Origin of the sequence: Saccharopolyspora karakumensis, from assembly GCF_004349225.1 — a bacterium.
GTDB classification, from domain to species: Bacteria; Actinomycetota; Actinomycetes; order Mycobacteriales; family Pseudonocardiaceae; genus Saccharopolyspora; species Saccharopolyspora endophytica.
Genome location: NZ_SMLA01000040.1, coordinates 1 through 57362 on the forward strand (window position 1 = coordinate 1; position 57362 = coordinate 57362).

A 57362-nucleotide genomic window follows, 5' to 3' on the forward strand; every position below is an offset into this window, starting at 1 on the left:
GCACAAACCTGCCCCGAGTCGGTGGGTTCAACCGCGCGGTCGTGCTGGACACGATCCGCCGCCACGGCGAGATCAGCCGCGGGGAACTCGCCCAGCGCACGGGGCTGACGGCGCAGACCATGTCCGACATCGTGCGAGCCCTGATGGACGGCGGGCTCGTCACCGGGAACGGCGACGCCCCCTCCCCCGGCGACTCCGCCGTCGGAGGAGGTGCTCTGGGCGTCGTTGTCGATGCCGGAGGTGTCGAGGTCGCCGTCGCCGCCCAGCAGCGGCGAGGTGTCGGAGTTCGAGCCGTCGCCCTCGCGCTGCGCGGCGAGGAACGGGTTCTCACCGCTGCCCGGGGTGAGGTTGCCGTAGATGCCGGCGCCGATGACGCTGCCCAGGTTCTCCGAGAGACCGGCGGACATGCCCGCGGTGAACGAGTACGGGTTGGCCTGGAAGCCCTTGCCCGTCATCGCGCTGTAGAGGCCCTCGGTGAAGAACTCGTGCAGACCCTCCTCGACCGCGTCGGCGAGGCCGCGACCGAACTTCTCGGCCCACATGCCCTTGAGGCTCATGCCCGCGTAGTTGCCGGGGGTGGCGGCACCGAGGTCGCGGGCGATGTGGGTGTTCATGTGGTCGGAGACCTGGGTGGCGAACTTGGCCAGCGACGGCGCCTTCGGGAAGTCGTCGGCGAAGTTCTTGGCAGCGGCTTCCGCGGCGGCCTTGAGGACGTCGTTGTCGATCTGGTCGCCGACGCCCTTGACCAGGCCCTTGGCCAGCATGTTGCCCATCGCGCCGCCGAGCGCGGCGAAGGGCAGGGCCAGCGCGCCGCCGAGGGCACCGACGGCCGCGGCCTGCTTGGTGGAGTCCTCGTCCCAGTCGTCGCGGGTGCCCTTGGCCATCTGGATGCCCTGGGCGGCGGCGTCGATGGCGACCTGGAAGGCGATGCCGAAGACCTGCGCCTGGACGACGCGCATCAGCAGCCGTCCCCAGATGTTCTTCAGCAGGAAGCTGACGATGGCGTAGCGGCCGGCGAGCCAGGCCATGCTGGCGCCAAAGGTGGGGCCGGCCATCGCGATGGCCCAGGCGATCTCGGCGAGCAGCTCGATCAGCGACAGCAGGCTGACGAGCTTGACGTACTCGGTCTGCACCGAGAGCTGCTTGAGGAATCCGGCGATCTGCTCGTACCCGGTGGCCGCGGTCTCGATGTAGCCGTTGCTCTCGACGTACGGCGCCATGCGGTCGGCGAAGCGCATCGCCGCCTTGCCGTAGAACTCCGAGCGGATGAGCTTGATGGCCTGGGCGAGTTCTGGCGTGAGTTCGCTTCGCAGCCGTGCGGAGGTGTTGCGCCACGATTCCGACAGCTTCCGAAGTTGATCTTCATTGATCTGCGGCCACTTCTCACCGGTCAAGACCATGAAGAGGTTTCCGACCTCTTCCGGAACCATGATCGCCATAGTCAGCCCCCACGCCGTCGTCCGTGCGCGAACGGGCTCGGCGTGACCGGTCGATCACGCCGAGCTCGCCCTCACGCCTTCCTGCCGCCCCGGCTCACCTCGCTGTTCGCGGTCTCGTTCATGTCGTCGAAGGTCTTGCCGACGTCGACGACCTTCTCGCCGTCGGTGCCGATGGTGATGCCGAGCATGCGGAGGAATTCGAGCCCGTCCTTCTCACCGGGCTCGTACTTCGTCCGCAGGGTCTGGGCGATGTCGTCGTCGCCCTCGATGGCGAAGGCGTTGCAGTCGTGGGCGAGGTCGGCGTAGATGGAGTTGGCGGTCTCGGCGATGCGGGTCAGGTCGACGCCGCCCTTCTTGAGCGCCTCGATGTCGGCTGCGACGAGGTCGCTGTCCTCACTTGCCACGATCGGCCCCCTCCCCCTCGTCGGCGGCGTCGGACATGCCGTCGGCCTCGCGCACCGCCTCGTCGAACATCTTGTCCAGGTCGAACTCGCCGTTGACCATCTCGGTCAGCGCCGAACCGAAACCCGCGGGTGCCATCGCGCTGTAGGTGGCGATGGACTTCTGGCTCGCCTCGTCCTGGGCCTGCCGAACCAGCTCGACGATCTTGTTGGCCAGTTCGGCGGGCGCCATCGTGCGGTAGCGGGTACCGGAGAACTTCAGGCCGGTGAGCCGTTGCCGGTGGTCCACCGTCGCGGATATCGAACGGTCCTTGCTGGAGACCGTCGTGGTCTCCTTCTCTGCCCGCTCCTGCGCCTCGCGGATGCGCTCCTGCTGCTTCCGGAGGTCGGCCAGCGCGTTTTCCATCTGGTTGAACAGGGGAGATGACATCGCTGGTCACTCCCTCCTTCCCGGTACCTGCCTGCCGCGGAGTTCTCACACACCCCGCGGCAGCCGCTGATTCAGGTGCAGGACTCACGCACCGCTGAGCAAGTCCGCCTCCCCACTCGTTCTCAGCCCTGCCCGGACGTCGTCGCCTGGGCGGTCTGCTCCTGCTCCGCGGGCGCGGGCTGCGTCTGCGGCTGGCGCGGCGGACGGACGGGACCGGCGGCGACCTGCTCGTCGACGTCGAAGTCCGCTTCGTCGGGCAGCCCGATGACGCCCATGCCCGCGTCGGCGTTGGTGCCCCAGACGTCTTCGTCCTCGGACAGCCAGGTCTGCCGTTCGCGTTCGTTCTTGTCGCCCTGCTGGCCGCCCATTCCGCCCATCATCGGCGGCATGAACGGCATTCCGCCCATTCCCTGCTGGGTGGAGGGGCCGTTGAGCTGGCTCATGCCCGGCGGCAGCGCCGAGGACTGCGATCCGCCGAGGCCGGAGCCCGCACCGGAACCCATGCCGAAGCCGGTCGTGCCGCCACCTGCTCCTCCGCGCTGCTGCTCGGAACCGCTGCCCGAGCCGCCGAGACCGTCGGCCGAACCGTCCGGCGAGCCGAAGCCGTCGGAGACGCTGTCGAAGCCGTAGCCCTCGGCCGGGTCGGACACGCCGTCGAAGCCGCCGGAGCCGAGACCGCCTGCGCCATCGCCGAACCCACCTGCTCCGCCGTTGGCGACGTCGCCGAGGCCCGCACCCGCGCCGGACCCGAGGCCGCCGGGGTCGAAACCTCCCAGGCCGCCGTTGGCGGGGTCGCCCGGACCGGCACCGGCGTCGGACCCGAGGCCGCCAGGGTCGAAACCGCCCTGGCCGCCGGGCAGATCGCCGAATCCTCCGGCACCACCGTTGGCCGGGTCGCCCAAGCCCTGACCCGTGCCGAGACCACCATCAGCGGCACCAGGCAGATCACCGAAACCACCGGCACCACCATTGGCCGGATCACCCAGCCCCTGACCCGCGCCCAGACCCGGATCAGCGCCACCGGGCAGACCCGTGTCACCGAAACCACCGGCACCACCGTTGGCCAGATCACCCAGACCCGCACCAGCACCATCGTTGGCACCGGCACCGAAACCACCAGCACCGCCATTGGCCGGATCACCCAGCCCCTGACCCGCGCCCAGACCCGGATCAGCGCCACCGGGCAGACCCGTGTCACCGAAACCACCGGCACCACCGTTGGCCAGATCACCGATGCCTTCACCGGTGCCCGGGATCGGGTTGCCGTTGGAGTCCAGGGGAACACCGGCCATGCCACCGGGACGGTCCTGGTCCTGCTGACCGGGAACGTCGCCGAAGCCTCCGGCACCACCGTTGGCGGGGTTGAAGGAGCTCTCGGTCAGGCCGCTGTCGACCAGACCGGGCTGCTGGGTGCCGTCGCCGAGGCCACCGGTACCGCCGTTGGCGGGGTCGTTCTGACCGAAGTCGCCGAAGCCGCCCGCGCCGCCGTTCGCCGGGTCGCCGTTGGGGTTGGTGCCGGGCTTGGTGCCCGCGCCGGCGCCACCGGCCAGGCCGAGACCGCCGGGGCCGACCATCGGCGGGGGTGCACCGCCGTTCGCGCCGTTGTCGCCGGTTCCCAGACCGGAGTCGCCGCCGCCGAGGCCACCGGCACCACCGTTGGCGAGGTCACCACCACCGGGGCCACCGAGGCCGTCTCCGGTGCCGATTCCGCCGATGCCGCCGTTGGCCGGGTCGCCGCCACCGGGACCGCCGAGACCGTCACCACCGCCGAGACCACCGGCACCACCGTTGGCGAGATCGCCACCACCGGGACCACCGAGACCGTCACCACCGCCGAGACCACCGGCACCACCGTTGGCCGGATCACCGCCGCCGAGTCCGTCACCGCCACCAGGTGGCGGGACGTTGGTGTTCCCGTCGGGCGGGGGCACGTTGGTGTTCCCGTCGGGCGGCGGGACGTTGGTGTTGCCGTCGGGCGGGGGCGGGAAGTTCGTGTTGCCATCCGGCGGCGGCACGTTCGTGTCTCCGTCGGGCGGCGGCGTGGTCGACGGGCTGCGCGGGGCGCTGGTCTCCGGCTCGGTGAGCTCCTTGATCGCCGACTGCGCGTACTTCAGCTCCTCCTCGAGGGGCTTGAGCGCCGCGGCCGCCGCGGTGTCGAGCGTCTTGAGCTCGGTGAGCGCGGCGTTGGTGATCTCCGTGTTCATCTTGTCCCACGGACCGGCGGTGACCAGGTTGCCTTCCTTGAAGCTGGCCAGCGAGGTGTTGATGTACTCCTGGGCTTCGGAGGTGCTCTTGCCGTCGAGCTGGTAGTTCGGCGCGCCCTTGACCAGGCCGACGCCGTTGGTCAGGAACTCGTAGAGCTGGTTCTCGTAGTCGACCCGCTTGTTGTTGGGCAGGTAGAGCGCCCGGGCGCGGAAGTCGTAGAAGGCTTGGGCGAGTCCGTTGACCGCCGCTTCGATCTTGTCGCCGAGGTTCTTCAGCGCCACCGAGACCGCGACTCCGCGGTCGAGGGTGAGCTGTTCGTGCAAGCCCTCCAGCTTGTCGGCGTTCTGGTCCATGCGCCCCTGGATGACCGAGGCGGCCTTGCCGCTGAACCCGGAGTCCTCTGAGTCCAGCGACTTGGCCCAGGTCCGGAAGTCCTTGCCGGTGGCTTCCAGCCACTTCTCGTACTTGCCGACGAGGTCCTGCGCCTGGCGCAGGGTCGGCAGGTCGAGGGTGCCGCTCTTGCCCGAGGACATCTCGGCGACGATGGTCCCGGCGTCGTTGATCGCCTTGGTCCACGCGTCGGCCGCCGCGGTGTTGCGGTTGACCCGGTAGTAGACCCGGTCGAACGCGGTGTAGGTGAGGTCTTCGGTGGGCGCGACCCGGTTGGTCAGGTCTTCCTTGAGCTTGTCCCCGGTGAAGTCGGCGTCCTTGCCGCCGGCACCACCGTCCCCGCCACCGGCGACCTCGAACCACTTGACGCCTTCGGCCATGGATTTCAGGTCCGGCCCTTTTCCGGTTAACGCGTTGAGGGCCTGGAAGAACGTCCAGTCACTGCTGGGGCCTGACAGGTCCGCGTTCTCGGGCATGGGCTTTCTCCTGCTCCAGGGCTGATGCCGTCAGATGAGGTCGATCAACGGGGGTCGTGGGCTAGCTGCTGAGAACCTGAATCAAGCGGCCGGTGTCTGCGTGCCGGAGATGTCCGGGTAGTCCTGGACGAACTCGGTCGCCGAATAGCTGGCGAGGTCGTCGGTGTCCTCGAAGACGCGCTTGGCGTCGTTGAGCGCCTCGGTGAACTTGCGCCAGTCCTTGCTGGTCTTCTCGTTCATCGTCTCGGTGGACTTGCCCAGCGCGCCCAGGGATTCGTTGAGCGACGCGATGGCCGGCCACTCCGGGTTGCCCGCGTGGACCCGCTCCCCCAGGTCGGCGGCGAGGCGGATTCCCGAGCTGGCGCCCAGGAACTGCTCGCGCAGCTCGTCCTCGTGGGTGTCGACGTTCTTGATCAGCTTCTCGTACTGACCGCTGTCGAACTTCGTCTTCGTCTCGTCAGCCACGAGACTCTCCTTTTCTCAGGGAGGGAAAGGGGAATCGGGTGCGGGCCGCTGCGCGTGGCGACCCGCACCCGAAACTTCAACCGATCATTGGCCTTTGGCGACGACAGTCGCTGCCTCAGGTGATGGACTCAGCTCGCACCGCCGCGGGTTCTCAGCGGTTCTCTGGGGAGGACAGCCGACACGCCGTGTTGGCATACGTCAGTCTCGGACCCCGGAGCCGGAGGGCCGCTGAGGTTCCGCCACCCGCACCGCCAAGCAGAGCGCCCATCAACCCGTCTTAGGCCATGATCTGGGCGCTGCGGTTGTCACCGTCCTGGAAGGCCTGGGCGGCGTTGTTCGAGGAGGTGTAGCCGCTGCTGAGGCGGGTGTTCATCTCGGTGTAGGCCTGGTTCCACTTCTGCTGCTTCTCGGCCCACAGCGGCGCGGCCTTGCCCTGGGTGGCCTCGCCCATGTTCTTCAGGAAGCCGTTGAGCTCGTCGAGGATGGTGCCCATCTGACGAACGGCCTGCTGCAGCCCCATGTTGACCTCTTCGTAGGCCCCGTGCTGCACGCTGAACTGCGTCATCTCAAACTCCGTTCTGGGTAAGTGGGTCGATCACGGGGTGTTCGGAGCACCGTCAGGCAAGCGGCGGAGCCGCTTTCCCTTTGCCCCGCCCTTGCAGCTCGCACCGCCGCGGGTTCTGACACGTCGTCTGGCGAGGACGCCGCGACGCCGTGTATTGGCATACATCAGGAGCGGCGCCCGGAGTACGGACGGCGTGTCAGGTTCCGCCACCCGCACCGCCACGCACAACGAGCTGCACCGAACACAAAAATCAGAGGCCGGCGCCGGAGGCGCTGTCCGCTGCCTGCTGGGCCGCCTGCAGCGAGGCGTTGCGGACGTCCATCACGCGCTGGTTGAGCTGGTTGAGCTCGTTCTCGATGCGCGAGAAGTCGCCGGCCCACACGCCGAACTTGTCGACCAGCATGCGACCGGAGTCGGACACGTTGGCCTGGCCCAGCGAGGACGCCTGCGCCTGGACCTGGTTGTTGAGCTGGCGCATCTGCGACAGCGACTGGTTGGTCGCTTCGATGATCTGTTGCAGCTGCGAGTCGTTGAGGCCGTACTGGGCGCCTGGTGCGGTCATCGGGTTCTCCTTGCAAATGTGCGGGATTCGACTTGCTTTACTGCGCGCCGTCCACGAGGGACGGCATGTCATGGTGCGGTGTGCGCACCACCACCTGCGGCTCGCTCCGGTGCGAGAACCGGTCCGGTCGGCAGCAGCGAGAGCAGGTGCGCTGGAACCGGAACCGCGTCGGTCAGCCGATAGCCGAGGGCTTCGGCCGCGCTCTGGCCGGGCACCGGGTACTTGGCGCCCGAGTCGGTGACCAGGTAGAGGCCGGCGCCTGGCACGCCGGGCGCGGGCAGGGTGCGGGCGAGCACGCCCGCGCCGGGTTGGACGTCGATGCGGTCGGCGGTGAACTCGTCGCGCTCGATGCCCGGTCCGTCGACGATCACGCCGACTTCGGGCCTTCCGCTGACCAATGTGGGCTTGGCGCCGCGCGGTCCGGGTTCGACCTGGGCGCAGGGCGCTCCGAGGTCGGAGGAGTCGGAGGTTCCAGCGGTCGGCAGCAGCGACGGCGGCTTGTCCGGCAGCTGCGACATCAGCGGCGAGGAGGGCGTCTGCCCGACCGAGGCCATCTCCGCGGGCGAGAGGACGCGCGGGCTCGGCTGCCCGCCACCGGCCGGGTCGCCCATCGCCAGCGCGGCCGTGGTGCCGTTGACCGGCATCAGTCCGCCGGTGGTCAGCATGTAGAGCGTTTGCGGGCGGCCGACGACGCTGACGGAGAAGATCTGCCCGATTCGGGTGGGCTGGCCGCCGAGAGACGGGCCGGGCTGTCCCGCTCCGGGGATCCGCAGCGGTCCGAGGTCCGGTCCGGCGGGCATGGCGTTGATGAACGCGTCTCGCACGGGCAGCGCGGTGGAGGCGTCGTAGCCCAGCACCGCGGCCACCCACGGCGCGCTGAGCTTCATCCGCTTGTCCTGCCACACGAGGTACTGGTCGCCGCTGCTGGAGCGCACCAGGACCGCCTCGTCCTGCCGCGCGGGTTCCACGTCGGACGTGTCGCCGACGTGCAGGGTGACGGTGGCGTGCGGTGCCCCGGCGGCGTCGCGGGTGGTGGTCGCGCAGACCAGCCACGCCTGGGCCGCGCTGCCCGCGCCGCCGGCCGGGATCCCGTCGGGGGCGCCGATGATGCCGATCGGAGTGCCGCGCGGGACATCGCTCAACGTCGAGCGGGACACCTCCGCGACCTCCTTCGCCCCGAGCAGCCGCGCCGACGCGTAGTTGAGCACCGGACGCAGCGTGCCGTCGGAGGCCAGCACGTACTGGCTCCCGGTCTCCTTCTCCACGATGAGCTTGCCGGGCTGGGACCAGTCGGTCGCTCCGCCGAAGCCGAGGACACCGGCCACGGCGAATCCGGCGACGATGAGCATCGACAGCATCAGGCCGATCACGTAGCCCAGCGGGGTACGCCGCAGCGGCGGGTCGGGCGCGTCGGGTTCGGCCTGCACCAGCGCGGAGACGACCCGCGCCGACATGAAGGAGTGCGCCTGGACCTGATCACTTCGCGAGTGCACGACGACCTCCCCGCAGCAGGGAGCGAGAGGTCCGCGCACATCCCGAATCCGCAGTGGCGATCAGAGGCTCACGAACCACATGAGACATCGCAACGGCGTAGCCGTTGCCCCACCCTCGCAGCCGGCACCGCCGCGGGTTCTCAGACGTCTTCTGGGGAGGACGGCCGAAGCGCCGTGCATTGGCCATGCACACGTCTCGGGTCCCGGAGCCAGAAGGCGTCTGAGGTTCCGCCACCCGCACCGCTGAGCGAGAAGACCACTGGAAACCCTTCTTCACGACCATGAGGCCCTCACCAGCGCGTAGAGGTTCAGGGCTGCGAAGGTCACGGGGATGATCGCGATGGCGAGGGTGGTGTGCGCCCAGTCGCCGGCTCGGCCCCAGTGCGGCAGCATCTTCCGGCCGGGCAGGCTGCGGGCTCCGGCGAGCAGGAGACCGGCGAGCAGGACCAGTCCGCCGATGATGAAGATCCGCCAGGCTCCGGGGATCAGCAGGCACATCGCGGAGATCACCGCTGCGAGGCCGAGGAAGCCGGGCACCATGACGGCGACGCGCTGGCGGGAGCTGACGAACTCGCGGGAGTGCAGCAGGAGCAGCAGCGAGGCGATCGCGGCCAGGGTCGGCGACGCCCATCCCGGGGTGAAGGCGAGGACGCCGAGGCAGCCGGCGATGACGACGCCGAGCCCGAAGCACAGCGCGGTGAGGTTGAAGTCGGCCGCGGCGGTGCGGTTCATCAGCTCGCGGCCGGGTTCCGGGTCGATGCCTTCCTGGAACTCCTCGGCGGAGGTCGGCAGCGGCGGCACCTTGAGCCCGGCCATCCAGGCCGCGATGCGCGGTACGCGGGTTCCGACCAGCAGCGTCACGGCGAGCACGACGGCGGCGGCACCGCCCGCGGAGAGCATGTCGAAGGTGTTGAGCAGACCGACGAGCGCGGTCAGGCCGGTCGCCAGCATCGCGGCGAGGTATCCGGCGCCGAATCCGCCGCCGACCAGGAAGCGGCCGAGCACGATGGCGCTGGTGCACACCGCCGCGGCGGTCAGGCAGGGCGCGACGAGCTGCGGGTTCATCGCGAGGACGGGTCGGCCGATCATCGGCAGCGCCCAACCGGCGGCGGCGCCGAACGCGGCGCTGCCGGTGAACAGCAGTTCCGCGGCGGCCCGGTCGCCGAGCGCCCGCGAGGCCAGGGTGGCCGCGCCGAGCAGCAGCAGCGCGACGCTGCCGGCGGTGATCGCCACCCACTGCCCCGCGCCGACGGTGGGCAGCAGGACGAGCCCGAGCGCCAGCGAGGCGCCGAGCAGCGCGAGGAACGCGCGGCGGGTGCTCTCCGGACGCCACAGATCGCGGCGCTGGTCGCGGATTCCGGTGGCCACGCCGTCGGCGAGGTCGTCGAAGTCGGCCGGCGGCAACTGGTCGTTGCGCGGCCTGAGGTAGAGGATGTCGCCGTCGTAGAGGCCCAAGGCGGCGGTGCCGAGATCCTCCTGCAGGGCGGGCTCACCGAGCCGCTGCAGGACCCAACCGTCATGTTCCAGACCCGCGTTGCCGAGCCCTCCCCCGAGGTGGTCGAGGAAGGTGGGCAGCAGGTCCGCGAGCGGAACGTGGGCGGGTACCGCGAGCTCGACCCGCGAGCTGGGGCCCTGAATCGTCAGTCGACACACCTCGCCCGCGGCGACCGCGGGCTGAGCCGTCGTTCCCGTCATACCCACCACACGGTCCCCGGTCTAGGAACAGTTCAACCAATTTGACGAACGTCGGTCTCCGGCAGCAGCCCGCCCACCTGCACCGGGCGGGTTGAGCACCGCCGATCGGCCGAACCGGAACCGCTCCGCCCGGTTCCGGACGATGGTCGGCATTTCGGTCGACCGGTTTTCCGCTGCGACTTTGACCCGTTTGGAGTCCTGCAACCGTGTAGGGGATGAGGGGTAGCAGGGAAAGGATCTGATCGCATTGAGTGTGACGCCGTTTCGGCGACCGGCCAGGCAGAAGCCCCCCGCGATGCCCGACGGGGAACTGTCCTTGCAGGAGCCGCCCGTCATACCCGAGCAGGTCAGTGGCGGTTTCGGCGGTCTGCTGATGTACCTGCCGATGGCGCTGGGTTCCGGGGCCATGATGCTGATGTTCATGGGCCGCGGTGGTTCCGGCGGGTTCGGCGGCATCGGGCTGATCGTGGTGGCGCTGATGGCGGTGTCCATGCTGGCCATGGGTTTCGGCCAGATGGGTCGCAACATCGGGGAGCGCAAGCGCCGCCTCAAGGGCGAGCGCCGCGACTACCTGCGCTACCTGGGCCAGATGCGCAAGCAGGTCCGCCAGGTCGCGGTGGATCAGCGAACGGCGTTGGCGTGGCGGCATCCTGACCCGTCGGGCCTGTGGTCGGTGGCGATGAGCGGCCGGCTGTGGGAACGGCGCCTGTCGCACGCCGACTTCGCCGAGGTCCGCATCGGCCGGTCCGCGCAGCGGCTGGCGATGAAGATGACCCCGGTGCAGTCCAAGCCGGTGGAGGACCTGGAGCCGCTGTCCGCCCGGGCGCTGCGCCGGTTCATCAAGGCCTACACCACTGTGGACGATCTGCCGACAGCCCTGTTCCTGCGCGGTTTCTCGCAGGTGCAGATGCGCGGTGACGCCGAGGCGGCGCGCGGTCTGCTGCGCGCGGTGCTGGCGCAGCTGGTGACCTTCCACTCCCCCGACGACCTCAAGATCGCCGTGTGCGCGAGCCCGGACCGGGCGTCCGAGTGGGACTGGGTGAAGTGGCTGCCGCACGCCCAGCACGCCAGCCAGCAGGACGGCGCCGGTCACGTGCGGATGCTGACCAGCACGCTCGCCGAGCTGGAGGCCGTCGTCGGCCCGGACCTCAACGATCGGGGCCGGTTCGAGGCCGGTGCGAGCCCGACCCGCGACGAGCCGTTCGTGGTGGTCGTCCTCGACGGCATCACCGTCCCGGCGGAGTCCCGGCTGGCCGGTGCCGGCTACCGCAACGCCACCGTGCTCAACCTCGACATGTCCGGTTCCGCGCAGCGCACGACGCTGCGCCTGGAGCTGGCCAGCGAGCAGATCGACATGATCCGGCTCAACCGCTCCGGTGCCGAGGTGCGCACCGAGCTGGGCACGCCGGACTCGCTGAGCCTGTCGCAGGTGACCTCGCTGGCGCGCACGCTGGCTCCGTTCCGGCTCAGCGCCACCACCGACATCGTCGAGCCGATGGTCACCGACTTCGACCTCGCCGCGCTGCTGGAGGTCGGCGAGATGGACAAGCTCGACGCCGCCCGCACCTGGGCGCGGACGTCGCCGCAGGACCGGCTGCGGGTGCCGATCGGCATCGCCGAGAACGGCACGAAGATCGAGCTGGACATCAAGGAGTCCGCGCAGGGCGGCATGGGTCCGCACGGCCTGCTGATCGGCGCGACGGGTTCGGGCAAGTCGGAGCTGCTGCGCACGCTGGTGGTCGCGATGGCGATCACGCACTCCTCGGAGTTCCTCAACTTCGTGCTGGTGGACTTCAAGGGCGGCGCGACGTTCCTGGGCCTGGACGAGCTGCCGCACACCTCGGCGGTGATCACCAACCTGGCCGACGAGGCACCGCTGGTCACCCGCATGCAGGACGCGCTGCAGGGCGAGATGGTGCGCCGCCAGGAGCTGCTGCGCTCGGCGGGCAACTACAGCTCGCTGCTGGAGTACGAGAAGGCCCGCGCGGCAGGCGCCCAGCTGGCTCCGATGCCGAGCCTGTTCCTGGTGGTCGACGAGTTCAGCGAGCTCCTGGCCTCGCACCCGGACTTCGCGGAGCTGTTCGTGATGATCGGCCGGCTGGGCCGGTCGCTGGGCGTGCACCTGCTGCTGGCCTCGCAGCGCATCGACGACGGCCGGATGCACAAGCTGGAGAGCCACCTGTCCTACCGGATCGGCCTGCGCACCTTCTCGGCGATGGAGAGCCGTTCGGTGATCGGTGTTCCCGACGCCTACCAGCTGCCGAGCGCGCCGGGCAACGGCTACCTGCGCTCGGACGTGGCGACCCTGTCGCGGTTCAAGGCCGCCTACGTCTCGGCGCCGTTCAAGCGGCGCACCGCGGAGCAGCGCAAGGCCGAGATCAGCCGCCAGGTGGTGACCTTCGGCGCCGCCCGGCTGCCCGACGCGCCCACCGCGCAGGTCCCGGAGCCGGAACCCGAGACCGAGGAGGAGACGACCGAGACCCTGCTGCAGGTCGCTGTCAGCCGCCTCAAGGGCCAGGGCCCGCCGGCGCACCAGGTGTGGCTGCCGCCGCTGGACGAGCCGCCGACGCTCGACGAGCTGCTGCCGCCGCTGGTCCCGGACGCCGACAACGGACTCAGCCCGATCAGCTGGCCGGGTCGCGGCAAGCTGCAGGTCCCGGTGGGCGTCATCGACAAGCCCTTCGACCAGGCCCGCGAGCTGTACGTGGTGGACCTGTCCGGGGTCGGCGGGCACGTCGGCATCGCCGGTGGCCCGCAGGCCGGCAAGTCGACGATGCTGCGCACGCTCATCGCCGGTCTCGCGCTGACCCACACGCCCGCCGAGGTGCAGTTCTACTGCCTGGACTTCGGTGGCGGAACCCTGCAGACCCTCGGCGAGCTGCCGCACATCGGCGGCATCGCCGGGCGCATGGACTCCGAGCGGGTCAGCCGCACCGTGGCCGAGGTGCAGGGGGTGCTGGCCAAGCGCGAGAAGATCTTCGCCGCGCACGGCGTGGAGAACATGGCCGAGTACCGGGAGCTGCGCCGCAGGGGCAAGATCCCGGAGGACTCCTTCGGCGACGTGTTCCTGGTGGTGGACAACTGGGGCACGCTGCGCAGCGACTTCGAGCAGCACGACCAGACGATCCGGTCGCTGGCCTCGCGCGGCCTGACCTACGGCATCCACCTGATGCTGACCACCGGCCGCTGGGCCGACATCCACAGCCAGCTGCGCGACCAGCTGGGAACCCGGCTGGAGCTGCGGCTGGGCGACTCGATCGACTCGGTGATCGACATGCGCGCGGCGGCGGGCGTTCCGCGCCAGCCGGGTCGCGGTCTGACGATGGACAAGCTGCACTTCCTGTCCGCGATCCCGCGCCTGGACGGCCTGCGCCGGGTCGACGACCTGGCCAAGGGCGCCAGGATGCTGGCCGAGGCGGTGGCCGACAACTGGGACGGCGAGGACGCCGCCGGGGTCCGTATGCTGCCGTCGGTGCTGCCCGCCGAGCAGCTGCCCGAGCCGCAGGGCACGCTGCGGGTCGCGCTGGGCTGGGGCGAGGCGGACCTGCAGCCGGTGTGGCACGACTTCTCCACCCAGCCGCACCTGACCGTCCTCGGCGACACCGGCAGCGGCAAGACCGCGCTGCTGCGGCTGATCGCCGACGCGATCCCGAAGAACTACGCGCCGGGCGAGGCCGAGCTGATCCTGGTCGACTCGCGCCGCGTGCTGCTGGACGCGGTTCCCGACGCCTACCGGCGGGGTTTCGCGTTCTCGGCGACCGCCGCGAAGGACATCGTGGGCACCGCCGCAGGCGAGCTGCGCGAGCGGCTGCCCGGTGCGGACGTCACGCCGCAGCAGCTGCAGCGGCGCGACTGGTGGTCGGGTCCGGAGGTGTTCATCCTCGTCGACGACTACGACCTGCTGGCCAGCACCATGGGCGGTCCGCTGGACTCGCTGCTGGACCTGCTGCCGCAGGCCGCCGACATCGGTCTGCACGTGATCCTCACCCGCAGCGCGGCCGGTTCCTCGCGGCTGTCGATGGACTCGGTGGTGCGGCGGATGCAGGAGTCCAACACGCCGGACCTGGCGTTCTCCTGCCCGCCCACGGAGATGCCGCTGCTCAACGGCATGCGCGCGCAGGTGCTGCCCGCGGGCCGGGCGCACCTGGTGACCCGCCGCAGCGCGACGCTGATGCAGGCGGGCTGGCTGGAGCCGCGTCCGGCGGGAGACCGGGCGTGAGGGCGGCGGTCGCGGTGGTGGTGGCCGGGGTGGTGCTCGCGATGGCACCGGTCCCGGCCGCAGCACAGCAGCAGTGCGCGCAACCGGCGACTCACGTGGTGCCGCAGGAGGGCTGGGCCCTGCAGCGGCTCGATCCGAGCCGCGTGTGGGGTCTGACCACCGGCGAGTCGGTGACCGTCGCGGTCATCGGCACGGGTGTGAGCTCCGCGGCGCCGGCGCTGTCCGGTGCGGTGCTGTCCGGGCAAAGCCTCAGCGGTGGTGCGGGCGACGACGACTGCGCGGGCCGGGACACCTTCATGGCCGGGGTGATCGCGGCGCGTCCGGCGGCGGGCACCGGTTCCACCGGCATCGCGCCGGGCGCGCGGATCCTGCCGATCCGCATCACCGACGATCCGAAGGAGGTCGAGGCGGGCAAGCTGGCCTCGGCGATCCGCTCGGCCGCCGACGGCGGCGCGAAGGTGATCGCCGTGTCGGTCGGCACGGCCGCCGCCGACGGCGGGCTGCGCGCGGCGGTGTCGTACGCGCTGAGCAAGGACGCCCTGGTCATCGCACCATCCGATGTGGACGTGGGCGAGGACGCGATCCCCTACCCCGCCGCGTTCCCGGAGGCGCTGGCGGTCACCGGAATCACCGGCGAGGGCGAGCCGATCCAGCACGCGGCGGGCCCGCCCGCGCTGGTCGCACCGGGCAACGAGGTCGTCGGCATCGCCCCGCGCGGCTCCGGCCAGCTGGTGGCCTCCGGCGGCGGCATCGGGGTCGCGTTCGTCGCGGGAACGGCCGCGCTGGTGCGCGCCTACCACCCGCGGCTGTCGGCGGCCCAGGTGCGAGAGCGCTTGCAGGACACCGCCGATCACCCGCCCGCCGAGCTGCCGGACCCGCAGCGCGGGTACGGCGTGGTCAACCCGGCCGCCGCGGTCACCTCGGTGCTTCCCGCCGAGTCCGGCGAGAAGCCGATGGCCGCAGCGGCTCCACCGGTTCACCTGCCGCCGACGCCGTTCGTCGATCCGCTGCCGCGCCTGGTGACGCTGCTGGTCACCGGCTCGGTCGGTCTGCTGGCGGTGCTCAGTGCGATCGGCGCGGTGCTGCTGCCGCGAGCCCGCGAGCGGGGCTGGCGGTCGGCGTGGCACGGCGCCCCGAAGAGCGGGGGCTAGGCTACGTGCGCGAGCAGAACTCGATCAAGCCCGCCGCGGCGGCGCACCTCGGTCGCGAACCGCGAATGACCCAACCGAAAATTTCGAACGCGCGCGACTCCGGTGACCGGTCGGCACCGGTCCGGGACCAGGCAGGGCCGCGTTGATGACGTCGGGTGGAGCAGCGGAGCTCTTCGGCCGCGACTCGGAGCTGGCGCAGCTGCGCGGGCTCGCCGGTGAGGTGGTGGCCGGGCGCGGCAACGTGCTCTGGCTCGAAGGTGAACCGGGCATCGGCAAGACGGCGCTGCTGCGCGCCCTGCTCGCCGAGGCCGAGCGCCTCGGCTGCGCGGTGCACCACGCCGCGGCCGACCAGCTCTCCCAGCGCTTCCCGCTGCGCGTGCTGCTGGACTGCCTCGCGGTGCACCCCAAGTCCGACGACCCGGAGATCCTCGGGATCCACGAGCGCCTGCGCCTGGCCAGCGACGACCCGGTCCCGGCCATCGCCGAGCAGCTCATCTCGCTGGTGGAGAAGCTGTGCGCGGCGGACTCCCTGGTGCTGGCCGTGGACGACGTGCAGTGGGCGGACGAGTCCAGCCTGCTGGTGTGGCACCGGTTGAGCCGCCTCGCCGAGCACCTGCCGTTGCTGCTGGTGGCGGCGATCCGCCCGTCCGGCAGCCGCACCGAGCTCGGCGCGGTGCGCGGCGAGGGCCGCGCGGCGGTGCGGATCTCGGTCCCACCGCTGGACGAGGCGGCCAAGGCGGACCTGGCCGCGCACCTGACCGGTGCCGCCGAGGTCGGGCCCGCGCTGCTGGAGACGCTGGGCCGCGCGGCCGGAAACCCCCGCTACGTGCGGGAAATGGTGCTGGCGCTCGCGCGCGAGAACCACCTCGACGCCGACGGGGCGCGCGCGGAGCTCACCCCGGACATGACCGACGGCGCGCTGCCGCGCTCGCTGGCCGAGGCCATCGCCGCCCGGCTGGGTTTCGTCGGCAGCGACACCATCGGGCTGCTGCGGATGGCCGCGTTGCTGGGCCCCACGTTCTCGGTGACCGATCTGCGCACCGTCTCCGAGCGCCCGGTGGTGGCCTTGGTGGGCTGCGTGGAGGAGGCCCTGACCGCCGGTCTGCTGGTGGAGTCGGGGTCGCGGTTGACCTTCCAGCACGGGCTGATCCGCCAGGCGCTGCACGAGACCACGCCGACCGCCCTGCGGCTGGCGCTGCATCACCAGGCCGCCCGCGCGCTGGCGTCCTCCGGCGCGCCGGTGGAGCGCACCGGTGAGCAGCTGCTGGCCTCGATCTCCGTCGACGACGCCGAGATCGACGACTGGGGCCTGGACTGGCTGGTCGGCAACAGCCGGATGCTGGCCCACCGCGCGCCGGACTGCGCCGAAGCGCTGCTCGGCAGCGCGATCCCGCTGCTGTCCACGCACGACCCGCGGCGTGAACCACTGCGCACCGCACGGGTTCTGGCGATGGTGCAGCTGGGCCGCCCGGAGCAGGCGCGCGAGCTCAGCGAACGCGCGCTGGCCGACACACACGACCCGTCGTGCGCGGCGGAGCTCAGCTGGTACCTGGCGTGGTCGCTGGCCGCGCTGGGACTCGACGACCTGGCCACCGAGGTGGTCGAGACGGCCCTGCGGACACCGGGTTTCGACCGGCCGTGGGTGGCGCGGATGCACGCGGTGCTCGGGCAGGTCATGCTCTCGCGCGGGCACTTCGAGGCCGCGGACGCGGCGGTGGAGCGCGCGCTCGCCGAAGCCCGGCCCGCCCGCGACGGTTTCGCGCTCGGCCTCGCCCTGCACGTGCGCGGAGCCGCGTTGGCGCGGCGGTGCGACCTGGCCGAGGCGGTGATCTGCTACGAGCAGGCGGGCGCCGCCCTGGGCGACGCACCGGAGAACACCGATCTGCGGCTGACGGTGCTCGGCAATCGGATGATGCTGCTGTTCGGCCTGGGTCAGGCGGCGGAGGCCGAGGGCGCGTTGCACGAGATGCTGGCCATCGCCGAGCGTTCCGCGACTCCGGCGCGGCTGGCCGCGGTGCGCCTGTCGGCGGCCAACCACTACTACACGATCGGCCGGTGGGAGGACGCGACCGCCGAGCTGGACGCGGCCACCGAGCTCGCCGACCGGCTCGACGAGGCGGGACGCCGCTGGTTGCACGGCCTTTCGGGGCTGCTGGCGGGTCACCGCGACGACAGGCCGACGCTGCTGCGCAGCCTGCAGGCCGCCGACTGCGAGGAGAACCCGGCCACCCGCTCGGCCGCGGAGTTCCTGCTGCTGGCCGGCGCGATGCGCGCCGAGGCCGAGTCGGATCCGCGGCGCGCCGTGCGGTTGCTGGCGGAGGCGCTGACCGAGGGCAAGCGGTTCGGCACCCGCTACCTGTGGTTGCCGGACCTGGTGCGGCTGGCGATCGGGACCGGCGAGACCGAGATCGCGGGCCGCGCCACGGATGCGTGCGCCGAGGACGCCGCGGTCGGCGCGGTGCCCAACATCGTCGCCGCCTCGCAGCACTGCCGCGGCCTGCTGGAGCGCGATCCGACGGCGCTGCGGGCCGCGATCGAGCTCTACAGCAAGACCAGCCAACCGCCCAGGTACGCGCGGGCGCTCGAGGACATGGCGGTGGTGCTGGCCGAGCGCGGCGAGTCCGCGCAGGCGCGCACCGCCTACGGGCGGGCCGTGCAGGTCTACCAGAAGCTCGGCGCGACCTGGGACCTGCGGCGCGCAGATGCGCGGATGCGGCCGCACGGCGTGCGGCACGCGCGGGGACGGCGGCATCGCGCCACCAACGGCTGGGAGTCGCTGACGCCGACGGAGCGGCAGATCGCCCACCTGGTGGCTGACGGGCTGCCCAACCCCGACATCGCGGCGGCGCTGTTCTCCTCCCGACGCACGGTGGAGGTCCACGTCTCGCACATCCTGGCCAAGCTCGGCGCGCGATCGCGCGTGGAGATCGCGGTGGAGGCGACGCGGCACGGTGGCGAGGAGATGCGCAGCGACTCCAGATCCGCGTGACACCTGAATCGGTGCCGCAGCGTCACGGTTTCGGCGCGATGATCACGTGTTAGGCCGATCGCGCACGGCGCTCAACGCGACCCCGCGCGCCGAAGAGCTCACGCCGTGCCACCGATCACAGCTCCGTCATCGTTCGTTCACAGGAGCTTTATCTTTCCGACCGACTGGTTGGTTCGGCACATGGGGACGGAACACGGCAAATCGACCACCGCTGTGCTCATCTGAGCACCACGCGAGCACCACGTAGAAAAACTACGTGAGCTCCCGGATTACCTCCGTTCGAGCTAAAGGGCAAGCTCATCGCTGCCATCCGGAGATCCCGTTTCCGGTCGCTCCTCTCCCGATCTTTCCGGGATTTTGTGAACGATTCACCGACGGGGCAGACAACCGAATGAAGAAGCCACATGACGCTAGTCGGAGATCCGCGATCCGCGATCGCATTCGAACGGGCCCACGCCTCCTCCACGAACGGAGGTGGTGAGCACACGATTCGGAACACCGATACGACGCTGAAGTCGCTCTACGACGACTACTACGTGAGATTGCTGTCGTACGTGAACAGAATCCTCTCCGATCCGCACCACGCCGAGGACGTCGTTCAGGAGACGATGCTCCGAGCCTGGCAGCACGCGGAGACCCTGACGCCCGAGCGCGGCTCGGTCTGGGGCTGGCTGACCAGGGTGGCGCACAACATCGCCATCGACCGCATCCGCGCCCGCCGCGCGCGTCCCACCGAGGTCGACGAATCCGCAGGCAGCGGCTCCGCCGACTACGACGTCGACCACGCCGACGCCGTGGTCAACCGGGTCGTGGTGGCCACCATGGTCAACAAGCTGGTCCCCGCGCACCGCTCGGTGCTCTACGAGGTCTACTTCGCCGACCACACCGCGACCAGGGCCGCGAGCTCGCTGGGCATTCCGCCGGGAACGGTGAAATCCCGGCTGCACCACGCGCTGCGGAACCTCAAAACGACCATGGAACCCCGTTCCCGGGATCCTTTTCGCGCCAAATCCCGAGAGCGCTCCCACCGCGGGCGGGAACGCCCCCGCATCCCATTGCGATGTGACAATGCGACGGCGAACGTCCCACCGATTTGGATTTCGCGGTTCCCGAAACGATTCAAGGACAGCCGCACGAATTCCTGTGGATGAGACTCGACTCCAATCTATGTGTTCGCGGCGAGGAATCGGGATCGGCTATTCGGCGCAACAACAGACGGGCGGCAGTGGTGCCGATCTCCGCACTCGGTTGAGCGATCACGGTCAACCGGGGCGAGAACCAATCCGCCCACGGGAAATCGTCGAATCCCACCAGCGCCACATCGTCGGGCACGCGCAGGCCGGCCTCGCTGATCGCCCGCATGGCACCGATGGTCATGCTGTTGTTGGCCGCGATGACCGCCGTCGGCGCGTCCGGCCGCGCCAGCAGCCCGGCGGTGACCCGCGTCGCGCGTTCGCTCTCCGAGGCGCCCTCGACCAGCAGCTGCTCGTCGAAGCCGATCCCGTTGCGCGCCAAGCCGTCCCGGTAGCCGCGCAGCCGCTCCTCGGTCGTGGTCAGCCCGCCGAGCCCGGAGACCATCGCGATCCGGGTGTGCCCCAGCTCGGCGAGGTGGTCGACCAGCATCGCGGTGGGCTCGGCGTTGTCCGGCCCGACCTGGTCGTAGCGGTCGTCGCTGAGCCGGTCGGTCAGCACCACCGGAACCCGTTGCGCGTCCAGGTATTCCAGCGCCCGCGCCGGTTCGGCCGAAGGCGCCAGGATCACCCCGTCCACCCGTCTCTCGTGCATGCTGCGCGCCACGGTGAGCTCGTGGTCGGGGTCGTCGCGCGGGTCGGCCAGCAGCAGCGTGTAGCCCTGCCGCACCGCCTCTGACTCGATGCCCTGCAGCACCTGGCCGAAGTAGGGGTTGGAGATCGCCGACATCACCACGGCGATGGACCGCGATCCGCCGGTGGCCAGCGAGCGCGCGAGGGTGTTCGGGCTGTACCCCGTCTCGGCGATGGCGGCCTGAACGACCTGCCGGGTCTCCTCGCGCACCGTGCGGGTGCCGTTGATGACGTGCGAGACCGTCGCGGTGGACACTCCCGCGACGCGCGCTACGTCGGCCATGGTCGCCATCGACAAGCGCTCCTTCGGGCTCGATCGGGTGATGGGAAGCATACCCGGCAAACGCTTGCGCAAGCGCTTAACTTGGATCTACAGTGCCGAGCACTCAAAGCGGAGGCCGCGCCGAGGCGCGCACATCGACCCGCACCGCCGCGGGTCCGGGGAGGACGAGAGCACCCATGACCACATCAAGGGCCCCGGAGACGTCCGCGCCCCCTCGCGCCCGGCGCGGGGCCGTGCTCGGCGCGTCGACCATCGCCGCGCTCGGCGGTCTGCTCTTCGGCTACGACACCGGCGTGATCTCGGCGGCGCTGCTCTACATCGCCCCGGAGTTCTCGCTGTCCGACGGCATGCAGCAGTTCGTGGTCGCCTCCCTGCTGCTCGGCGCGATCGCCGGCTCGCTCGGCGCCGGACCGGTGGTCGACCGCATCGGCCGCAAGGTCACCCTGATCGTCCTGTCGGCCGTGTTCTCCGCGGGGGCGCTGCTGTCGGCGCTGGCCCCGGACACCTCGATCCTGGTCCTGGCGCGGATCCTGCTGGGCCTGGCCATCGGCGGTTCGTCGCTGGTCGTGCCGACCTACATCGCCGAGATCGCCCCGCCGACGCTGCGCGGCCGACTGGTGTCGATGAACCAGCTGATGATCACCATCGGCATCTTCGCCTCCTACCTCGTCGGCTACGCCTTCGCCGAGAGCGGCGCTTGGCGCTGGATGGTCGGGCTGGCCGTGGTGCCGTCGCTGGTCATGCTCGTCGGCCTGTTCACGCTGGCCGAGAGCCCGCGCTGGCTGCTCTCGCGCGGCCGGACCGAGGACGCCCGCAAGGCGCTGCTGCGCACGCACTCCGCGGCCGACGCCGACGCCTCGCTGGCGGAGATGTCCGAGGCGATGCGCGAGGAGAGCAAGTTCAGCTACCGGGACCTGCTGAGCCCGAAGCTGCGTCCCGCCGTGCTGCTCGGCTTCGCGGTGGCCGCCACCAACCAGCTGGTCGGCGTCAACGCAGTCATCTACTACGCACCGACGATCCTCAAGCAGGCCGGGCTCGGCGATTCCGCCGCGATCCTGTCCTCGGTCGGCATCGGGGCCGCCAACATGATCTTCACGATGATCGCGTTGCTGTTCATCGACAAGGTGGGCCGCCGCCCGCTGCTGCTGGGCGGCACGAGCGTGGTCATCCTGGTGCTGTTCGGGCTGGGCGCCCTGTACCTGCTGCCCAGCGTGCACGGGCTGGGACTGCTGCTCACCGGCGGGTTGATGCTCTACGAGGCGGCGTTCGCGGCGAGCCTGGGCCTGGCGATCTGGCTGATCAACAGCGAGGTGTTCCCGACCGCGGTGCGCGGCAAGGCCGCCGGTGTCGGCACGGTGACGCACTGGGGCCTCGACTTCCTGATCTCCATCTCGGTGCTGACGCTGATCAACGCGCTGACCCCGACCGGCCTGTTCTGGATCTACGGGTTGCTCGGCGTCCTCGGTCTGGTCTACCTGTGGCGGAACCTGCCGGAGACCAAGAACCGCACGCTGGAGGACATCGAGAGCTCGCTGCGCAAGGGGGAGCGGGCGTGATCCCCGGGCACCACGACGGTCTGCCCGGTCTGCTCGACCGCGCCCGCGCACTGGCCTCGACCGGCTCGCGCCACGTCCTGGGCATCGCAGGCGGTCCCGGTTCCGGGAAGGGCACGCTGGCCGAGAAGCTGCTCGGCGAACTGGGTTCGGCGGCCGTGGTGGTGCCCATGGACGGTTTCCACCTGGCCGAGGCGGAGTTGCGCCGCCTCGGCCGGCGGGACCGCAAGGGCGCCCCGGACACCTTCGACGCGGCGGGTTACGTCGCGCTGCTGCGCCGGATCCGCGAGGGCACCGAGACGGTGTACGCGCCGCGGTTCCACCGCGAGGTCGAGGAGTCCTACGCGGGCGCCATCCCGGTCGACCCCGACGTCCCGCTGGTCATCACCGAGGGCAACTACCTGCTGCTCGACCAGGCCCCCTGGTCCGAAGTGCGGTCTCTGCTCGACGAGTCCTGGTTCCTGCACCAGTCCGACGACGAGATCGTCTCCCGCCTGGTCGAGCGCCACGTCCACCACGGCAAGACCCGCGCCGAGGCCGAGGACTGGGTCCACCGCAGCGACATGCGCAACGCCCGCCTCATCACCCCCACCAGCACCCGAGCCGACCTCCTGGTCACCGACGGCATGCATGAGCTCGGCACTTCGCACAACCGCCGAAACGGTAGAACCGGGTGACGTGTCACGCGGAAATATTTCGTCCGTTTGCGGTGCGCTCGTCCCCAGGGATTGATAGAAGTATCTCCGCCTGGAAAGGCTCGACCCTGGGGAAGGGTTGACGATGACACGATCAATGAAACACGCCTTGGCGTTTGTGGCGTGCATTCTGGCTTTCGGAACGTTGGCACCAACGGCTCATGCCGACGCGCCGACGCGCCGACTGATCCGTTATCGGGGATTGCGAATTCCAGCTGGACAAGCCGCATGATTCGCACCACAACCCGCCATACGGCCTCGCGGAACCTCGCGGCTGGGGTTCAGAGTCGACGGCTTGGCTAAGGACCGTTTCGGGGACCGAGCTGAAACTCGCGACCTACTTCTAGAAGATCCGGGTGCACTGCACCTCCGGTGCGCCGGGGGTACGTCGACGAGATCACCGTCGTCGACGAGCAATTCTTCGCGCAGTTGCTCGGCCGCACGTCCGTTCCGGGTGAGCAGACCGGCTCACCGTGCTTCCCACCGGGCGCGGATTCGCGTTCACCCTCGGCGACAACCCGCCTTGACCGGGCATCGCTTCATCGATTGGCACCGGTGGCGGACCCGCGCATACGGTCGGAGGTGGAACCGCACACCTCTAGTTTGAGAGCGAAACCCCATGGCGAAGATCCTGTTCGTGCTCACCGGCGCGGACCACTGGACGCTCAACGACGGCACGAAGCACCCCACGGGGTTCTGGGCCGAGGAGTTCGCGGCACCGTACGAGGCGTTCACCGGCGCGGGCCACGAGGTCGTGGTCGCCTCCCCGGGCGCGGTGGTGCCCCCGGTCGACCGAGGCAGCCTGAGCGCCGACGCCAACGGCGGGCAGGAAGCAGCCGACCGCGTCGCCGCGGTCCTGGACGACGCCACCGAGCTGAAGAACCCGATCGACCTGGCGAAGGTGAACCCGGCCGACTACGACTCGGTGTTCTACCCGGGCGGGCACGGGCCGATGGAGGACCTCGCGGTCAACGCCGACTCCGCTCGCGTCCTCACCGAGACCCTCGACTCCGGCAAGCCCCTGGCGATCGTGTGCCACGCCCCGGCCGCGCTGCTGGCCACCACCCAGGGCGGCGAGTCGCCGTTCCGGGGTTACTCGGTCACGGCCTTCACCAACTCCGAGGAGATCCAGGCCGGGCTGGCGGACAAGGCCCCGTGGCTGCTGCAGGACCGCCTCGCCGAACTCGGCGTCACCTTCGACGAGGGCACGCCCTGGTCCCCCAACGTCGTGGTCGACCGCAACCTCTACACGGGACAGAACCCGGCCTCGTCCGCGCCGCTCGCCCAGCGGGTCCTCAAAGCGCTCTGACCCCAGCCGCTTTCGCACGCCCTGAAACGAGACCGGTCCCGACACGCGAGTCGTGTCGGGACCGGTCTCGTTCGGGGGCGATCGGGTCGGGGGTAGCGCTGAGACGAGGAGGCTTCCCTCTCCCCCTCGCCTCAGCGTGGTGTTTGCTGCTCGCGAACACCGACCCCCAGGGTGACGTGGCGCGGCGTCAACCGGTCGCCGACGGCGGGCGTCGGGCCGACTCCCGTGCGCGAGATCCGCGCGCCGTTCGCCCGGCACTGCGGCGACGCCTCCACGGTATGGCCGTTGATCATCTGACCTCCAGTTCGTTCTCGCACAGTCAGCGCCGGAAATCAGGATCGGATTGCTGCACCAGGAGCCCCCTGCCCCGTAGGATCGCTCCCTCGATCTCACGAAAGAGGGGGCGCCTTGTCCGGCGACGACGATCGGGATTGCCTGGGCCGGCTTCGCGACATGCAGCGCGAGGCCGCCGAGCCCGGTGGGTTGCGCCGGTTGCTCGCCCGCTTCGCCGACGAGGTCTGCGGATCCGCGGCGCTGTTCGACGCGGCGGGCAAGCCCATCGCGAGCGCACCCGACCGCACCCCGCCCGCCGCGGTCGTCGACACCGCGCGCCGCGTGCGGCTGGGCGAGCACCGGTCCGTCGTCGAGCGCGACGGGCACGACCAGGTCGCGGCATTCGCCATCAGCGGCGAACCCGACGCACCGACGCTGGCGCTGGCCGGATCGGCGATCGACCGCTTCACCTCCGAACCGAGGCGCACCGATTCCCTCCGCGTGCTGGCGCTGACCTGGAAGGCCCAGCACGCGCACGAGCGGTCGATGCTGGTCGAGGCGGCCAACGACCAGGTCCGCGAGGCCGTGCTGCACCTGCTGATGGACGGCGGGCTGGCCACCGCGCACCGCACGGCTGAGGCGCTCGGCGACGCGCTGCCGGACCCGATGCGGGTGTGGGTCGTCGAAGTCGGCGCCATCGACAAGGGCGAGCGCGACGCGATCGCCGACGAGCTGATCCGCATCACCGATGGCCGGGCCTGGATGATCAAGTGCCCGGTGTACAGCGGACATCTCATCCCCGCGGTCGCGCCCACGAGCCACGAGGAGGAGCAGGCCTGCCTGCGCGAGCTGGTGGCGAAGGCCAACGCCGACATCGGCCGGATCAGCGCGGGCATCAGCGCCGTCCTCCCGCTGCGGGACTTCCCGACCGGCTACCAGCAGGCGTTCCACGCGCTGGCGCACGCGCGCGGCAACACGGAGCGCTTCGCGACCTTCCGCCGCAGCCACGACCTCGCCGCCGAGCTCGCCGGCCGCGGGCAGGACTGGGCGCGGCGGGTGCTGGCACCGCTGGAGGAGTTCGAACCCGCCCGTCCCCAGGACCCGTCGCGCGACGACCTGCGCAGCACCCTGATGTCGTGGCTGGCCTTCCACCAGCAGGCCACCCGGCACCTCAAGATCCACCGCAACACCCTCAGCGGCCGGCTGCACAAGATCGGTTCGCTGCTGGGCCGCGACCTGCACCGGCTCCCCGACCAGGCACAGCTGGACCTCGCGCTGCGGCTGCACGGCGGTCCCGAGGCACCGCGGTCGCCGCGCGACATCGACGAGCTGCTGCGCGGCGAGGAGGTTCGCCGCTGGGCCGAGGTGCTGATCGCGCCGCTGCGGGACTCGCCGCGGCTGGTCGAGACCGTCCAGGCCTGGCTGCTCGCCGACGCCAGGACGAGCCTCGCCGCCGAGTCGCTGGGCATCTCGGGCGCGGCGGTCCGCAAGCGACTGGTCAGCGCCGAGCAGCTGCTGGAGCGGTCGCTGCTGAACTCCCCCTCGCTGAGCTACGACCTGCACTTCGCGTTCCGCGCGCTCGACCTGACGACCGGTGCGCGGGTCCGGGATTGAGAAAATCGTGATCCGAGAATTGAACCGCAGTAGGCTGGAATACGTGCCCCCGCTTCTTTCCGCTCTCCGGGCGGAAATCGAGAAAGGGGAAACGCAACCGAATCCGTGAATGCGGCGCCGCGATGGTCGCTCTACCCACGGCGGACACCTCAGCTGGTAAAACGGGAATCCACTGCCGCGCTGGCGGTTTCACGACGACCACCTTCCGGAAATGCTCTTGATCGGTCTAGGGTCCCGATCTGAGAGCGCTCTCATGCAGTGCGTTCGTCGCATTGTCCTTTTCCGGAGGTGCTTGAAACATGACTCCCGTCTCACAACGGCGTGGGCGACGCCGGTTCCCGTTCTTCGCGGGAATGGCCGCTGTCGCCGCCGTCACCGCCGTCGCGCCCAGTGCGGCGGCGATGCCCGGCGCGAACCACGCTCAACCCGCGAAGCCCGCAGCTCCGGCACCCGGACCTCAGGCGTGCGCGGGCACCGACACGCCGGACTTCGGTCCGAACGTGCGGATCTTCGACCCGTCGATGTCGCCGGAGAGCATCCAGCAGCAGCTCGACGACGACTTCAACAACCTCAAGGACACGCTGGCCGACCAGATGTCCGAGGACCGGGTAGCGCACCTGTTCAAGCCGGGTGAGTACGCCGTCAACGACAACGTCGGCTACTACACCTCGGTGGCGGGCCTGGGCAAGAACCCCGGCGACGTCACCATCAACGGCAACATCACGGTCGACGCGTTCAACGAGTCCGACGAGGGCAACGCGACCCAGAACTTCTGGCGCTCGGCGGAGAACATGACCGTCAAGCCCAACGGCGCCAACCGCTGGGGCGTGTCGCAGGCCGCGCCGATGCGCCGCATGGACATCCAGGGCGACCTGGATCTGTACCCGGCGAGCTACGGCTGGGCCAGCGGTGGCTACCTCGCCGACACCAAGGTCTCGGGCACCACGGAGTCCTCGTCGCAGCAGCAGTGGTACACCCGCGACTCGCAGCTGGGCGCCTGGGACGGCGGCGTCTGGAACATGACGTTCTCCGGCGTGCAGGGCGCACCGCCCACCGCGTTCCCGACGCCGCCGCACACCACGCTGGAGTCGACGCCGGTGTCGGCCGACGTGCCGTACCTGTACGTCGACGACGCGGGCAAGTTCCAGGTGTTCCGCCCGGACGTGCGCACCAATGCCACCGGTCCGAGCTGGGCCAACGGTGACACCCCCGGCAAGTCGGTGCCGATGAGCCAGTTCTACGTGGCCAAGCCGACCGACACCGCCGCGGACATCAACGCCGCCGTGGCCTCGGGCTGCAACCTGTTCTTCACCCCGGGCGTGTACCACCTGGACGACACGATCAAGATCACCAACCCGGACACCATCGTGCTGGGCATCGGTTACCCGACGCTCATGCCCGACACCGGCAAGACGGCGATGGAGGTCGCCGACGTCGACGGCGTGCGCATCAAGGGCGTGCTGTTCGACGCGGGCACCCAGAACTCGCCGAGCCTGCTGACCGTCGGCGAGGAGGGCGCTTCGGCGGACCACTCGCAGAACCCGACGATCATGCAGGACGTGTTCTTCCGGCTGGGCGGCACCGTTGCGGGCAAGGCGACCAACAGCCTGATCGTCAACAGCAAGAACGCGGTCATGGACCACATCTGGGCCTGGCGCGCCGACCACGGCAACGAGGGCTCGTTCGGCTGGGACGTCAACCCCGGCGACACGGGTGTGCTGGTCAACGGTGACGACGTGACGGCCACCGGCCTGTTCGTCGAGCACTACAACAAGTACCAGGTCATCTGGAACGGCAACAACGGCAAGACGATCTTCTTCCAGAACGAGATGCCCTACGACGTCCCGGACCAGGCCTCGTACATGAACGACAACGGCCTGGAGGGCTGGGCCGCCTACAAGGTGGGTGACCAGGTCACCAACCACGAGGCCTGGGGCTTGGGGAGCTACTGCTTCTTCAACACCAACCCCGAGGTGAAGAACCACCACGCCTTCGAGGTCCCGGCGGTGCCGGGCGTGAAGTTCCACAGCATGGCGACGGTCTCGCTCAACGAGAAGGGATCGATCACCCACGTCATCAACGACACGGGTGATGTGACCCCGCCGGAGACCACGCCGTCGAACCTGGCGAACTTCCCGTGATCTGATCACCGGCGATCGGAGTCCGGGCGGGGCCACCACGGCCTCGCCCGGACTTCTCGCGTCGGGGCCCGGGGCGGGGACGACGCTCAGGAGGACTCGCGGACGACGAGTTCCGCGGTCAGGGTGATCGCCGGTTCGACGGCCTCGCCGGCGATCAGGCGCAGCAGCTGAGCCGCGAGCTGGCGGCCGATGCCGTCGATGGGCTGGCTGACGGTGGTCAGCGGCGGTTCGGTGTAACGAGCCCTGGTGATGTCGTCGAAACCGACCAGCGCCACGTCACCCGGGACGCGAAAACGGCTCTGGCGCAACACGTGCAGCGCTCCCTCGGCCATCAGGTCGGAGGCGGCGAACACGGCGTCGATCCCGGGTTCCTCGTCCAGCAGCCGCTTCATCGCCGCCTCGCCGGACGCGCGGGTGAAGTCCCCCGCCGCCACGACCGGCTCCTGCGAGTCGCCGAGGGCGTCCAGGTACCCGTCGAGGCGGTCCCTCCCGGCGATCATGTCCGGCGGTCCGGTGATGGTCGCGATGCGCCTGCGCCCGGAGGCGATCAGGTGCTCGACGGCCGTCCTCGCACCACCCCGGTTGTCCACGCCGACGCTGGGCACCTCGACCGGCCCGAGGACGCGTTCGTTGCTGACCACCGGGATCCCGGACTTCGCCAGCACCGCCGACAGCGCGTCCGCGCCGTGCAGCGAGGCGAGCATGACACCGTCGACCCGCCCGGCCACCGCCGAGCGCTCGATCCGGTCGCGGCTCGCCTCCGACCCGGCCAGCATCAGCACCAGCTGCTCGTCCTCGTCGTCCAGCTCCTGGCTGACGCCCTGGATGAGCCGGGGGAAGAACTGGTCGTCGGAGAACACGCGCGTGGAGGATTCGGGCAGCACCAGCGCGATCAGACCGGTCCGGTGGGTGACGAGGCTGCGCGCGGCCTGGTTGGGCACGTAGCCGACCTCGGCGATCGCGCATTCCACAGCGCGTCTGCTGGACGGCGCGACGGGCTGGTCGTTGATCACCCGCGACACGGTCGCGCGGGAGACTCCGGCGCGGGCGGCGACGGTCTCCAGGGTCGGACGGCGATCGCCTCTGGCCATGGCCCTTCCCCCTCGGTGCGGCGAACTGATGCTGAACGGTACCCAGAGCGGCCGGGGGCGGTCAGCGAAATCCGGCACTCCACCCGCCCCGCGCCGAAAAGTCGCAGAACGCCCGGGAAGTGCGAACTCCGGCGTCGTCGCTGGCGAGAAGCGGACAGTTCGGAAACGGAAAGTTGACTTCCGCTCGGGATCGAGAAAGCCTGAAACTCGAGAGCGCTCTCATATCTTCATTCCTCCTAGTTCGGAGAGTGAAAAACATGACCGCATCCGCAACGAAGCGGCGCTGGCGCCGTGGTGCTCTGGGCCTGCTGACCGCGAGCGCGCTGGCCTCGGCCACCGTCGCCGCCTCGCTCCCGGCCCAGGCAGCACGACCCGCCGAGCCGCGCACCGCGAACGTCGCACCCGCGGGAACCCCGCCGCCCGAGGAGTTCTGGGGCGATGTCGCGAGCATTCCCCCGGCGCAGAACGAACTCATGGTCAAGGTCATCAACCAGACCACCGGGCAGTACCCCGACGACCAGGTGTACTGGACGTTCAACGGCGAGACGCACTCGATCGCCGAGCAGCCCTACCTGGACATGCCCGCGAACTCGGCGGGCCGCATGGAGTTCCACCTCGGAGCACCGGACAGCCCGCTGACCGATTCATCGAGTTCACCGTGGGCGACAACGTGTTCAACGGCAACACCACCCGCGTCGACGCCTTCGGCCTGAAGCTGGCCATGCGGCTGCACGCCGAGGACGGCTTCGACGCGGCGTTCGGCGAGGACTACGAGACGTTCCAGGAGAGCCGCGAGGCGACCTTCCAGAAGTTCCGCGACGAGGTCCCGGTGGAGTTCAAGCACCTGGCCGACGACCCGAACCGGATCATCGCGCCCGGCAGCTCGCCGGAGTTCCAGGACGGCGGCGCGCAGGCGAACTACTTCACCGACTACGCGAACTCGGTGGGCGTGAACGAGACGACGAAGAACATCTTCGGCTGCGCCGGAACCCTCGGCGGCGACGCCAACGAGTGCGCCGCGCTCAACCGCCACGTCGCCGACCTGCCGGAGGACCAGCAGCACGACCCGTCGAAGTTCTACCCGACCGGACCGGCGAACTACTACGCCAAGTTCTGGCACGACCACAACATCGACGGGAAGTCCTACGGGTTCCCCTACGACGACGTGGCCGAGCAGGCCTCCTACGTCTCCCACGAAGGCCCGCGGTGGCTCGTGGTGGCCGTGGGCTGGTGAGGATTCAGCCGAAGCCTCACCGGTGAAGAATCGGGGCGTGTCCGCAACCTCCCGCGCGGCCACGCCCCGACCCTTCTTCTTGTGTTCGGCGGTGGTCTTCTTGCTCGGCGGTGCCAGTGGCGGAACCTGAGCGGCTCCGTGAACTCCGTGCGCCGCTCCTGATGTATGCCGATACACGGCGTCCCGGCGTACTCGCCACGAAGCCGCTCAGAACCCGCGGCGGTGCCGGTTGAGTCCCGCACCTGAAGCAGGACGGCTTCGCCGCGCCCGTGAGCAGTTCCTAGTCGGTCACGCGGGGTCGCACGAGTGCTGTGGAGAGTTCCTCGCAGAGTTCGGCGAGGGCCTGGGGCGCGCTGCGGCAGATGTTCGGGAAGGACATGTAGCCGTGCGGCATGCCGACGTAGGTGGTGGTGCGGACCGGGACACCGGCGGCTCGCAGCGCCTCTCCGTAGCGGAGGCCGTCGTCGCGGATCGGGTCGTGCTCGGCGACCTGGATCAGCGCCGGCGGCAGCCCCTCGTGCGTCGCCGCCTTCAGCGGTGAGACCAGCGGGTTCGCCGGGTCCTGCCCGTCGAGGTAGGTGTCGCGCATCTTCCGCGCCTCGCGGGTGGTGATCACCGGTGCCTCGGCGTTGTCCTCCAGCGACCGGCTGCCCAGCGTCATGTCGGTGGCCGGGTAGATCAGTCCCTGGAAGGCGACCTCCGGACCGGAGCGGTCCCGCGCGAGCAGGCACATCACGGCGGCGAGGTTGCCGCCCGCGCTGTCGCCCATGATCGCGATCCGCTGCGGGTCGGCGCCGAGTTCGGCCGCGCGCCCGGCGACGTCGACGAGCGCGGCGTAGCAGTCCTCGACGGCCATCGGGAAACGGTGGGTGGGCGCGAGCCGGTAGTCCACCGACACCACGACCGCCCCGACCTCCTTGGCGACCCGGCCGCACAGCCAGTCCGCCATGTCGAGGTTCCCGCTGACCCAGCCGCCGCCGTGGATGTTGACGATCAGCGGCAGCGGCCCGGTGGCCCGCATCGGCCGGTACACCCGGACCCCGATGCGGCCGTCGGCCCCGGCGGCGGTGAGGTCGCTGGTGACGATGCCGGGAGCGCGAGAGCCCAGCAGGAAGTCGATGACCTTGTTGCGCGGCAAGGTCTTCCGCTGCCGCGCGATCAGCTGCTCGTCGGTCATGCCGGTGACGCTGGGAGCCAGGCTCAGCGCCTTGCCCAGCAACCGGACGCGCAGATCCATCTCCGCCATGCGAGTCCTCCCGCGATCAGTGGGTCTTGGTGGTGACGCGCTGCTGCGCTTCGAGCTCTTCGGCTTCGTGGCCGCCGATGGCCTCGCCGCGGGCGACCAGCCCGGCCACCTCCGACAGCGGGATCTGCTTGAGCAGCAGCGAGAGCAGGAACGCGATGGCCATGAACGGCACCAGGTACCAGAACACCGGCGCCAGCGCGTCGGCGTAGGCGGCGACGATCGCGTCCCGCACGGGTTCGGGCAGCTGCTGCAGCACGTTCGGCGACAGCGACACCGCGGACTGCTCGGCCTGCTGCGCGGACGCACCGGCGCCCGCGAAGATCTCGGTGAGGTTCTCGGCCAGCCGGGTGGAGAAGATCGTGCCGAACACCGCGACGCCCAGCGCGCCGCCGACCTCGCGGAAGTAGTTGTTGGTGCTGGTCGCGGTGCCGATCAGCGCCGGGTCGACGGAGTTCTGCACCACCAGCACCACGACCTGCATGATCAGCCCGAGACCGGCGCCGAAGACGAACAGGAACACGCACAGCAGCCACACCGGCGTGTCGGCCGACAGCGTGGTCATGGCGAGCATCCCGCCCGCGGTGATGAGCGTGCCCAGGATCGGGAACACCTTGTAGCGACCGGTCTTGGTGATCAGCGCACCGGAGGTGATGGAGGTCAGCATCAGACCGGCCATCATCGGCAGCATCGCCATGCCCGACACCGCCGCCGAGGTCCCGGTGGACATCTGCAGGAAGGTGGGCAGGAAGCCCAGCGCGGCGAACATGCCCAGCCCGAGCACCAGCCCGATGCTGGTGGCGTTGACGAAGATGGGGTTGCGGAACAGCGACAGCGGGATGACCGGGTCGCTCGCCCGGGACTCGACCAGCACGAACAGCGCCGCGGCGATGACCAGGCCCGCCGCCCACAGCCAGGTTTCGGGCGCGCTCCAGCCGTGCGCGGAGTCGCCGCCGAAGTCGGTGAAGAAGATCAGGCTGGTGGTGGCCAGCGCCAGCAGCACCACGCCGGGGATGTCCAGCGGCTTGGTGGCCTTCTTGCTGGGCAGGGTCAGTGCGAAGTAGGTGATGGCGAACGCGGCGATGCCGATCGGGATGTTGATGTAGAACGCCCAGTGCCAGGACAGGTGGTCGACGAAGAACCCGCCGAGCAGCGGGCCGCCGACCGCGGCGAGACCGAAGATGCCGCCGAGCGGTCCGAGGTACTTGCCGCGCTCGCTGGCGGGCACGATGTCGGCGATGATCGCCTGCGAGAGGATCATCAGGCCACCGCCGCCGAGGCCCTGCGCGGCGCGGAAGATCACGAAGGTCCAGAAGTCCCCGGCCACGGCGCAGCCGACCGAGGCGAGCGTGAACAGCGCGATGGCGACCAGGAACAGCGTGCGCCTGCCGAGCACGTCGCCGAACTTGCCGTAGATCGGCATGACGATGGTGGTGGCCAGCAGGTAGGCGGTGGTGATCCACGCCTGGTGCGCGACGCCGCCGAGGTCGCCGACGATGGTGGGCATCGCGGTGGACACGATGGTCTGGTCGAGGCTGGCCAGCAGCATTCCCGCGATCAGCGCGCTGAAGATGATCCAGATCCGCCGCTTGGTGAGCAGTAACGTGGGTTCGGTTTCGGTCATCGGGTCCCTCCGGTGGGCGTGGCGGCGAAAACCTCGCGAGCGGCCACCAAGCGGCGTTGCATGAGCGTGTTCAGCGACTCGGAGTTGGCCGGGTCGAGGAACTGCCCCATGCAGGCGCCGGCGAGCGCGCAGACCACCTGGACGGCGGCGGAGGCCCGGAGGTCTCCTTCCGGGAGCCCTTCCCTGGCTCGCACCAGTGCGACGTCGGCGCGTTCGCGCGTCTGGACGTGCTCGAACACCCGCGACAGCAGCCGGGGTTCGCGATCCATGGCCGCGACCAGGTCTGCGACGTGCTCGGGCGTGAGTCCGACCTCGGTCCAGCGGTCGACCAGGAGCGCGGCGTAGTCGTCGAGCAGGCTCGCCGAGACCCCCGGTTCGTCCGGGTCGCCGCCCGAGGTGAACCGTTCCTCGATCTCGTGCTGGTCCCACAGCGTTGTGAACCCCAGTACGGCGTCCTCCTTGGACGCGAAGTAGTTGAAGAAGGTGCGCCTGGAGATGCCCGCCTCGTCGCAGACCTCGTCCACGGTGAAACCGGACAGCCCGTCCTCGGCGGTGCGGCGACGCGCCGCGGCGGTCAGCCGGTGAGCCGTGCGGACCCGACGCTTCAGAGCAGGAGTTGCACCATCAGCCACGGAGTGCATTATTGCACTCTGCGTTCCATGGTGCAGAAGGGGTGGCCTGGGGTACAACTGGCGCCATGGTGGACGCCATCGGCACCGGTCTGGGCAGCCTCGGATACCGGTTCAACATGATCGCTCGGCAAGCGCGAGCGAACTTCGAGCAACGGCTCGGCGAGGCCGGGGCGAGCTTCACGACGTGGACGATCCTGGAAGCGCTCACCGTGCACGGGCCGGTGATCCAGCGGGACCTGGCCAGATCGCTGCACGTCAGCGGCCAGACGCTGGCCCGCCAGGTGGATCGCCTGGTCGAGACCGGATGGCTGGAGCGCGGCGAGGCCGAGGGCGACCGCCGCGCGGTGCGCCTGCATCTCACCGGCGCCGGTCGCGCCGCCCACCGCCGCCTCCAGCAGGCGTCGCGGAAGGCCAACGAGCAGCTGGTCGCGGGCCTGTCACCCGAGGAGATCGACGGCCTCAGCGAGCTGCTGACCCGGCTCTCCCGGAACCTCGGGGGAGACCGTTGACCTCCACCGCGCTGGAGGTGTGAGGCTGTGACCATGACCGACCCCTGGGACGTCGAGTCGCTCGACCTCGATGCGTACCTCGCCCGCACCGGGCAGCCCGCCGCACCGCCGTCCGCCGAGGCCCTCACCGCGCTGCACGAGGCGCACGTGCGCACGATCCCCTTCGAGAACGTCGATCCGGCGCTCGGGCGCACACCGCGACTCGACCTGGAATCGATCACGGCGAAGCTGGTGCGCAGGCAGCGCGGCGGCTACTGCTTCGAGCACTCCCTGCTGTTCGCCGCCGCGCTGGAACGCCTCGGCTACGAGGTGTCCCGCCGGGCCGCACGGGTCCAGCCGCATCGCAACGGCCCGCGAACCCACATGAACCTCGTCGTCACCGTCGACGGCGACGAGCACCTGGCCGACGTCGGTTTCGGCGCGGGCGTGCTGCGCCCGATGCGGCTGGCCGACGGCGCGGTGGTCGACCAGGCCGGCTGGAACCACCGGCTGTCCCGCGACGGTCGACTGTGGACGCTGGAGAAGGAGACCTCGGAGGGCTGGGAACCGCTGCACGCCTTCGACGACCAGCCGCAACGGCTCATCGACTACGAGGTCTACAACCACTACACCGCCACGCACCCGGACTCGCCGTTCACCGGCAGGCTCGTGGTGATGCGGCTCGACGAGGGAATCAGCCGCAAGCTCATCGGCGACACCTTCGTCGTCGAACGACCCGACGGCTCGCAGGAGATGACACCGGTCGACGACCGGGCGCAAACCCTCCGCTCGCTCGACGTCGCGCTCACCGACGACGAACTGGCCGGCCTCTAGACCAGCTCCTCCAGGTCCGCTGCGAGCTGGCAGAGCGGGGGCAGCGCCAGGACTCGGCGCTGCACTCCGCGGACGGCGCTGCGGAACGACGGTTCCTCCAGCACCCGCGACACCGCCTCGTGCAGCAGCGGCACGGTCACGTCCTCGATGTTGAACGCCAGCCCCGCGCCGATCTCGGTGATGCGGGCGGCGTTTCCGGGCTGCTCGGCGAACATCGGCAGCCCCACCATCGGCACCCCGGCGTAGAGCGATTCGCGGGTGCTGTTGAAACCGCAGTGGGTGATGAACGCGTCGCAGGCGGGCAGCAGCGTCTGCTGCTGGACGAACGAGGTCAGGTGCACGTTCTCCGCGCGCACCCCGGTCCACTCCCCCGGATCGCGGTTGGCGCCGAGCGCGACCACGCCCGTGACCGGGAGCTTGCCGAGCGTTTCGATGATCGTGTCGAGCAGCAGGGGACGTTCGCCGAGCATCATCGGCGCGTTGGACCCGAGGCCGGCCAGCACCAGCGGGCGGTCCGGGAGATCGGCGACGGCCGGGTCGAGCCGCTGGGCGTCGCCGTCGGGAATCCGGTAGTGGCGCGCGGATTCCAGCCGCGCGCCGTCCGGGTAGAAGGTCTCGGGCACGACTCCCGCCCGGAAGAAGCTCATCGGCTGCCACGGGTCGTCGACCGGGGCGAGCCCGAAGTGCGCACGACCGGCGTTGATCTCGTCGAGGACGTCGCCGAACGGCGCCATCGGGCTGATGTCGATCACGGCGTTGGGGATGCCCCACTTCTCGGCCGCGTAGTAACCGCCGAACTCGGTCGCCTCGCGGACGATCAGGTCCGGGCGCTCCACGTGCTCCAGGAGCTTCTCGCCGAAGTGGCGTCCGAGCACGCCGACGAAGTTGCCGCCGAAGACCTCCGGGGTGACACCGATGGTCTCGGTGCCGCGCCGCTCGGCGACGTCGGTGAGCCCCTTCGCGCCGAAGCGCTCCGGGTCCGCGGCGAGGTCGCGCATGGTGATCAGGTCGGGCAGGACGACGGGCCGGAGACCGGCCTGCTCGATGGTGTCCGCCATGGCTTCGCTGGTGGCGACGAGGACGTCGTGCCCGGCGTCGCGCAGCCGGCGACCGACCGGCAGCAGCAGCGGGACGAGGTGCGAGTAGGCGGGCATGGCGGTCAGGACGGTGCGCAAGGAAATCCCATCCGGGCTCGACGACGAACTGGACAGCATGCTGTCCAGTTGCGACGGTACACCCGTTCCGTCACCGCTCGTGACGGGGAACCACCGCGTACACGGCCAGGCCCTTCGGTGTCCCCTTCGCCCGGAAGCGACGGCTGCGCGCCACGTACCGCTCGCGATCGGCGGCCTCCAGGACCTGCTCGGTGACCAGCACTTCCCCGCCGTTGGCGGCGTCGGCCACGCGCGCGGCGATGTTGACGTCCACCCCGATGTAGTCCTTGCCGACCTTGCGCGGCCAACCGCGGTGCAAGCCCACCCGCAGCGACGGGCGGTAACCGTCGTGCTTGAGCGCGCTGACCGCCGACCCCAGCGCAGCGGCGGCCTCGATCGCCTTGTCGACGTCGGAGAAGGCGACCATCACCCCGTCGCCGAGCGATTTGACGACCACACCGCCGTACCCGCCGACGACCTCGTGGCTGACGCCGAAGAACTCCCGCAGCAACCGCAGGACCTGGTCGTCACCGGCGCGCAGCGCCCAGGTGGAGAAGCCCACGAGATCGGTGAACATGATCGTCACGGCCCCGTCGGCGGCACCCCGGCTGGTCAGCGCCTGCCACGCCTGCACGGTCACCAGGCCGAGCTCGCGCACCGCGCTCGGCCGATCGCCCGCGACCTGCATCATCAGCCGCGCCACGCGGTCGGAGGGCTTCCCCGGATCGGAGAACGCGAGCTCGCCGGACCCGGGCAGCATCCGCCGGACCCCGCGCAGCGTTCCGACCACCCTCCGGCTCTGGTTGACCTGCCGCGCTCGCTCCCCCGCACGACCCCAGAACCCCGCGGGCCGCGACTCACCGACCATCACACACCGTCCCTCGCACCGAGCCAGCCTAACGGCAACCTACTCCGAAGTAGGTTTCGCCCGACCCCGAGGTGCAGCGCAGATCACCCGGAATCACCCCACGAAGATCGTTGCGCTGGCTAGCATCCACCGCGCGGTAGGTCGAACGACGAGGGGACTGTTCGTGGCACAGCCATCGCAGCGCATCCAGGAGATGATGCGGAAGTTCGAGGAGCAGGCCGCGCAAGCCGGTCGGCTCCGCGAGCGCGTGCAGGAGATCAAGGGGCAGGGCCGCAGCGCCGACGGCAGCGTCACGGTGACCGTCGCCCCGTCGGGCGCGGTGCTGGACCTGCAGCTGACCGCGAGCGCCACGCGCCAGCCGCACACCTCCCTGCAGCAGAGCATCATGACCGCGATCCGCGAGGGCACTCAGGACGCCGCCCGGCAGATGGACGAGACCGTGCAACCGGTGCTGGGCGATCGCGCCGAGCAGTTCAAGAGCGCCTTCAACGCCCACTCCCCCGCACCGCCCACCGCGCCGCCGGAGGGCTCGACGCAGCGCGCGGACGACGAGGACGACCACTCCGACGGCTCGTTCCTGAGGTGACGCGATGACGATGAAGGTCGCCCCGGAGGCGTTGTCCGCCCACAGCCGAGGTTCCGACGGCGTGTCTCAGCACCTCGACCAGCTGGCCCAAGTGCTGGAGCAGGCTCGCGTCAGCGATGACTGCTTCGGTCCTCTCGGCGAGCTGATGGCCTTCGCCTACTTCGACTCGCTGGAGGAGTGCCGGGACCTGGCCACGAAGGCCGGCGGGTTCATGCAGCACATCGCGCAGGCCGTGGCGGACTGCGCGAAGGACTACGCCGAGACCGATCAGAAGGAAGCCGACAACCTCGGCGGCATCGACATCGCCGGCCTGGGCGGCGCCGGTTCCGGCCCCGGCACGATCGGCGGGGTCAACGGAGCCGGTGGAGCGCGCCGCGGCTTCATGGACCAGACCGCCGCGTACGGCATGTCCACCGCCTCGGCCGCGCAGGACCTCGCCAAGGCCGAGAACCCGCCGGACATCGCGATCGCGACGGTCAACGCCCGGATGGAACAGCTCCAGCTGGTCACCAGCCCCGGTCAGTCCTTCGTGGACAACGGTCTGGGTTTCCTGATCTCGCTGGTGATCAGCCCGCTGGTCGAGTTCGTGCTGGAACCGGCCATCGGCGACCCCGAGCAGATGCGCGCCACCGCCAAGGGCTGGGAGCAGGTCGCCGAGTGGCTGGAGAAGCTCGGCGAGCAGGAGCAGCAGCGCGCAGAGGCGACCCGCCCGGCCTGGGAGGGCCAGGCCGGCGACGCGTTCCGCAAGCAGATGACCGAGTTCACCGACGGCTCCCGGGCTTTCGCGACCGATGTCCTCGGCCTGAAGCAGATGCTGGAACTCGCCGCGGACCTCTTCGACGCCTTCGTCGAGATGGTCATCGACATCATCCAGGAACTGGTCCTCGGCCTGATCATCGAGTGGATCGCCGCCCTCGCGGCCTCCTGGATCACCGCCGGAGCCTCCGTCGGCGCGGCAACCGGCATGACGGCCGGTCAGGTCGCCATCACCGGCACCCGCCTCGGCACCAAGGTCGCCGAACTCCTCCACAAGTTGAAGCCCCTGGTCACCAAGCTGGAAGAACTCCTCGTCCAACTCCGACGCGGCCCGCTCCGCCAGGTCGTGGAGAAGATGAACGACCTCCGCGGCGGCAACGTCGCCCAGCGCTGGGTCTCCCGCCAGATCGACGCCAACCCACTGGCCAAGACGCTCACTCGTGGAGATCACGCAAGCCTGGGCAGGGCTCAGGACGCGGTGCGAGACGCCGAACGCGCAGTGACCGAAGGACGGCCCAACGCCGTCGAGAGCCTGGCCGATGCCCGCGAACGGCTCGCCCGCGCCGAAGCCAACGACATGGCTTCGACTACTGGAAACCGGTTCGCCCGGCAGGAGGTGACCGACGCCACCGCGCCTGATGTCAGGCGCAGCTGGAGCGGTGACCTGTCGCAAAGCGCGCGAGGGGAACAAGCCCTCGCCACCAACGCGGTCCAGGCGGGCCTGGGCACCGTCGGGCTCGGCGGTCAGACGCGGGTGACGGACGCCGTTCTCGGCGAAGGTCTGCAAACGGCCACTGAGCAGGGCATCGAGCAGGGCGTGAAATACGGTTACGACAAGGCTGCGGAACCCTCCAGTTCCGAGGAGCGTCAGGCTGCTGAGAACCGCGGCTTCGAGATGTAGGGGGTGATGGCATGACCGTGTCCGAGATGCTCAGCGCCACGTTGACCGCACGGCAGTGGGTCCGTCCGGACGAGCCGATCGTGTGGGCGACCTGGCAGCACAACTTCAAGTACCACGTCCCCGGATGCGACGAACGCGGTAACCCCATCCCCAAGAGGAAGCTCAGCGACAGGCTCGGAAAAGCGGCTGGGAACGTGGCCGGGGCCGTCGCCGTCACCGCGCTCACGCTCGCGTTCGGGGATGGGGATGACCATTCGGGATCCGATGGGGAACGGATCACCCTGGCGGACTTGACCATCGTGGGCCCGAAGATGGAGTGCGCAGCCGTCGAGCTGTTCCAACGCGAACGACCGACCGGATACGCCGCTTTGTGGCAGCTGTGGGTCTTGACCCCGGCGAGGCTCCTGATCCTCGTCACCCACGTGGACGACGCCGTCCCGAAATCGAAACCACAACCCGGTTGGCGCGAACTCCTGCACAAGCCGGAGGAATTCGGCCGGAACGAGCCGGGCGAGCACATCCCCGCCTGGCGAATCGCCCCGTGGTTGGAGTTCCCACTCCAGAACGTCGCGCAGTGCCAGACCGTCGGACCGAAGCGAAAGCCGCACCGCCACTGCGGTTTGGAGTTCACCGACGGCTCCGGTTTCGTGCTCCACGCACGGACACCCCGTGACGCCCAGTTCATGGCAGACACCGTCAACCACCAACGAGGAATCCGTGGCTGACCTCCCCAGGACCGAGCAGGAACTGCTCCAGAAGAAGTGGCGGAAGCTGCTGACCGACGACTGGGTCAGCGACGGAGAAACGCTGCTCTGGCTGGAGACCCCCGCCCAGGCCTACCCCGCCTCGGTGATCGGCCAGAAGCCCACCGTCCCGCACAAACCGCTCTCAGAGGTGCGGAAGTCGCTGGTCGAAGAACCGAACTGGCCACTGCCGAGCAGGCAGATCATCGATGGCGCGTTCCACGGTGACGAGTGGGCCGACGAACTCTCGGTCCACTGGTGGGCCTTCGCCGACCACTCGGACCGCGACGCGGTCCGCTTCACCGACCACATCGCGAACGTCCCCGGTGAAGCGTTCCTGGCCTTCACCGACCAACGCGTCGCGGTCGTGGTCAGGAGCAACCAGGTGACCAAAGCAGAAGAAGCGGCATCGGGCCTGCTCGGCCGAGCCAAGTCAGTCGTGCAGAAGGCTGCGGAGAACCTGCCCTCACCGAACCACCCCGTGTCCTGTTTCGAAGTCCCGACAAGCCGCATCGCCGCGATTCAAGGCACCCCCATGGGCCGGAACCTCCCCCGAGACCCCTGGCTCCGCGTCGACTTCACCGATCACTCCACTTTCTTCGCCCGCTCCCAGGACGTCCTCCAAGACCCCGCCGAAGCCTTCCCCCTCGCTGAACCCTCTCCCAGCCCGGCACCGAGCCAGGGTCCCCCATCCAGGTAGTCCGGGTGAGGTTCCGGATTTCAGTGGGGGTCCGAACTCCGATATCAGTGGAAATCCGTGTTCCGACTTCCACTGAAATCGTGTCCCCCACGGCACCTGCCCAGGTCGCGGCACCGGGTCGAGTTGACATGCAAGTCGTTGCTTGCCTATCGTTCGTGGTGTGGATGACGCCGTGTTCAAGGCGCTGGCCGATGGCACGCGGCGCGCGATCCTCGACGAGCTGACCGAGCAGAACGGGCAGACACTGTTCGAGATCTGCGCACGATTGGCCACCAAGCACGGGCTCGCCTCGTCACGGCAGGCGATCTCGCAGCACCTCGACGCCCTGGAAGCGGCGGGGCTGGTCAGGGCGAGCCGTGACGGCCGGTACAAGTTCCACCACATCGACACCGCGCCGCTCGAACCGATCGTCGAGCGGTGGCTGAGGAAGGGCCGGGAGCATGAGGATCAACCTGCACAGCATGATGGTCGATGACCAGGACAAGGCGCTGCGGTTCTACACCGAGATGCTCGGTTTCGAGGTCAAGCACGACATCCCGATGGGCGAGTTCCGCTGGATCACACTCGTCTCGCCCGAGGAGCCCCACGGCACCGAACTCGTGCTCGAACCCGACCAGCACCCGGCGGCCAAGCCCTTCAAGCAGGCGCTGGTGGCCGACGGGATCCCCTTCACCTCGTTCGCGGTCGAGGACGTCCAGGCCGAGTACGACCGCCTCACCGCCCAGGGCGTGCGCTTCACCCAGCAGCCCACCGACATGGGCCCTGTCACCACAGCCGTCCTCGACGACACCTGCGGAAACCTCATCCAGATCGCCCACGAGAAGGCCTGACCAAGGCGCCCGTTCGCACTTCCGCGCGAAGTTCGAACGGGCCGGAACGGCTCAGGTCGTTCGGTCGAGGGCTTGGTCGAGGTCGTGCCAGAGGTCTTCCGGGGATTCGAGGCCGACCGACAGGCGCAGCAGGCTGTCCGGGATGCCGCCTGCCGCGCGGTCCTGCGGGGCGACGATGTGGTGCGACAGCGATGCTGGGTGTTGCAGCAGCGTGTCGGTGCTGCCGAGGCTGACCGCCGGGGTGATCAGGCGGACTGCGGAAACCACCTCGTGCGGCGGGGCTTCCGACTCGAACGACAGCATCGCACCGCCGGTGGTGAGCTGGCCGAGCTTGCTCGGGTCCGGGTAGTGCACGGCGCTGACCTTCGGGTGCGCGAGCAGCCGCTCCGCGAGGACCGCTGCCGTGTCCGACGAGCGCTCCATGCGGACCGGCAGCGTGGCCAGGCCGCGCTGCAGGAGGTACGCGGCCGAGGGGTGCAGCACTCCGCCCGTGGCGATGCGGACCTGGCGCAGGCGCTGGGCGAACTCCTCCGCGCAGGTCACCACGCCGCCCATGGCGTCCCCGTGCCCGCCGAGGAACTTCGTCGCGCTGTGCAGGACCACGGTGGCGCCGAAGTCGGTGGGCCGCTGCAGAGCCGGTGTGGCGAAGGTGTTGTCGACGAGCACCGGAACGCCACCCGCCGCGTCGACGACGGCGCGGATGTCGATCTCCGCGAGCGTCGGGTTCGCCGGGGTCTCGACGATGATCAGGCCGGTCTCCGGCCGGACGGCGGCACCGACATCGGCCGGGTCCGCCCAGGTGATCTGGTTGCCCAGCAGCCCGGACGCGATGAGGTGGTCGCTGGTGCCGTAGAGCGGCCTCGCCGCCACGACGTGCGGACGACCTGCGGCGACGGTGGCGAGCAGGCACGCCGACAGCGCCGCCATGCCCGAGGCGAAGGCGACACCGGACTCGCAGCCTTCGAGCTCGGCGATCGCTCCTTCGAACCGGGCGACCGTCGGGTTGCCGAGCCGGGCGTAGATCGGCATGCCCGGCACCTGGGCTCCGGTGGTCATCACGTCGAGGCGCTCGGCCTCGTCCCTGCTGTCCCGGCTGGGGTAGGTCGTCGAGAGGTCCAGCGGAACGGCGTGCAGGCCCTGATCGGTGAGGTCGTCGCGGCCTGCGTGCACGGCACGGGTCCAAAACGTCTGTTCGGTCACCACCCGAGGATCAGCGGTCCTCCGGAGCCGCGGTCGGATCTCCGGATGAACGTCGGCCGATGCTGGTGTTGATCCGCGTTGGTCCGGCCGCACCGGTCTGAGGGCGCGTTCATCCGGCGATCGTCCGGTCAGCCTTCGGCGCCCGGCGGCATGAGCGGGCCGCCGCGCCACTGGTGGAAGATCAAGTGGGTGTGCACCATGACCACCTCGTCGCGCGCGGTGAGCTCGTCCAGCACCAGCCTCTGCAGGTCGCCGGCGTCGACGACGGTCACGTGGATGAGGAAGTCGTCCGGGCCGGTCAGGTGGTAGAGGTGCCGCGTCTCGGGCAGGCCCAGGACGTGCTGCACGAACGGGTCCACGAGAGGACGCCGGTGCGGGTGCACGCGCACCGCCAGCATCGCCTCCAGCGGGCGACCGACCGCGCTCGGTTCGATGCGCACCGCCGACCCGCACATCACGCCCGCGCCCCGGAGGCGCGCCAGCCGGTCCGAGCACGTCGAGGTCGAGATGCCCGCTCTCGCCGCCAGCTCGCGGTTGGTCATCCGGGCGTCCTCCTGCAACGCCCGCAGCAACCGCATGTCCACGACGTCCAGTTCCACCTGTGCAGCCACGGGCCGCAGCGTACGGGCGTCCGGATTTTGACGGTTTCTTGACGGCTGATCGCCGGTCGCGGGCCTAGCATCTGGGCATCGGCCTTCGGCCGTGGTGTGCCGGGAAGTCTGGTCGGCGCTGTCATGGTGCGCGCCGTACGGACTGGAGTGGTGTTGATGACCGGCAACGACGCTGGAGTGCTCGAACTCGCGCGGGTCGACGCGAGCATGCTCGGACTGGTCGGCGGCAAGGCCGCCGGGCTCGGTGAACTCATCAGAGCCGGGTTCCGGGTCCCCGAGGGGTTCTGCCTGACGACCCGGGCGCACGCGACCGGCGAGATCCCCGAGCAGGAGGTCCTGGAGGCCTACCGGCGGCTCGGGGCCGACCGGGTGGCGGTGCGGTCGAGCGCGACCGCGGAGGATCTGCCGGACGCGAGCTTCGCCGGGCAGCAGGACACGTTCCTCAACGTCAGCGGCGAGCGGGAACTGCTGTCGGCGATCCGTCGCTGCTGGGACTCGCTGCACTCCGACCGGGCCGTCGCCTACCGCGACGCCAACGAGATCGGCACCGACGTGCGCATGGCCGTCGTGGTGCAGCGGATGGTCGAGGCGAAGGCCGCCGGGGTGCTGTTCACCGCGAACCCGCTGACCGGGACCCGCGCGGAGATGGTGGTCGACGCCGCGCCCGGCCTGGGTGACGTGGTCGTCGACGGATCGGTCATCGCCGACCACCACGTCCTCGACGGAACCCCGCCGCGCACCGACGGGTGCCTGGACCGCGACCAGCTCGACGCGCTGCGCGACGCGGGCGCGCGGGTGCAGGAGAGCTTCGGCTCGCCCCAGGACATCGAGTGGGCCATCGACCGGGACGGCGAGCTGTGGCTGTTGCAGTCGCGGGCCATCACCACGCTCTTCCCGCTCCCGCCCCGATCCGACGACCTGCGGGTCTACTTCGAAATGGGGCACATGCAGGGGATGCTGCGACCCTTCACCCCGGTCGGCATGTCGGCGATGACGCACGGCGCGAAGCTGTGGATGGACTCCGCGGGCCTGTCCGGTGGCGCGTTCGGCGATGCGATGGGCATCGTTCCCGTGGGCGGACGGTTGTTCATGGACTTCTCGGACCTGCTGCGCAACAAGCGCTTCCGCTCCCGGTTGCCGCAGATGATGGAGGTCTACGGTCCGCGCAACGTCGAGATCGTGCAGCGCCTGCTCACCGATCCGCGGTTCGCGCCGACCAGCAGCGGCCTGCCCCTCCCGGTCGCGCCGCTGCTGAAGAAGAGCCTCGTGGTCGTGCCGAAGGCGAAGTTCGAGCTCATCCGCACGCTGATCGACCCCGATGCCGCGCGCGAGCGAGCCTTCCGCGCCACCGAGAAGCTCAAGCGCCAGGCCAGGGCTCCGGAGTTCGCCGACTCGCAGCAGCGCCTGCGCTTCGCCGAAGAGGTGCAGCGGGACTTCATGACCGCCTCGGAGGTGATCTGGCCGCTGTTCATCGGCATCCTCCTCGGCCAGCTCCCGAAGTCGCTGCTCAAGGGCGTCGCCACGACCAGCGAGCTGGACACCGTGCTCGGCGGGCTGCCGCACAACGTCACCACCGAGATGGACCTCGCGCTGTGGCGGCTGACCACCGGCCTCGACGACGAGGCCCGGGAACTCCTGCGCAGCACGCCACCGGCCGAGCTCACCGACCGCTACCGGGCGGGCGAGCTGCCCGACATCGGGTTGGACGACTTCCTCGCCCGCTACGGCCACCGCGCACCGGCGGAGGTCGACGTCGGGATGCCGCGCTGGTCGGAGGACCCGACGCAGATCTTCGCCACCCTCGCCGGATACCTGCGGATCACCGATCCCGAACAGGCACCGGACCGGCGGTTTGAGAAGGCCGCTGCCCGCGCGGAGGCCATGATCGACGAGCTGTTCCAGCGCGCCCGCCGCAAGCGCCCGATCCGCGCCCACCTCGCCCGCTTCCTGATGCGCCGCGCCCGCAAGCTCACCGGACTGCGGGAGCTGGGCAAGTTCGCCTGGCTGTACTCGTTGCAGGCGGTGCGCGAACAGCTGCTGCGCATCGGCGACGACCTCAGCCGGCGCGGTCTGCTGGAACGGCCCGGTGACGTGCTGTTCCTGGAGCTCGACGAGATCCGCGCCGCGGTGGGCGGGTCCGATCAGAGCGCCCTCGCCACCGAGCGAAAGGCCCGCTACGACAGGGAGGTCCGCCGCCGCGCGGTTCCGATCGCGGTGCTCTCCGACGGCACGGACCTGGAGGCCGCGGCACCGCCCGCACCGGCCGCCGACGGCGCGCTGGTCGGACTGGGCGCTTCTCCCGGCAAGGTCACCGGGCCCGCTCGGGTCGTGCACGACCCGGCGACCGCGCGGATCGAGCCCGGCGAGATCCTGGTGGCCACCACCACCGACCCCGGCTGGACGCCGTTGTTCATGACCGCGGCCGGTCTGGTCACCGAAACCGGTTCGCCCATGGCGCACGGCCCGACCGTGGCCCGCGAGTACGGCATCCCGGCGGTGATCTGCGTCCGCGACGCCACCACGGACATCACCACGGGCCAGATCATCACCGTGGACGCGACCTCCGGCACCGTCACGCCGGGTTGAGCCAGTCCTCGCGATCGCGAAAGTCGTTGCTGCGCAGTCAGGTCAGCGCAGCCGATACGGGCGGGTTGTGGACGTTGCAGGCCTCGATCTTCCCGGAGAACGAGGCCGGCATCGCCTTGCACCGCGCCGCCGGGTTCCGCGTGGCCGGAACCCGGGAGCGCATCGCCCTGCACCACGGGGTCTGGCGCGACACCGTCCTGCTGGAACGCCGCCGCGCCGGCTGATCAGGCCGCGCCTTCGGCCTCCAGGGGGAGCTCGACCTCGCGCGGGGTGAGCTGGACGTACACCGTGCCGCCCTCGACGAGGACCTGGTGGGTGCGCAGGGCCCGCTTGGCCGGCAGGCCCGTGGGCGCTCCGCTGCGCAGGTCGAAGAACGCCGCGTGCAGCGGACATTCGACGAAGCAGCCTTCGAGGAATCCGGCGGACAACGATGCGTCCTGGTGGGTGCAGGTGTCGTCGACCGCGTAGAACACGCCGTCGGCGTTGAACACGGCGATCGGGACGTCGGCGATGAACCGGGTCGACTCGCCCGGGGCGAGCTCGTCGGCGCGGCAGACAGCGAACATCGAACCTCCAGTGTTGCGCATTAGAGAACTGGTAACGCCATGCGCAACAGAGTGAGGGTCGTCTCCGAGGTGCGTCAAGACGTCGAAGGAGTCGATTTCCCGTTCGTTTTCCCGGTTAACGACCGATGTCCTCGCTCAGCCCGACGCCGCGGCGACTACCTCGCGGTAACTCGCTCGGACGTCTTGACAGCGCCCGATCCGCGCCCGCATCGTGTTGTCGATCGAGCGACGCAGTGCTCATCGCGCAACAAATTCGCCCTTGTGGAACGAGCCGAAAGGCGCCCCGAGATGACCGCTGCGGAGTTGCCGCACAGCCTGCTGGCCACTCTCCCCGGCCACCACTACACCGATCCGTCGATCTTCGCCCTCGAGCAGTCGCGCATCTTCGAGGCCGGTTGGTTCTGCGCGGTGCGCAGCGCCGATCTGGCAGAACCCGGTGCTTTCCAGACCGTGCAGGTCGGGCGGGAGAGCGTGCTCATCGCCCGCGACCGCAGGGGAAACCTCAACGCCTTCCTCAACGTGTGCCGGCACCGGGGCGCCCGGTTGTGCACCGAGGAGGCCGGACGGGTGCAGCGGTCGCTGCAATGCCCGTACCACGCCTGGACCTACGGCCTGGACGGCAAGCTGATCGCGGCGCCGAACCTCGGAGGCATGCCCGACATCGACCGCGACGAGTACGGCCTCAACCGCGTCCACCTGCGAGAATGGCTCGGCTACGCCTGGGTCTGCCTGGCCGAGGAGCCGCCGTCCTTCGACGACACGGTGATCGCCGACGTCGCCCAGCGCCTCGGCGACGCGGGCGAGCTCGACGCCTACGACATCGCCGCGCTCGAACTCGGCGAGCGGATCCGCTACGACGTCAAGGCGAACTGGAAGCAGATCATCGAGAACTTCATGGAGTGCTACCACTGCGCCACGATCCACCCGGAGCTCACCGAGGTGCTCCCGGAGTTCGCCGACGGGTTCGCCGCCCAGTACTACGTCGGGCACGGCGCCGAATTCGGCGACGACGTGCGGGGTTTCACCGTCGACGGCGGCGACGGCGTGCAGCGGCTACCGGGCGTGGCCGAGCACCAGGACCGGCGCTACTACGCGATCACGGTGCGCCCGCAGGTGTTCATCAACCTGGTCCCCGACCACGTGATCATCCACCGGATGTTCCCGCTCACCGCGGAGCGGACCCTCGTGGACTGCGACTGGCTGTACCTGCCGGACGTCGTCGCCTCCGGCCAGGACCTGTCCCGGTCGGTGGAGCTGTTCCACCGGGTCAACCAGCAGGACTTCGACGCCTGCGAGCGCTGCCAGCTCGCCATGGACTCCCGCTCCTACGCCTCCGGCGGCGTGCTGGTGCCCAGCGAGCACCACATCGCCGAGTTCCACGACTGGGTCCGCGAACGGCTCGCCGGGTGACGCGCTCAGCGGGCGGGGCGGCTCAGGGGTGCGCGTTCAGCAGTAGGTAGCGCACCGCGAGGCCGCCGACCCCCAGGCTGATGCCGACGAAGATCACGCCCGGACTGGCCGCGAGCAGTCCGGTCAGGAACACCAGCGCACCGAGCAGCGCGACCACGATCGCCGCCCACCGCCGACGACTGGTGGCGCGGTCCGGCGGTGGGTGCTTCACCAACTCCGCGAACCGGGGATCGTTCTCCTCGAACCACCGCTCGATCTCCTGGAGCCTCCGACGCTCGTACCGGCTCAACATCACATCTTCCCGGCTCACGCGCAGGGTGCGATACCTATCAACGTAGACCTCCCGCTCACCCCCTGTGAAGTGCGCGAAACCCCTGATCATGCGCTTTTCTGGCATATTGAAGACGTGGTCGCGCTGTTGTGGCTCATCGCCGGTGTGGTGCTGGTCGCGGCCGAGGTCATCTCGGGTGAACTCGTGCTGCTGATGCTCGGCGCCGCCGCGCTGGGGGCCGCCGGAGCCGCCGCGCTGGGCGCACCGCTGGCCGTCGACGCCGCGGTGTTCGCCGCGCTGAGCCTCGGCCTGGTCCTCCTCGCGCGTCCGGCGCTGAAGCGGCGGCTGATGCGGGGCGTCGAGCTCCGCACCAACACCGACGCCCTGATCGGCAAGAAGGCGTTCGTCGAAACCACCGTGAACTCCGCCGGTGGCCTGGTGCTGATCGACGGGCAGAGCTGGTCGGCGCGGCCGCTGGACGACAACGAGGTCCATCGAGCGGGCGAGACGGTGACCGTCATGGACATCTCCGGAGCGACCGCCGTCGTTTCGGGCGAACTGTGAGGAGGCCGCCATGGACCCGACCGCACTGATCGTGCTGGCCGTCATCGTCCTGCTGGTCGTCGTGCTCGTGACCAAGACCGTGCTGCTGGTGCCGCAGGCGACCGCATCGGTGATCGAACGACTCGGCCGCTACCGGTCCGTCGCGCAGCCGGGGCTCAACCTGCTGGTGCCGTTCTTCGACCGGGTCCGCGCTCGCGTCGACCTGCGCGAGCAGGTCGTCTCCTTCCCGCCGCAGCCGGTCATCACCCAGGACAACCTGACCGTGTCCATCGACACCGTCGTCTACTTCCAGGTGACCGACGCGCGCTCGGCGGTCTACGAGATCTCCAACTACATCACCGGCGTCGAGCAGCTGACCACCACGACGCTGCGCAACGTCGTCGGCGGCATGAGCCTGGAGGAGACGCTGACCTCGCGCGATGCGATCAACACGCAGCTGCGCGGGGTGCTGGACAAGGAGACGGGTCGGTGGGGGATCCGCGTCGCGCGCGTGGAGCTCAAGGCCATCGACCCGCCACCGTCCATCCAGGACTCGATGGAGAAGCAGATGCGCGCCGACCGGGAGAAGCGCGCGATGATCCTCAACGCCGAAGGAACCCGCGAATCGGCCATCAAGACCGCCGAAGGCCAGAAGCAGGCGGCGATCCTGGGTGCGGAAGGCCAGAAGCAGGCCGCCATCCTCACCGCGGAAGCCGACCGGCAGTCCAGCATCCTGCGCGCCCAGGGCGACCGCGCGAGCCAGTACCTCAAGTCGCAGGGGCAGGCCAAGGCCATCGAGAAGGTCTTCGCGGCGGTCAAGCGCGCCAAGCCCACACCGGAACTCCTCGCGTACCAGTACCTGCAGACGCTGCCGAAGATGGCCGAGGGCGACGCCAACAAGGTGTGGGTCGTGCCCAGCGAGTTCGGCAAGTCGCTGGAGGGCTTCGCCCGGAGCCTGGGCAAGGCCGACGAGGAGGGCGTCTTCCGCTACGAACCACCGGAGCAGACCGAGGACGCTCCCCCTGCCGAGACCGTGGAGGACGCGGTGCAGGCGTGGTTCGACACCTCCACCAACCCCGAGGTCGCCGAGGCGGTCCGCGCGGCCGAAGCCGTCGCGCGCAAGGAGGTCCCCGCCCCGGGCGAGTTCGGCACGAAGGTCCCCGCGCCGCGACCGGGCATCGCGCAACGACCGCCGTCGACCTCGGAGCCCGACCAGACCTGACATCCGCTCCACGGCGCCGCTGTGCGTACCGTGAAGCCATCCGGGCGTGTTCCGGGCGATGTCGATCGAGGAGTGGTTCGGGCGTGGGTGAGCGGATGCAGATCGGCGAGGTCGCCGAGCGCACGGGGCTGTCGCTGCGCACCATCCGCTACTACGAGGAGGTCGGACTGGTGGTGCCCAGCGCGCGCAGCCAGGGCGGGTTCCGCCTCTACACCGACCCCGACGTCGAGCGGCTGGAGCTGATCAAGGGCATGAAGCCGCTGGGCTTCCAGCTCGACGAGATGCGCGATCTGCTGGCGATCCTCGACCCGGTCCCGGGGTCCCCGAATGTCGAGGATCCGCAGCGCCGGCTGGCCGAGTTCAGCGCCACCGCCGAGCAGTCCTGCCAGAAGCTGCGCGCGAAGCTCCGGCTCGCCGAGAAGTTCGCCGCGATGCTGCGCGAGCGCGTCGACCACGAGTGATCCCGGCCTCATCCGGCCTGCCGGGTGCCGGGGTTCCGGGAACTCTCATCTAACGTAACGGAAGAGTTGTCGGGCAGCGCCGCCCCTCTCCCCCTGCTCTCCCCCCGCCGCGATCGGTGACGATGCGCGGCGCCTGAACCACGTCTGGTTGTCGCGTGCCCGAGCTGTCGCTGTCCCGCCCCGCCTGGTTGTCGCCGAAGGTGGCCCGCACCGAGGTCCTCGGTGGCCTGGTCGTCGCGCTCGCGCTGATCCCCGAGGCGATCTCGTTCTCGATCATCGCCGGTGTCGATCCGAGCGTGGGCCTGTTCGCCTCGTTCACCATGGCGGTGGTCATCTCGATCGTCGGCGGGCGACCCGCGATGATCTCGGCCGCCACGGGTGCGATCGCACTGGTCGTGGCCCCGCTGGCCCGCGAGCACGGGATGGGCGTGCTGGTCGCCACCGTCATCCTGGGCGGGGTGTTCCAGGTGGCGCTGGGTGCGCTGGGCGTGGCGAAGCTGATGCGGTTCGTGCCGCGCAGCGTCATGGTCGGGTTCGTCAACGCGCTGGCCATCATGATCTTCATGGCCCAGGTCCCCGAGCTCATCGGCGTGCCGTGGGCGGTCTACCCGCTGTTCGCCGCGGGACTGGTCATCATGGTGCTGTTCCCGAAGCTCACCAAGGTCGTCCCGGCACCGCTGGTGTCGATCGTGGCGCTGACCGCCGTGACGATCGCCGCGGGCATCGCGGTGCCGACCGTCGGCGACAAGGGGGCGCTGCCGTCCTCGCTGCCGATCCCGGGCGTCCCGGACGTACCGCTCACGCTGGACACGCTGAAGCTGATCGCCCCCTACGCCCTGGCGTTCGCGCTGGTCGGGCTGATGGAGTCGCTGATGACGGCGAAGCTCGTCGACGACATCACCGACACGCGGTCGAACAAGACCCGCGAGTCGATCGGGCAGGGCATCGCCAACATCGTCACCGGCTTCTTCGGCGGCATGGGCGGCTGCGCGATGATCGGCCAGACCATGATCAACGTCAAGACGGCCGGGTCCCGGACTCGGTTGTCGACGTTCCTGGCGGGCGCGTTCCTGATGGTGCTGTGCATCGCCTTCGGGCCGCTGGTCTCGCAGATCCCGATGGCCGCTCTGGTCGCGGTGATGGTGCTGGTCTCCGTCGGCACCTTCGACTGGCACAGCATCGCGCCGAAGACCCTCAAGCGGATGCCTGCAGGCGAGATCATCGTGATGCTGGTGACGGTGGCCGTGGTCGTGGCCACCGACAACCTCGCGATCGGCGTGGTCGTCGGATCGATCACCGCGATGGTCATCTTCGCCCGCCGCGTCGCCCACCTCGTCGAGGTCACCGCCGTCACCGACCCCGACGGCGGCCAGGTCGTCCACCACGTCACCGGCGAGCTTTTCTTCGCCTCCAGCAACGACCTCGTCCACCGGTTCGACTACGCGAACGACCCCGCCGAGGTCGTCATCGACCTCACCGACGCCCACATCTGGGACGCCTCCACCGTCGCCGCTCTCGACGCCATCACCACCAAGTACGAGGCGCGCGGCAAGCGGGTCGACATCGTGGGTCTCAACGAACCCAGCGCCGCCATGCACCACCGCCTCACCGGAGAAGTCACCGGAAACCACTGAGGCGTGAGGGAAACGTTCGGCAAGTGAGATGCCGGGGCGTCGACACCGAGATCACGACGCGCGATCATGGCGGCATGCACGACGAGCGTCCCGTCACCGACATCGACACCTCCTCGCCCAGCGTCGCCCGCGGTTACGACCACTGGCTGGGCGGCAAGGACAACTTCGAGGTCGACCGGACGATCCTCAAAGCCATCGAGGAGATCGTGCCCGAGGCCCAGCCGCTCGCCCGGGAGAACCGGTACTGGCTGATCCGGGCCGCGCGGTTCCTGAGCTCGCCGCTGCACGCCGGCATCGACCAGTTCCTGGACCTGGGCTGCGGGCTTCCGACGATGCAGAACGTGCACCAGGTCGCCCAGGCCAACAACCCGGACGCCGTCGTGGTCTACGTCGACAACGACCCGACCGTCGCCGCCTACGGGCGGGCGGTGCTGGCGGAGAACGAGAACACCCACTTCTCCATCAACGACCTGCGTCACCCCGACGACATCCTCAGCGACCCGGTGATCACCACCAACCTGGACTTCGGGCGCCCGATCGCGCTGATCCACTCGGGCACCATGCACCACGTCTCCGACGAGCACCGGCCGCGCGAGGTCATGCAGCGCTACGTCGAAGCGCTCGCCCCCGGGTCGTACGTGGCGATGTCGCACTTCAGCTGGCCGCCGGACTCGGAGAAGTACCGCGAGATGGCCCGCACGATCGAGGGCACGCTGCACGAGATGGTGGCGTCCTGCTGGTGGCGCAGCAACGAGGAGGTCCTGTCCTTCCTCGACGGCCTGGACGTCCTGCCCCCCGGCCTGGTCCGCACGGTCGACTGGTGGCCCGAAGGCCCCTCGCTCACGCCGAGGTCGGAGATCACCAACCTCATCTACGGCGCAGTGGCGACGAAGCCCTGACGTTCACGCCGGGCGGTCCTGGTCCGTACCGTCCATGATCGATGTCCGTTTCGCCCGGGCAGTTCGGACCAAAACCGCCACCTGCCGACCCCGCCAACGAAATTCCTAGCAGTGCTTAGTCCCGCTGGGGCCGCGGGAAGCTCACCGGGCTGCGGTGGCCGTCGGCGTCGATCGCGCGCACGCCGAAGAAGACGTTGTCCTTGGACAGGTCGATGACCGCGGTCGTGACGTCGCCGACGTCGATGCGGTGCGTCCAGTCGGAGTCGGTCGTCTCGCGCCAGACCACCTCGTACCCGGCGAGGTTCGGCTCCGGGTCGCGTTCCCAGACCAGCTCGGTGTCGTTGGTGAGGTTCGCGGTGCGCACGACCACGCCGGTGGGCGCGCCCGGCCCCTGCGCCAGCGACCAGATCGTTGCCAGGTTGACCTTGGTGACGCGGGCGATGTAGCCGAAGTCGCAGTACTCCGGCAGGTCCCCGTAGCGGACGCCGCCCTCCTCGCGCACGTCCTGGTGCTGGTGCCGGAAGTCCTCGTTCGGCTCGGTGAACCGCGCTGCGGGGTAACCCCTTTCGAGGAACGGGATGTGGTCGCCGCCGCGCAGGAAGCGGTCTCGGCGGTAGATGACCCGGACGTCCATCCCGGTCGCGGTGTTGGCGGCGACGTCGGTGACGAAGCGGGAGAGCTGGCGCGACGGCGAGTCGTTCTCACCGCCCACCGAGCGCCGGACCTCCGCCTCCTCGGGGGTTTCCGAGGTGGGCACGCCTTCGGCGAACAGCCGGATGGTGCGCGGATCGGAGGTGCCGTCGTCGGCGCGGCTGGCTCCGACGATGTCGTCGGTGAACATCGCGCGCACGTCCACGCCGTCGGCGGCGAAGCGCTCGGCCATGTGGTTCGCGCCGTAGAGCCCCTGCTCCTCGGCAGCCACGGCCGCCAGGACCACTGTGGACTCGATCGGCTCTTCGGCCAGCAGCCGCGCCAGTTCGAGCACGACCGCCACGCCGGAGGCGTCGTCGTCGGCGCCGGGCGCATCGCTGACGGCGTCCATGACGTCGGTGGCGCGGGAGTCGTAGTGCCCGCTGACCACGTGCACCCGATCCGGGTCGGTGGTGCCGCGGATGGTGGCGACCACGTTGGTGATCCGGGTGGTGACCGGTATGCGCTTGGCGGGCTCCTGGTCGTAGGACTGCAGCTCGACGGTCATCCGCCCGCCGGAACGGGCGGCGCAGGCCTGCATCTCGGCGAACAACCAGTCTCGCGCGGCTCCGATGCCGCGCTGCGGATCGTCCTGGCCGGACAGGGTGTGCCGCGTCCCGAAGCTCACCAGCTCGCGCACCACGGCCTCGATCCGCCGCTCGTCGACCCGCGCGAGCAGCGCGCGCAGGCGTGCATCGGGTTCCTGCGGGGAGATCGGAACACCGGGCGGCAGCGCACCGCCCCCGACCGGCCGCAGGTCGGCGGCCCCGGCGGTGCCGGTGAGCACGACGGCGCCGGTGATGCCGGCGGAGGCGGACAGGAAGGCGCGACGGCTGTGACCAGCACCGGATGTGAGACCCATGCACAGTTTTCTACGTGTCCGCACGGCCCCGAAGAAGCGGCCGAAGAGGTCACCGGATGCCGCCGAACGGAGCACCCGCGCGGAGGTTCAGCTGAAGCCGTCGAGGGCGCGCCGCTGGACGTCGGCTGCGAAGTCGTCGAAAGCGGCTGCGACGCGCTGCTCGTCACCGGTGGCGAGCAGGTCGACGAACAGACCGCGCAAGGTCGACATCAGCGAGGTCGCCACGGCCTGCGCCCGCGATTCCGGGCAGCCGAAGCGGACCAGGCCGGCGGCGATGAGGTCGTTGCGCTGCCGCATCGAGTCCGCGACGGCCTTGGCCAGCGCGGGGTCGCCGTACATGGCGTGCCCGGTGATCGCGACGAACAGCCGGACGTACCGCCGACCGCTCTCGCTCGTCGCGCGGTGCCATATGGCCCGCAGCGGATCGGGGTCGTCGCGCGGCAGGTCCGGCAGCGACAGCGTTTCGGCCAGCACCCGGTCGACGATCTCGGCGACGAGCCGGTCCTTGGACGCGAAGTGGTGGACCAGCGTCGCGTGGCTGACCCCGACCGACTGGGCGACCTTGCGCAGCGACAGGTCGTCGAGGCCCTTCTCCAGGGCGTGTTCCGTCGCAGCGGCGAGCACTTCGCCGCGTCGGTGCTGGAAGCGCAGCTTCCGTCCGTCGACCCGTTCCATGAGGCCAGACTAGCTGGCCCCAGAGATTGATTGACCAATTGGTAGAGCTACTTTAGAGTCGATCGCGTTCCGGAGATCTTGCTCGTGCGCCGAACGCGTTTCGACGGTCGTGCGGCCCGAGGAACTTCGCGAGGACCCATCCGGTGCGCCCGCACGCAGGGCGCTTCCCCAAGAGGACGAATACATGGAATTGAAACGTTCCACCGGTCCCCTCTCCCGATTCCGCCGATTACTGGTCGTCTCCGCGGCCGTGCTCGGGCTGGTCAGCGGCAGCGTCACGCTGGCCCAGGCGGCCGAACCCGCCGACCTGCACGGTCCCGACCCGACCGAGGAGAGCGTCACCGCCCCGCGCGGCCCCTTCGAGGTCGACGAGGAATCCGTGTCGCGCTTGAGCGTCACCGGTTTCGGCGGCGGGACGATCTACTACCCGACCGACACCACCGACGTGCTGTTCTCCGCGGTGTCGATCTCCCCCGGCTACACCGGGACGCAGGACTCCATCGCGTGGCTCGGTCCGAGGCTCGCCTCGCAGGGCTTCGTGGTGTTCACGATCGACACCAACTCCACCTCCGACCAGCCCGATTCCCGCGCCCGCCAGCTGCAGGCGTCGCTGGACTACCTCACCAACGACAGCAGCGTGAAGGACCTCATCGACCCCGCGCGGCTCGGCGTGATGGGCCACTCGATGGGCGGCGGCGGTTCGCTGAAGGCCGCGCTGGACAACCCGGCGCTCAAGGCCGTCGTCCCGCTGGCCCCGTGGCACACCACCAAGGACTTCTCCGGAGTCGGCGCGCCGACGCTGGTCATCGGCGCGCAGAACGACACGGTCGCGCCGGTTTCCCGGCACTCCAAGCCGTTCTACGAGAGCCTGCCCGACGACCCGGGCAAGGCGTACCTGGAACTGGCCGGTGCCAGCCACTTCGCGCCCAACCGGGACAACACCACGATCGCCAAGTTCAGCACCTCCTGGCTCAAGCGGTTCCTCGACGACGACACCCGCTACGACCAGTTCCTGTGCCCGCCGCCGGAAGGCGACCCGGCGATCTCGGACTACCAGTCGACCTGCCCGTACTGACCTGGGCGGACAGACGAGCACCGCGGCGCCGGAACGGGGGTCCGGCGCCGCGGTTGTGTTCATCTGGAGAGAACGGAGAGCAGCGCGTCGTAGGTCCGCTCGACCGCACCTTCCTCACTGCTCAGGACCGTCACCGCCGGCCGGCTCCGAACGACCTCCGCGAGCCGGTCGTAGGCCTGGCCCAGGAACTCGGCCCCGCCTTCGCGCGCCACGATCTTCTTGACCTGCTCGTGCCAGTCGGGGTCACCGCCACCGCCCCGCCGGGCGAACCGCTCCACGGAGCGCTGTCGCGTGTCGAGCACCATGATCTCGACGAAGTCGGCGCCGCTGTCCCGCGCCACGGCCTCGAACCGCTCGATCTCCGCCGTCCGAGCCAGGTATTGCGGGAAGACCACGTCCCGCCCACCGCGCAGGTGCTCGCCGGCCATCCGCTGAGCCAACGGCCGAACGATCTCCCCGACCTCGGCGAAGTGCTCCCGCCATCCCCCGATCAAACCACGCAGCACGTCCACGTCGAGGTTGAGCACCCCCGCGTGCTCGTCCACGTACTGCCGGGCCAACGTCGACTTCCCGATCCCCGGAGGCCCGTTCAAGTGCACCATCCGAACCACGCGACCACCCTAGGAGCCCGACCACGCCTTCCCGAGCACCAACGACGCCGCGTCTCGAGAGGGACCTCCGAAAACCTCCGCCCACGACCGGCCCCGGGAACCCGGATTACCGCCGTCATCGGGGACCTGGTTGCGGCGGTAACCCGGGGGCGGATCGCGGCCGCATTCGGGGAACCGGCGCGGGGGCCGGC

The 57362-nt window shown here is 70.0% G+C and carries 50 protein-coding genes and 3 pseudogenes; 29 read left to right on the top strand and 24 right to left on the bottom strand.

The window, feature by feature from the left end; all coding sequences use genetic code 11:
• Positions 1-41: 41 nt before the first annotated feature.
• Positions 42-107, top strand: a pseudogene (locus E1202_RS32285) (hypothetical protein); the annotation flags it as partial.
• A 957-nt stretch (positions 108-1064) separates the two neighbouring features.
• Here E1202_RS32285 and E1202_RS33105 read toward each other — a convergent pair.
• From E1202_RS33105 to eccD, 9 genes and pseudogenes are all read right to left on the bottom strand, one after another.
• A pseudogene (locus E1202_RS33105) lies at positions 1065-1439 on the bottom strand (WXG100 family type VII secretion target); the annotation flags it as partial.
• Positions 1440-1510: 71 nt separating this feature from the next.
• Positions 1511-1843 (bottom strand): hypothetical protein, encoded by a 333-nt coding sequence (locus E1202_RS22120; protein ID WP_132685062.1) that lies wholly within the window; start codon positions 1841-1843, stop codon positions 1511-1513.
• Positions 1833-2270, bottom strand: coding sequence for a YbaB/EbfC family nucleoid-associated protein (locus E1202_RS22125; RefSeq protein WP_132685063.1), 438 nt, complete (start codon positions 2268-2270; stop codon positions 1833-1835). The genes E1202_RS22120 and E1202_RS22125 overlap by 11 nt, the downstream gene beginning before the upstream one ends.
• 122 nt (positions 2271-2392) lie before the next feature.
• Positions 2393-5341 carry a hypothetical protein gene (locus tag E1202_RS22130; protein ID WP_132685064.1) on the bottom strand — a complete coding sequence of 983 codons (2949 nt, stop codon included), beginning with the start codon at positions 5339-5341 and terminating at the stop codon, positions 2393-2395.
• An 81-nt stretch (positions 5342-5422) separates the two neighbouring features.
• On the bottom strand, positions 5423-5806 hold the full coding sequence (locus tag E1202_RS22135; RefSeq protein WP_132685065.1) for a hypothetical protein: 384 nt from the start codon (positions 5804-5806) through the stop codon (positions 5423-5425).
• Between the two features lie 277 nt (positions 5807-6083).
• A complete protein-coding gene (locus tag E1202_RS22140) occupies positions 6084-6371 on the bottom strand; it encodes a WXG100 family type VII secretion target (protein WP_132622914.1) in 288 nt (95 codons plus the stop codon).
• A gap of 250 nt (positions 6372-6621) precedes the next feature.
• Positions 6622-6933 (bottom strand): hypothetical protein, encoded by a 312-nt coding sequence (locus E1202_RS22145; RefSeq protein ID WP_132622916.1) that lies wholly within the window; start codon positions 6931-6933, stop codon positions 6622-6624.
• A gap of 68 nt (positions 6934-7001) precedes the next feature.
• Positions 7002-8426 (bottom strand): type VII secretion protein EccB, encoded by a 1425-nt coding sequence (gene eccB, locus E1202_RS22150; RefSeq protein ID WP_132685066.1) that lies wholly within the window; start codon positions 8424-8426, stop codon positions 7002-7004.
• 273 nt (positions 8427-8699) lie between these two features.
• Entirely contained in the window at positions 8700-10121 is a 1422-nt protein-coding gene (eccD, locus tag E1202_RS22155) for a type VII secretion integral membrane protein EccD (RefSeq protein ID WP_132685067.1), read from the bottom strand.
• A gap of 295 nt (positions 10122-10416) precedes the next feature.
• On the opposite strand from eccD, the gene eccCa reads away from it, so the two are divergent.
• The 4 genes from eccCa to E1202_RS22175 all read left to right on the top strand — a co-directional run bounded on the left by eccCa (position 10417) and on the right by E1202_RS22175 (position 19631).
• A complete protein-coding gene (eccCa, locus tag E1202_RS22160; protein WP_132685068.1) occupies positions 10417-14340 on the top strand; it encodes a type VII secretion protein EccCa in 3924 nt (1307 codons plus the stop codon).
• Positions 14337-15491, top strand: coding sequence for a S8 family serine peptidase (locus E1202_RS22165; RefSeq protein WP_132685069.1), 1155 nt, complete (start codon positions 14337-14339; stop codon positions 15489-15491). Before eccCa ends, E1202_RS22165 begins: the two co-directional genes overlap by 4 nt.
• 145 nt (positions 15492-15636) lie before the next feature.
• A complete protein-coding gene (locus E1202_RS22170) occupies positions 15637-18480 on the top strand; it encodes a helix-turn-helix transcriptional regulator (protein WP_132685070.1) in 2844 nt (947 codons plus the stop codon).
• Positions 18481-18884: 404 nt separating this feature from the next.
• Positions 18885-19631, top strand: coding sequence for a sigma-70 family RNA polymerase sigma factor (locus tag E1202_RS22175; protein ID WP_132685071.1), 747 nt, complete (start codon positions 18885-18887; stop codon positions 19629-19631).
• Here E1202_RS22175 and E1202_RS22180 read toward each other — a convergent pair.
• The gene (locus E1202_RS22180) at positions 19600-20595 is read right to left on the bottom strand and encodes a LacI family DNA-binding transcriptional regulator (protein ID WP_132685072.1); all 996 of its coding nucleotides are present in this window, start codon (positions 20593-20595) and stop codon (positions 19600-19602) included. The genes E1202_RS22175 and E1202_RS22180 overlap by 32 nt on opposite strands.
• Positions 20596-20762: 167 nt before the next feature.
• Here E1202_RS22180 and E1202_RS22185 point away from each other — a divergent pair, with 167 nt between their 5' ends.
• The 3 genes from E1202_RS22185 (at position 20763) to E1202_RS22195 (ending at position 24143) form a co-directional block, all read left to right on the top strand.
• The gene (locus E1202_RS22185; RefSeq protein WP_132685073.1) at positions 20763-22142 is read left to right on the top strand and encodes a sugar porter family MFS transporter; all 1380 of its coding nucleotides are present in this window, start codon (positions 20763-20765) and stop codon (positions 22140-22142) included.
• Positions 22139-22816 carry a nucleoside/nucleotide kinase family protein gene (locus tag E1202_RS22190; RefSeq protein WP_408007067.1) on the top strand — a complete coding sequence of 226 codons (678 nt, stop codon included), beginning with the start codon at positions 22139-22141 and terminating at the stop codon, positions 22814-22816. Before E1202_RS22185 ends, E1202_RS22190 begins: the two co-directional genes overlap by 4 nt.
• 637 nt (positions 22817-23453) lie before the next feature.
• Positions 23454-24143, top strand: a complete 690-nt coding sequence (locus tag E1202_RS22195; RefSeq protein WP_132685074.1) for a type 1 glutamine amidotransferase domain-containing protein — start codon at positions 23454-23456, stop codon at positions 24141-24143.
• Between the two features lie 131 nt (positions 24144-24274).
• On the opposite strand, the gene E1202_RS31540 is transcribed toward E1202_RS22195, so the two are convergent.
• Positions 24275-24436: a hypothetical protein gene (locus E1202_RS31540; RefSeq protein WP_165943943.1), complete on the bottom strand. Its 162-nt coding sequence runs from the start codon at positions 24434-24436 to the stop codon at positions 24275-24277.
• Between the two features lie 115 nt (positions 24437-24551).
• Here E1202_RS31540 and E1202_RS22200 point away from each other — a divergent pair, with 115 nt between their 5' ends.
• Positions 24552-26030: a helix-turn-helix domain-containing protein gene (locus E1202_RS22200; protein WP_132685075.1), complete on the top strand. Its 1479-nt coding sequence runs from the start codon at positions 24552-24554 to the stop codon at positions 26028-26030.
• A gap of 299 nt (positions 26031-26329) precedes the next feature.
• Positions 26330-28171, top strand: a complete 1842-nt coding sequence (locus tag E1202_RS22205; protein WP_235878850.1) for a hypothetical protein — start codon at positions 26330-26332, stop codon at positions 28169-28171.
• Between the two features lie 86 nt (positions 28172-28257).
• Here the strand turns inward: E1202_RS22205 and E1202_RS22210 are convergent, their stop codons facing one another.
• On the bottom strand, positions 28258-29262 hold the full coding sequence (locus tag E1202_RS22210) for a LacI family DNA-binding transcriptional regulator (protein WP_132685076.1): 1005 nt from the start codon (positions 29260-29262) through the stop codon (positions 28258-28260).
• A 257-nt stretch (positions 29263-29519) separates the two neighbouring features.
• On the opposite strand from E1202_RS22210, the gene E1202_RS31895 reads away from it, so the two are divergent.
• Both E1202_RS31895 and E1202_RS31900 read left to right on the top strand, forming a co-directional pair.
• Positions 29520-29975 (top strand): glycoside hydrolase 64/thaumatin family protein, encoded by a 456-nt coding sequence (locus E1202_RS31895; protein ID WP_207918864.1) that lies wholly within the window; start codon positions 29520-29522, stop codon positions 29973-29975.
• The gene (locus E1202_RS31900; protein ID WP_207918865.1) at positions 29921-30496 is read left to right on the top strand and encodes a beta-1,3-glucanase family protein; all 576 of its coding nucleotides are present in this window, start codon (positions 29921-29923) and stop codon (positions 30494-30496) included. The genes E1202_RS31895 and E1202_RS31900 overlap by 55 nt, the downstream gene beginning before the upstream one ends.
• A 280-nt stretch (positions 30497-30776) precedes the next feature.
• Here the strand turns inward: E1202_RS31900 and E1202_RS22220 are convergent, their stop codons facing one another.
• From E1202_RS22220 to E1202_RS22230, 3 genes are read right to left on the bottom strand one after another with little or no spacing between them, the layout of a single operon-like run.
• On the bottom strand, positions 30777-31742 hold the full coding sequence (locus tag E1202_RS22220; RefSeq protein ID WP_132685077.1) for an alpha/beta hydrolase: 966 nt from the start codon (positions 31740-31742) through the stop codon (positions 30777-30779).
• Positions 31743-31758: 16 nt separating this feature from the next.
• Entirely contained in the window at positions 31759-33363 is a 1605-nt protein-coding gene (locus E1202_RS22225; protein ID WP_132685078.1) for an MDR family MFS transporter, read from the bottom strand.
• Positions 33360-33995, bottom strand: a complete 636-nt coding sequence (locus E1202_RS22230) for a TetR/AcrR family transcriptional regulator (RefSeq protein ID WP_235878853.1) — start codon at positions 33993-33995, stop codon at positions 33360-33362. The genes E1202_RS22225 and E1202_RS22230 overlap by 4 nt, the downstream gene beginning before the upstream one ends.
• 65 nt (positions 33996-34060) lie before the next feature.
• Here E1202_RS22230 and E1202_RS22235 point away from each other — a divergent pair, with 65 nt between their 5' ends.
• A complete protein-coding gene (locus E1202_RS22235; RefSeq protein ID WP_132685080.1) occupies positions 34061-34504 on the top strand; it encodes a MarR family winged helix-turn-helix transcriptional regulator in 444 nt (147 codons plus the stop codon).
• 33 nt (positions 34505-34537) lie between these two features.
• Positions 34538-35317 carry an arylamine N-acetyltransferase family protein gene (locus E1202_RS22240; protein WP_132685081.1) on the top strand — a complete coding sequence of 260 codons (780 nt, stop codon included), beginning with the start codon at positions 34538-34540 and terminating at the stop codon, positions 35315-35317.
• Here E1202_RS22240 and E1202_RS22245 read toward each other — a convergent pair.
• Both E1202_RS22245 and E1202_RS22250 read right to left on the bottom strand, forming a co-directional pair.
• Entirely contained in the window at positions 35314-36492 is a 1179-nt protein-coding gene (locus tag E1202_RS22245; RefSeq protein WP_132685082.1) for a glycosyltransferase, read from the bottom strand. The genes E1202_RS22240 and E1202_RS22245 overlap by 4 nt on opposite strands.
• Before the next feature lie 70 nt (positions 36493-36562).
• Positions 36563-37339 (bottom strand): adenylate/guanylate cyclase domain-containing protein, encoded by a 777-nt coding sequence (locus E1202_RS22250; RefSeq protein ID WP_207918867.1) that lies wholly within the window; start codon positions 37337-37339, stop codon positions 36563-36565.
• 163 nt (positions 37340-37502) lie between these two features.
• Between E1202_RS22250 and E1202_RS22255 the strand changes: the two genes are divergently transcribed.
• The 6 genes from E1202_RS22255 to E1202_RS22280 all read left to right on the top strand — a co-directional run bounded on the left by E1202_RS22255 (position 37503) and on the right by E1202_RS22280 (position 41855).
• A complete protein-coding gene (locus E1202_RS22255) occupies positions 37503-37925 on the top strand; it encodes a YbaB/EbfC family nucleoid-associated protein (protein WP_235878855.1) in 423 nt (140 codons plus the stop codon).
• Positions 37926-37929: 4 nt separating this feature from the next.
• Positions 37930-39582 (top strand): WXG100 family type VII secretion target, encoded by a 1653-nt coding sequence (locus tag E1202_RS22260; RefSeq protein WP_132685083.1) that lies wholly within the window; start codon positions 37930-37932, stop codon positions 39580-39582.
• A gap of 11 nt (positions 39583-39593) precedes the next feature.
• Entirely contained in the window at positions 39594-40307 is a 714-nt protein-coding gene (locus tag E1202_RS22265; protein ID WP_132685084.1) for a hypothetical protein, read from the top strand.
• Positions 40300-41025 (top strand): hypothetical protein, encoded by a 726-nt coding sequence (locus E1202_RS22270; protein ID WP_132685085.1) that lies wholly within the window; start codon positions 40300-40302, stop codon positions 41023-41025. Before E1202_RS22265 ends, E1202_RS22270 begins: the two co-directional genes overlap by 8 nt.
• Positions 41026-41185: 160 nt before the next feature.
• Positions 41186-41500: an ArsR/SmtB family transcription factor gene (locus tag E1202_RS22275; RefSeq protein WP_132685086.1), complete on the top strand. Its 315-nt coding sequence runs from the start codon at positions 41186-41188 to the stop codon at positions 41498-41500.
• Entirely contained in the window at positions 41466-41855 is a 390-nt protein-coding gene (locus tag E1202_RS22280; RefSeq protein ID WP_132685087.1) for a VOC family protein, read from the top strand. Before E1202_RS22275 ends, E1202_RS22280 begins: the two co-directional genes overlap by 35 nt.
• A gap of 51 nt (positions 41856-41906) precedes the next feature.
• Here the strand turns inward: E1202_RS22280 and E1202_RS22285 are convergent, their stop codons facing one another.
• Positions 41907-43055: a trans-sulfuration enzyme family protein gene (locus tag E1202_RS22285; RefSeq protein ID WP_207918869.1), complete on the bottom strand. Its 1149-nt coding sequence runs from the start codon at positions 43053-43055 to the stop codon at positions 41907-41909.
• 128 nt (positions 43056-43183) lie between these two features.
• Positions 43184-43666 carry an Lrp/AsnC family transcriptional regulator gene (locus E1202_RS22290; protein WP_132685088.1) on the bottom strand — a complete coding sequence of 161 codons (483 nt, stop codon included), beginning with the start codon at positions 43664-43666 and terminating at the stop codon, positions 43184-43186.
• Positions 43667-43822: 156 nt separating this feature from the next.
• Between E1202_RS22290 and E1202_RS22295 the strand changes: the two genes are divergently transcribed.
• Both E1202_RS22295 and E1202_RS22300 read left to right on the top strand, forming a co-directional pair.
• Positions 43823-46252, top strand: a complete 2430-nt coding sequence (locus tag E1202_RS22295; RefSeq protein ID WP_132685089.1) for a PEP/pyruvate-binding domain-containing protein — start codon at positions 43823-43825, stop codon at positions 46250-46252.
• 20 nt (positions 46253-46272) lie between these two features.
• Positions 46273-46476 (top strand): annotated as a pseudogene (locus tag E1202_RS22300) (N-acetyltransferase family protein); the annotation flags it as partial.
• Here the strand turns inward: E1202_RS22300 and E1202_RS22305 are convergent.
• Positions 46477-46818, bottom strand: a complete 342-nt coding sequence (locus E1202_RS22305) for a bifunctional 3-phenylpropionate/cinnamic acid dioxygenase ferredoxin subunit (RefSeq protein ID WP_132685090.1) — start codon at positions 46816-46818, stop codon at positions 46477-46479.
• Positions 46819-47106: 288 nt separating this feature from the next.
• Between E1202_RS22305 and E1202_RS22310 the strand changes: the two genes are divergently transcribed.
• Positions 47107-48228 carry an aromatic ring-hydroxylating oxygenase subunit alpha gene (locus E1202_RS22310; RefSeq protein WP_132685091.1) on the top strand — a complete coding sequence of 374 codons (1122 nt, stop codon included), beginning with the start codon at positions 47107-47109 and terminating at the stop codon, positions 48226-48228.
• 22 nt (positions 48229-48250) lie between these two features.
• On the opposite strand, the gene E1202_RS22315 is transcribed toward E1202_RS22310, so the two are convergent.
• Positions 48251-48538, bottom strand: coding sequence for a DUF3040 domain-containing protein (locus E1202_RS22315; protein WP_235878857.1), 288 nt, complete (start codon positions 48536-48538; stop codon positions 48251-48253).
• Positions 48539-48634: 96 nt separating this feature from the next.
• Between E1202_RS22315 and E1202_RS22320 the strand changes: the two genes are divergently transcribed.
• From E1202_RS22320 to E1202_RS22340, 5 genes are all read left to right on the top strand, one after another.
• Positions 48635-49063 carry an NfeD family protein gene (locus E1202_RS22320; RefSeq protein WP_132685092.1) on the top strand — a complete coding sequence of 143 codons (429 nt, stop codon included), beginning with the start codon at positions 48635-48637 and terminating at the stop codon, positions 49061-49063.
• Positions 49064-49073: 10 nt separating this feature from the next.
• On the top strand, positions 49074-50264 hold the full coding sequence (locus E1202_RS22325) for an SPFH domain-containing protein (RefSeq protein ID WP_132685093.1): 1191 nt from the start codon (positions 49074-49076) through the stop codon (positions 50262-50264).
• An 83-nt stretch (positions 50265-50347) separates the two neighbouring features.
• Positions 50348-50725 (top strand): MerR family transcriptional regulator, encoded by a 378-nt coding sequence (locus E1202_RS22330; protein WP_132685094.1) that lies wholly within the window; start codon positions 50348-50350, stop codon positions 50723-50725.
• 155 nt (positions 50726-50880) lie between these two features.
• Entirely contained in the window at positions 50881-52359 is a 1479-nt protein-coding gene (locus tag E1202_RS22335; RefSeq protein ID WP_132685095.1) for a SulP family inorganic anion transporter, read from the top strand.
• 74 nt (positions 52360-52433) lie between these two features.
• A complete protein-coding gene (locus E1202_RS22340) occupies positions 52434-53258 on the top strand; it encodes an SAM-dependent methyltransferase (RefSeq protein WP_132685096.1) in 825 nt (274 codons plus the stop codon).
• A gap of 115 nt (positions 53259-53373) precedes the next feature.
• Here E1202_RS22340 and E1202_RS22345 read toward each other — a convergent pair whose 3' ends face one another.
• Entirely contained in the window at positions 53374-54810 is a 1437-nt protein-coding gene (locus E1202_RS22345; protein ID WP_132685097.1) for a M20/M25/M40 family metallo-hydrolase, read from the bottom strand.
• A gap of 87 nt (positions 54811-54897) precedes the next feature.
• On the bottom strand, positions 54898-55485 hold the full coding sequence (locus tag E1202_RS22350; RefSeq protein WP_132685098.1) for a TetR/AcrR family transcriptional regulator: 588 nt from the start codon (positions 55483-55485) through the stop codon (positions 54898-54900).
• A gap of 184 nt (positions 55486-55669) precedes the next feature.
• Between E1202_RS22350 and E1202_RS22355 the strand changes: the two genes are divergently transcribed.
• Positions 55670-56560: a poly(ethylene terephthalate) hydrolase family protein gene (locus E1202_RS22355; protein WP_132685099.1), complete on the top strand. Its 891-nt coding sequence runs from the start codon at positions 55670-55672 to the stop codon at positions 56558-56560.
• A gap of 59 nt (positions 56561-56619) precedes the next feature.
• Here E1202_RS22355 and E1202_RS22360 read toward each other — a convergent pair whose 3' ends face one another.
• Complete coding sequence (locus tag E1202_RS22360) at positions 56620-57162, bottom strand: AAA family ATPase (RefSeq protein ID WP_132685100.1); 543 nt, start codon at positions 57160-57162, stop codon at positions 56620-56622.
• Positions 57163-57362: the final 200 nt, after the last annotated feature.

What these genes read in the sequence shown, in the direction of transcription:
- E1202_RS22175 (WP_132685071.1), top strand. Translation starts at nt 18,885, where the DNA reads ATGACGCTAGTCGGAGATCCGCGATCCGCGATCGCATTCGAACGGGCC.
- E1202_RS22140 (WP_132622914.1), bottom strand. Translation starts at nt 6,371, where the DNA reads ATGACGCAGTTCAGCGTGCAGCACGGGGCCTACGAAGAGGTCAACATG.
- E1202_RS22235 (WP_132685080.1), top strand. Translation starts at nt 34,061, where the DNA reads ATGGTGGACGCCATCGGCACCGGTCTGGGCAGCCTCGGATACCGGTTC.
- E1202_RS22265 (WP_132685084.1), top strand. Translation starts at nt 39,594, where the DNA reads ATGACCGTGTCCGAGATGCTCAGCGCCACGTTGACCGCACGGCAGTGG.
- E1202_RS22345 (WP_132685097.1), bottom strand. Translation starts at nt 54,810, where the DNA reads ATGGGTCTCACATCCGGTGCTGGTCACAGCCGTCGCGCCTTCCTGTCC.
- E1202_RS22310 (WP_132685091.1), top strand. Translation starts at nt 47,107, where the DNA reads ATGACCGCTGCGGAGTTGCCGCACAGCCTGCTGGCCACTCTCCCCGGC.
- E1202_RS22355 (WP_132685099.1), top strand. Translation starts at nt 55,670, where the DNA reads ATGGAATTGAAACGTTCCACCGGTCCCCTCTCCCGATTCCGCCGATTA.
- E1202_RS31895 (WP_207918864.1), top strand. Translation starts at nt 29,520, where the DNA reads ATGACCGCATCCGCAACGAAGCGGCGCTGGCGCCGTGGTGCTCTGGGC.
- E1202_RS22305 (WP_132685090.1), bottom strand. Translation starts at nt 46,818, where the DNA reads ATGTTCGCTGTCTGCCGCGCCGACGAGCTCGCCCCGGGCGAGTCGACC.
- E1202_RS22280 (WP_132685087.1), top strand. Translation starts at nt 41,466, where the DNA reads ATGAGGATCAACCTGCACAGCATGATGGTCGATGACCAGGACAAGGCG.
- E1202_RS22125 (WP_132685063.1), bottom strand. Translation starts at nt 2,270, where the DNA reads ATGTCATCTCCCCTGTTCAACCAGATGGAAAACGCGCTGGCCGACCTC.
- E1202_RS22225 (WP_132685078.1), bottom strand. Translation starts at nt 33,363, where the DNA reads ATGACCGAAACCGAACCCACGTTACTGCTCACCAAGCGGCGGATCTGG.
- E1202_RS22240 (WP_132685081.1), top strand. Translation starts at nt 34,538, where the DNA reads ATGACCGACCCCTGGGACGTCGAGTCGCTCGACCTCGATGCGTACCTC.
- E1202_RS22325 (WP_132685093.1), top strand. Translation starts at nt 49,074, where the DNA reads ATGGACCCGACCGCACTGATCGTGCTGGCCGTCATCGTCCTGCTGGTC.
- E1202_RS22180 (WP_132685072.1), bottom strand. Translation starts at nt 20,595, where the DNA reads ATGGCGACCATGGCCGACGTAGCGCGCGTCGCGGGAGTGTCCACCGCG.
- E1202_RS22350 (WP_132685098.1), bottom strand. Translation starts at nt 55,485, where the DNA reads ATGGAACGGGTCGACGGACGGAAGCTGCGCTTCCAGCACCGACGCGGC.
- E1202_RS22340 (WP_132685096.1), top strand. Translation starts at nt 52,434, where the DNA reads ATGCACGACGAGCGTCCCGTCACCGACATCGACACCTCCTCGCCCAGC.
- E1202_RS22220 (WP_132685077.1), bottom strand. Translation starts at nt 31,742, where the DNA reads ATGGCGGAGATGGATCTGCGCGTCCGGTTGCTGGGCAAGGCGCTGAGC.
- E1202_RS22260 (WP_132685083.1), top strand. Translation starts at nt 37,930, where the DNA reads ATGACGATGAAGGTCGCCCCGGAGGCGTTGTCCGCCCACAGCCGAGGT.
- E1202_RS22250 (WP_207918867.1), bottom strand. Translation starts at nt 37,339, where the DNA reads ATGGTCGGTGAGTCGCGGCCCGCGGGGTTCTGGGGTCGTGCGGGGGAG.
- E1202_RS22130 (WP_132685064.1), bottom strand. Translation starts at nt 5,341, where the DNA reads ATGCCCGAGAACGCGGACCTGTCAGGCCCCAGCAGTGACTGGACGTTC.
- E1202_RS22195 (WP_132685074.1), top strand. Translation starts at nt 23,454, where the DNA reads ATGGCGAAGATCCTGTTCGTGCTCACCGGCGCGGACCACTGGACGCTC.
- E1202_RS22210 (WP_132685076.1), bottom strand. Translation starts at nt 29,262, where the DNA reads ATGGCCAGAGGCGATCGCCGTCCGACCCTGGAGACCGTCGCCGCCCGC.
- E1202_RS22185 (WP_132685073.1), top strand. Translation starts at nt 20,763, where the DNA reads ATGACCACATCAAGGGCCCCGGAGACGTCCGCGCCCCCTCGCGCCCGG.
- eccCa (WP_132685068.1), top strand. Translation starts at nt 10,417, where the DNA reads ATGCCCGACGGGGAACTGTCCTTGCAGGAGCCGCCCGTCATACCCGAG.
- E1202_RS22360 (WP_132685100.1), bottom strand. Translation starts at nt 57,162, where the DNA reads ATGGTGCACTTGAACGGGCCTCCGGGGATCGGGAAGTCGACGTTGGCC.
- eccD (WP_132685067.1), bottom strand. Translation starts at nt 10,121, where the DNA reads ATGACGGGAACGACGGCTCAGCCCGCGGTCGCCGCGGGCGAGGTGTGT.
- E1202_RS31540 (WP_165943943.1), bottom strand. Translation starts at nt 24,436, where the DNA reads ATGATCAACGGCCATACCGTGGAGGCGTCGCCGCAGTGCCGGGCGAAC.
- E1202_RS22295 (WP_132685089.1), top strand. Translation starts at nt 43,823, where the DNA reads ATGACCGGCAACGACGCTGGAGTGCTCGAACTCGCGCGGGTCGACGCG.
- E1202_RS22205 (WP_235878850.1), top strand. Translation starts at nt 26,330, where the DNA reads ATGACTCCCGTCTCACAACGGCGTGGGCGACGCCGGTTCCCGTTCTTC.
- E1202_RS22170 (WP_132685070.1), top strand. Translation starts at nt 15,637, where the DNA reads ATGACGTCGGGTGGAGCAGCGGAGCTCTTCGGCCGCGACTCGGAGCTG.
- E1202_RS22145 (WP_132622916.1), bottom strand. Translation starts at nt 6,933, where the DNA reads ATGACCGCACCAGGCGCCCAGTACGGCCTCAACGACTCGCAGCTGCAA.